Genomic DNA, 56495 nt, shown 5'->3' with positions numbered 1-56495 from the left:
GCATAACACCTAAAGCATTGCGCACCTTGACAACTCAACAGTGACAACACATCGCGAGCCTGCCGCTTCAGCGGCGGAGCGGCAGGCCCGCGCACCGGCTGAACACAGGGAACCTTCGGTGGGAGGGATGCCCGGTGGGTGGGCCTGGCCCGCGACCGTCAGGCCTGCGTCATCTTCCAGTAGGCCCCGCGTCGCTGGAGCAGCTCGTCGTGGGACCCACGCTCGACGATCCGACCGGCCTGCACCACGAGGATCAGATCAGCATCTCGGATGGTGGAAAGCCGGTGCGCGATAATGAAACTGGTCCGATTTCGGCGCAGCTCCGCGGTGGCTTGGGCGATCAGCAGTTCGGTGCGGCTGTCGACGGAACTGGTGGCCTCGTCGAGGATCAACAGCTGGGGTTGCCGGACCAGCGCGCGGGCAATGGTGATCAGCTGCTTCTCGCCGGCGCTGATGTTCACGCCGTTCTCGTTGAGCCGCGTCTGGTACCCGTTCGGCAGCGTGTGCACGAAGTGGTCGACGCGCGCGGTACGAGCAGCCTCGATCACCTCGGCCTCGGTGGCGTCCGGACGTCCGTAGGCGATGTTGTCGTAGATGGTGCCGGCAATCAGCCACGTGTCCTGCAGCACCATGCCGATGCGCGACCGCAGCTCGGCGCGGCTCATCGTCGCGATGTCGCGGCCGCCCAGGAGGATTCGGCCGGAATCCGGCTCGTAGAACCGCATCAGCAGATTTACCAGCGTGGTCTTTCCGGCTCCGGTCGGCCCGACGATGGCCACGGTGGTGCCCGGTTCGGCGACGAACGACAGGTCCTCGATGACAGGGGTCCCGGGTACGTAGGAGAAGTTGACCCGCTCGAACTCGACGAGGTCCGGCGGAGCCGCGGAACTGCCGGCCGCGGCTCCGCCAGGGCCGGGTGCAACCGAACCGCGGTCGGCCGCAGCCGAGCCCCGGTCCGCCGCAACCGAGCCCCGGTCCGGCACGGCCGAAACACGGCCAAGTGCCGGTCCAGCTCCGGCCTCTTCGTCGGCGTCCAGGAACTCGAAAACCCGCTCGGCGCTGGCCATCCCGGACTGCATGGTGTTGTACATCGACGCGATCTGGGTCAAGGGCTGATTGAACTGCCGCACGTACTGGATGAATGCCTGGATGCTGCCCAGGCTGATCTGCCCGGTCGCCACCTGGATACCGCCGACCACCGCGACGCCGACATAGCTGACGTTGCCGATGAACGTCGTGATCGGGGAGACCAGCCCGGACAGTGACTGCGCCCCGAAACTCGCCTGGTACACATCGTCATTTAGCTCGCGGAACTTCTCCTCGGCGAGTGCCCGGTGGCCATACGTCTTGACGACGGTGAAGCCGCTGTAGGTCTCTTCGATGTGGGCGTTGAGCCGGCCGGTGTTGCGCCACTGCGCCATGAACTGTTGTCGCGATCGCTTGGTGATGATGCGCGTCGCCAGCAAGGTGAACGGCACCGTCAGCACGGTGATCAACGCCAGCAGCGGCGAAATCCAGATCATCGCCGCCAGCACCGCCACCACGGTCAGCGCCGAGGTCAGCAGTTGGCTGACGGTGATCGTCAACGACGTCTGGACGTTGTCGATGTCGTTGGTGACGCGGCTGAGAATCTCCCCACGGGGCCGGGAATCGAAGTAGGACAACGGCAGCCGGTGAATCTTGTCCTCGACGTGGGAGCGCAGCGTGAACATGGTGCGCTGCACGATGGTGTTGAGCAGTCGTGCCTCGGCCCACACCATCACCGCAGAAACCAGATACAGGAGCAGCGCGAGCGTCAGCACGTGGCCGATCGCAGTGAAGTCCACGCCCTGTCCCGGAACGACGTCGGACCCGGCGAGCAGGTCGGCAAAGGTGTTGTCGCCCCGGGCCCGCGCCGCTGCCACCGCCTGCTCACGGCTGATGCCCGCCGGCAGCCCGCGGCCCAGAACCCCATTGAACAACAGGTCGGTGGCATGGCCCAGGATGCGCGGTCCGATCACGCCGACGGCGATCCCGGCGATGCCCAACAGCATCACCACGATCACCCGACCGCGTTGCGGTGCCAGCTGTTTCACCAACCGCAGCGCCGTACCGCGGAAGTTCTCGGACCGCTGACCCGAAGCCAGCATGGCGGCCGACGGCGGCCGGGTCACGCCAGGCCTCCGGCCACAACCGCTTGCGAGTCGGCGAATTCGCGGTACACCGGGCACGACTCGATCAGCTCGGAATGCGTGCCGACGCCCACTACGTGGCCGTTGTCGAGTACGACGATCTGATCGGCGGCGGCGACCGTCGAAAGGCGCTGGGCGACAATGATCACCGTGGCCTCGGCAGCCACCACGGACAACGCGTCCCGCACCCGGGCGTCGGTGTGGACGTCCAGAGCGGAGAAGGCGTCGTCGAACAGGTACACCGCGGGCCGCCGGACGACTGCCCGGGCAATGGCGAGGCGCTGGCGCTGCCCACCGGAGAAGTTCGTGCCGCCCTGTGCGACGGGCATGCCCAGCCCCTCGGGGTGGTCCGCCACGAAATCGGCCGACGCGACACCGAGCGCCGCCCACATCTCGTCTTCGGTCGCATCGGCCTTGCCGAACCGCAGGTTGTCGGCGACCGTGCCGGAGAACGCGTGCCCGCGCTGCGGCACCACCCCGATCATCGACCACAGCTGTTCGGGGTCGTAGTCCCGGACGTCGACGCCGTCGACCATCACGGAGCCGGACGTGACGTCGTACATCCGGCACAGCAGCGCCATCAGCGTCGACTTTCCGGAGCCGGTCGATCCCACGATGGCCGTCACCGTCCCGGGCGAAGCGGTCAGTGAAACGCCGTGCAGCACAGGGTCGTCGGCGCCGGGGTACCCGAAGGTGGCTGCTTCCACCCGTACCTCCCCGCGCCGGACCTCCGGCACCACGGGCACAGCGGGCGACACGATCGTCGGCTCGGTGACGAGCACGTCGGTGATCCGCTCGGCGCACACCGACGCCCGCGGCAGGATCACGAGCACGATGGTCACCATCAGCACGGCCATGAGGATCTGCATGAAGTACGAGAGGAATGCGATCAGCGAGCCGACCTGCATCTGGCCGTGGTCGATGCGGATGCCTCCGAACCAGATCACCGCAACGCTGGACAGATTCACCACGAGAGTGGTGGCGGGCAGCATCAGTGCCTGCCACCGCCCGACGGTCAGCGTGGTGTCGGTCAGGTCGTAATTGGCGTCCGCGAACCGGGCGCGTTCGGCGTCGTCGCGCGAGAAGGCCCGAACCACGCGAATGCCGGTGAGCTGTTCGCGCAGCACCCGATTGATGTTGTCGATCAACCGCTGCATGCGGCGGAACAGCGGCAGCAGCCGGGAGATGATCAGGTAGTTGCACCCCGCCATCACCGGCACGCTGACGAGCAGCAGCCACGACAGGCCGGCGTTCTGGTGCACGGCCATCGCGATGCCGCCGATGCACATGATCGGCGCGGTGATCAGCATGGTGCAGGTCATCTGCACCAGTACCTGGATCTGCTGGACGTCATTGGTGGTGCGCGTCATCAGCGTCGGCGCCCCGAACCGCACGGCTTCGGCATTGGACCAGCCGAGCACCTGGCGGAACACGGCCCAGCGCAGGTCGCGGCCGAAGCCCATGCCGGCGCGGGAACCGAAGTAGACCGCGCCGATGGCGCACAGGACCTGCATCGCACTGACGGCGAGCATGACGGCGCCGAGCCGCCCGATCACACCGGTGTCGCCGCGCGCCACGCCGTGGTCGATGATGCGGGCGTTGAGCGTCGGCAGATACAGCGAGGCCAGCGTGCTGATCAGTTGCAGCGTCGCCACCACCGTCAGCTGCCGCCGATACGGCCTCGTGTACTGCCGCAGCAGTGCCCAGAGCATGCGGTTACTGTGGCACACCCGGGAATGCTTATAGAAAGACCAGGTCAGTCGGCATGTCGGTGGTTGACCTCAGAACCTGCCGCTACAGTGCATGGCGTGACCCGCAGACAGGTGAAGACTGCCGCCGCGACCGTGCTTGCCGCGGCGATGATTCCGGCGATGTCCGCCTGCTCGGACGACGGCAACGGCGGCACCGCTCAGGCGGGCGGCCAGTCGGGCCCCGCTGCCTCGGGCCCGGCCAAGCACGGCCCGATGTTCCCGGTGTGCGGCGGCGTCAGCGATCAGACCGTCAGCCAGCTGACCCAGGTCACCGGCCTTGTGAACACCGCGAAGAACTCCGTGGGGTGCCAGTGGCTGGTCAACGGTGGCATCCTCGGCCCGCACTTCTCCTTCACCTGGTACCGCGGCAGCCCGATCGGCCGCGAACGCAAGACCGAGGAACGGACACGGGCCGACGTCAGCGACATCAACATCAACGGCCACTCCGGTTTCGTCGCGCTCGGTGAGGACCCGATGATCGGCAAGAGCCTGTGTGAGGTCGGCATCCAGTTCGACGACGACTTCATCGAATGGTCCATCAGCTTCTCCCAGAAGCCGTTCCCCGAACCGTGCGACATCGCCAAGGAACTGGCCCGGCAATCGATTGCGAACGCGAAATGACACGACGGAAACTGGCTGGAGCGGTCGCCGTGATGTCGGCGCTGGCGCTGGTGGGTTGCGCCCGCTCGGTCGAGGGCACCGCGATGAAAGAAGGCGCCGGCGGCGGCAGCGAGCACTCGGCGGATTCGTACCCGAACCTGCTCAAAGAGTGCGACGTGCTGACCAATGACGTGCTGGCCAAGACGGTCGGTGCGGATCCGCTGGACATCCAGAGCACCTTCGTGGGTGCGGTGTGCCGGTGGCAGGCGCTGAACCAGTCGGCGGGCCTCATCGACATCACCCGGTTCTGGTACGAGCAGGGCAGCCTCGATGAGGAGACCAAGGTCGCCCAGCATCTGAACTACAAGTACGAGTCCAAAGCGATCGCCGGCGTGAAGTCGATCATCATGCATCCGAACGATCCCAACGGCTCGTGCGGCGTGGCCAGTGACGCTGCCGGCGTCGTGGGCTGGTGGGTGAATCCGCAGGGGCCGGGCGCCGACACCTGCGGTATGGCCACCAAGCTGATGGAGCTGACGCTCGCCACCAACTCCTAACGGGGGATGTGGAACTGGTCCAACGTGGCGCTGCGCAGCTCCAGCTGCGACCAGTGCCGGTCGGTATGCAGAACCGCGATCGCTGACGTCGGGTACTTCATCGCGATCTGGCCGGCGGCGTCAGGGTCGCTCGTGTCGAGCGACGCCAAACTCAGCGCGAGCGACGACATGACCGGTTCGTGGCCGATCACCAGCACCGTGTTCGCCGCCTCCGGCGCGCCGTTGATGACTTCGATGGCGATGCCGGCCGTCGCGTCGTAGAGGCGTTCGACATAGGTCACGGGTGCGGTGATGCCGGTGCGTTCGAGCGTCTGCCGGGTTCGGGTGGCGGTCGAGCAGAGGACGGCGTCGACGGCCGGGAGATGTTCCCGAATCCAGTCGCCCGCCAGTGCCGCTTCGCGGACACCGCGCTTGGCGAGCGGCCGGTCGTGGTCGGCGACCCCGTCGGGGTAGTCGGATTTCGCGTGCCGCAGCAGGATCAATGTTCGGGTTCCCGTCACCCGCCCACCGTAGATCCCCGGAGTTGTCAGTGCCGGGTTTTACACTCGCCGCATGCGTTTCGTCCACACCGCCGACTGGCAGCTCGGTATGACCCGGCATTTCCTGGGCGGTGAGGCGCAGCCGCGCTACTCGGCCGCACGTCGTGACGCCGTGGCGCGCCTCGGGGCGCTGTGCACCGAGGTGGGTGCCGAGTTCGTCGTCGTGGCGGGGGATGTCTTCGAGCACAACCAGCTCGATCCGCGTGAGGTTAGCCTGTCGCTGGAGGCCATGCGCGCCATCAAGATTCCGGTGTTCCTGCTGCCGGGCAACCACGATCCGCTGGATCCGGCGTCGGTGTACACCAGCACGCTGTTCCTGGCCGAATGCCCGCCCAACGTCACGGTGCTCGACGGGGTACACGAACTGCGCCCCGGGGTGCAGATCGTCGGCGCGCCGTGGCGCTCCAAGGCGCCCACCACGGACCTGACGGGCGACGCGGTGGCCGACCTGCCGGCTGACGGCGTCACCCGAATCGTGGTGGGGCACGGCGGGGTCGACGTCCTCGATCCCGATCCCACGAAACCGGCACTGATCCGGCTGGACACCGTCGAGGCCGCGGTACGGCGGGGCGCGGTCCACTATGTGGCGTTGGGGGACAAGCACTCTCGCACCGAGGTCGGCAGCACCGGCCGGGTGTGGTACTCCGGTGCACCCGAAGTCACCAATTACGATGACATCGAAGCGGATTCGGGCCACGTCCTGGTGGTCGACGTCGACGACACGGATCAGTCGGTCACGGTCGAGTCCCGCCGGGTGGGTCAGTGGCGGTTCGTCACGCTGCGCCGGATCGTCGACACGGATCGCGATATCGCCGATCTGGACCTGAACCTCGACGGCCTGCCGGACAAGGAACGCACCGTCGTCCGGTTGGCGCTGACGGGCTCACTGACCATCTCCGACAAGGCCACCCTCGACGCCTGCCTCGACCGCTACGCGCGCCTGTTCGCCGCGCTGACGACGTGGGAACGACACACCGACCTCGTCGTGGTCCCGGCGGACGGCGAATTCTCGGACCTGGGCATCGGTGGGTTCGCCGCGGCGGCGGTCGACGAATTGGTCGGCACCGCAAGCACTTCGGGCGACGACGCCGACGACGCACGCGCGGCGCTCGCGCTGCTGCTGCGCCTGGTCGATCGGGGGAGTGCCGCATGAAGTTGCATCGGCTGGTCCTGACCAATTACCGCGGCATCACCCACCGCGAGATCGAATTTCCCGAGCGCGGCGTGGTGGTGGTCGCTGGCGCCAACGAGATCGGCAAGTCCTCCATGATCGAGGCGCTCGATCTGCTGCTGGAGTCCAAGGACCGCTCGACCAAGAAAGAGGTCAAGCAGGTCAAGCCGACTCATGCTGACGTCGGTGCCGAGGTGACGGCCGAAATCTCCACCGGCCCTTACCGGTTCGAGTATTACAAGCGGTTCCACAAGAAGGCCGAAACCCGGCTGACCATCCTCGCGCCGCGCCGCGAGCAGCTCACCGGCGACGAGGCGCACGACCGGGTGCGCGCGATGCTGGAGGAGACGGTCGACACCGAATTGTGGCGGGCCCAGCGCATTCTGCAATCTGCCGCCATGGTGCCGGTCGACCTCGCCGGATGCGACGCGCTGGCGCGGGCACTCGATGTCGCGGCCGGTCAGGCCGGTGCACTCGAGGGTGCGCTGTCGGGCAACGAGCCGCTGCTGGTCGACCGGATCGACGCCGAGTTCTTGAAGTACTTCACGCAGACCGGCCGTCCCACCGGTGTGTGGGCCGAGGCAACAAAAAGCCTGAAGGCTGCGCAGGCGGAGGTCGCGGCGCGTGCCGCCGCGGTGGCCGAGGTCGACGAGGCGGTCCGCCGCCACGGCGAGCTGACGAAGGAATTGGCCACGGCCACTGAGCAACTGGCGGCCGCTGAGGTGCGGCTGGCGGCGGCTCGGGAAGCGGCGACCGCGGTGGCTCGAGTCCGCGACGAGCTTGCCCAGGCACGCGTGCAGGCGCAGGCGGCGGTGGCGACCGCGACGGCAGCACGCAGTGCTCTCGACGAGCGGCAGCGGCTGCAGGCCGACGTCGAACAGCGGACCGCCGGCATCGGTGAACTGACCGCCGCCGCCGAGCACGCCGCGCAACAGCACGTGACCGCGGCGCAGCTGCAGCAGGCCGCCGACACCGCCGTGGCGGTGGCGCGGTCCGTGGTGGAGGCCGGTCGGGTCCGCCTGGATGCGGCGCGGCAGGTGGTGGACCAACTGTCCCAGCGCGCTGAGGCGGTTCGGCTGTCCGGCCTGCTGGAGCGGGTGCAGGTCGCCGCCGACGAACTGGCGGCGGTCGCCGATCAGCTGGGCAAGATCACGCTGACCGCGGCGGGCATGCGGGCCATCGAAACCGCCGCCGCCGCGGTGGACCGTGCGGCCGCGGCTGCTGAACTCGCCTCGGCGCGAATCGAATTGGTGGCTCACGGCGACGTCGAGCTGCGCGTGGGTGACCAGGACGTGACGCTGTCCGCCGGGTCGGAGTGGGTCACGAGCGCGGGCGGCCGGACCGATGTCGAACTCCCCGGGCTGCTGACGGTGCGGGTGCTGCCCGGTACCCCGGCCGCGGACACCAGCGCCGTTCTCGACGCGGCGCGCACTGCGCTGGCGGCTGCGCTCCAGCCACACGGGGTCGCTGACGTCGAGGCCGCGCGGGTCCTGGACGCGCGGCGGCGCGAACTCGAAGCCGAGCGTGATCGGCTGACCGTCACCCGGCAGACGCTGCTGGGCGCCGACACGGTCGAGGCGCTCGCGGCTCGGCTGGCGGGGCTGCGGGAGCAGCTGGGCGATACCGACGCCATCGACGTCGGGGCGGCACGAGCCGAGCTGGAAGCCGCCGACGCCGAACAGCGCCGGGCGACAACCGAGTACGAGCAATGCCGCGACACGGCCACCGCCGCGGCGGCCGCGGTGGCGGCCGCGTTGACCGCGGCGACGGTCGCCCGCGAGAAGGTGACGGCGGCGACGGCCGCGCTCACCGAGGCCACCGAGCGACTGACACGGCAGCGCGAACTGGAGGACGATGCGGCCTTGACCCAGCGCGTCGCGGCGCTGGGGGAGCAGGCTGCCGCGGCCACCGCGCGTGAACAGGAACTCGCCGCGGCGCTGGCTGCCGCCGCGCCCGACACTGTCGATGCGGAACTGGCGGCGGCCACCGCGGATTCGGCCCGGCTCGGTACCCGGCGCCGCGAACTCGATGACCAATTGCGGGATGTGGCAGCGCAATTGAAGGTGTACGGGACACAGGGCCGCCAGAGCCAGCTCGATGCCGCCGAGATCGCGCTGCGGCATGCGGAGTCCGAACACGCCGCAGTGGGTCGTCGGGCCCGGGCCGCTGAACTGCTGCGGACGGTGATGGGCCGGCACCGCGAACAGGCCCGGCAGCGGTACGTGGCACCGTTCCGCACCGAGGTGGAACGGCTGGGGCGCATCGTGTTCGGGGACAGCTTCGCCGTCGAGGTCGACAGTGATCTGCGGATTTGCAGTCGCACCGTCGCGGGCACCACCGTGCCGTACGAGAGCCTCTCCGGTGGGGCCAAGGAACAGCTGGGGATCGTCGCCCGGCTGGCCGGCGCGGCGCTGGTGGCCAAGGAGGACACCGTCCCGGTGATCATCGATGACGCACTGGGGTTCACCGATGCGGGCCGGTTGACCCGCATGGGTGAGGTGTTCGACGCGGTCGGCGGCGACGGCCAGGTGATCGTGCTGACCTGCAGCCCCGAGCGTTATGCCAGCGTCGGCGACGCGACGCGCATCGAGCTCACCGCTTAGGCCCCTGGTAGGCCGCGTTTCGTGACAGACTGCGGCGGTGATCGCTGACTTCGTCGTCGTGGGGACCGGCTCGGCCGGTGCTGTGCTGGCTGATCGACTGAGCGCCGACGGCACCGCGCAGGTGGTGGTGCTGGAGGCCGGGGCCGTCGACAAGAACCAGTTCATCCGTATCCCGGCGGCTTTCGCGAAGCTGTTCCGCGGCGAGTTCGATTGGGATTACTCGACCGAACCGCAGCCCGAGCTCGCCGGCCGCCGCATCTACTGGCCGCGCGGCAAGACCCTCGGCGGCTCGTCGTCGATGAACGCCATGATGTGGGTGCGCGGCCTGCCCGCGGACTACGACGAGTGGGGTGAGCTCGCCGGCGAAGAGTGGTCGTACGCGGCCGTGAAGAAGTATTTCGACCGGATCGAGGCCGGGCCGCTGGTGCTCAGCCCGCAGCGCAGCCCCCGCGGTGTCACGGCCGCGTGGCTGGAGGCCGCCGAGCAGTCCGGTTACGAGGGGTTCGTCGAGACCCGGGTGTGTCAGCGCCGCGGCGCGCGGTGGAGCACCGCCGACGCCTATCTGCGGCCCGCGCTGCGCAGGTCGAACCTGCATCTGCGCACCGGCGCCACGGCAACCCGCGTGCTGATCGAGGACGGGCGGGCGGTCGGCGTCGAGTACGAGGCGGACGGCCGTCGTCAGATCGTCCGGGCGCGCCGTGAGGTGATCCTGTCCGGAGGCGCGATCAACAGCCCGCAGCTGCTGATGCTGTCCGGCATCGGTCCGCGCGAGCATCTGGCCGAGCACGGCATCGATGTGGTCCACGACGCGCCGGGCGTCGGGTCGAACCTGCTGGACCACCTGGTCGTGCTGCTCGGGTTCGACGCCAAGTGCGAGACCCTGATCAGCGCGGAAAAACCGGTGCAGCTGCTCAACTACCTGACCCGCCGCCGCGGCATGCTGACCTCGAATGTCGGTGAGGCGTATGGCTTCGTCCGCAGTGATCCTGAACTTGCGCAGCCCGACATCGAGCTGATCTTCGCCCCGGCGCCGTTCTTCGACGAGGGCATCGGCGACGCCTACCCGCGCGACGCGGTGGCGATGGGGCCGATCCTGGTGAAGCCCAAGAGCACCGGCACCATCCGGCTGGCCTCGGCCGATCCGTTGGCCAAGCCGATCATCGACCCGCGCTACCTGTCCGACCCTGAGGGCGCGGACCGCAAGGCACTACTGGCGGGCCTGCGGATGCTGGCGGACATGACCCAGGCCCCGGCGCTGAAGGGACTGCTCGGCGACATCGCCCGCCCGGTGGGTGCGCACGATCTCGACGACCGCACGCTGGAGCTGGCATTGGCCACCACGTCGCACACGCTGTATCACCCGACCACCACGTGCCGGATGGGCAGCGACGAGGCCAGCGTGGTCGACCCGCAGCTCCGCGTCCGTGGGGTCGCGGGGCTGCGGGTCGCCGACGCTTCGGTGATGCCGACCATCATCCGGGGCCACACTCACGCCCCGAGCGTGCTGATCGGTGAGAAGGCCGCCGACCTCATCGCCGCCTGAGGTCAGAAGTAGGCGTTGGCGGGAATCGCGGTGCCGTGCAACAGGTTCTGCCCGACCACCCGGGCCTTGTAACCGACGGGGTTGTGCAGCGTGATGGTGCGGATGTTGCGCCAGTGCCGGTCGAGGTTGCGTTGCCGGCTGGCCGCGCTGGCACCGCCGAGCTCCAGGAGCTTGGTGGCGGCACGCGGCGCGATGTCGTCCAGGTGCACCTTCACCTTGGCCGCCTGCAGCTGGGCCTTCGCGACCAGCGCCGCGTCGGGCACACCGTCCGGGCCGGTCGAATCGATGGCCGCCCCGATCGCCGCCGCCGCATCCAGCACTGCGGCCCGGGCGATGTAGGCGGAGCTGGCCAGTTCGCCGAGCTGGCGCTGCAGCAGCGGGTCGTCGGTCGGTGACGCGGCAGAGGCATGGCTGAAGCTGCGCTCGCGGGACCGCAGGAGCGCGATCCCGTCGTCCACGATGTTCTCCAGGATTCCGGCCACCACGGCGTGGATGTACAGCTGCAACAGGGTGTACTGCACCGACGGCACGGGCTCGGCGTCGTACCGCGTGTCCGTGAGCACCTCGTCGGGCAGCACCGTCACGTCCTGGAACCGCGTGGTGCCGGTGCCGGTACGGCGCTGACCGAAACCGTCCCAGTCGTCGATGATCGTCACGCCGGCACGATCGGCCGGGACGATGACGGTCGCCACCGAATCATGATCGGTGGTCGCTGTCACGGTCAGGTAGTCCGAGAACAGGGTTCCGGTGCTGTAGAACTTCTCGCCGGTCAAGATGAATCCGCCGTCGTGGCCCGGCGTCAAGCGGGTGTTGAACACCAGGCTGCCCACCGCGTGGGAGCCCTTCTCACTGAACGCATTGCCGAACACCTTGCCGTTGGCCACCTTGTCCAGCCAGGCCCGGGACCCGGGCTGGTCCAGGGTGCGCAGCCGCTCCTCGACGAACCAGAAATGCGTACGGAAGATGTGCGCCACCACCGGATCGGCGCGGGCGACGTCGATGACGGCGGAAAACAGTTGCGGCACCGTGAGTCCGGCTCCGCCCAGCTCCGTGGGCAGGCGCAGGGTGCCGAATCCGGCCCGCTTGAGCGCGGCCACCTGGTCGAATGGATTCACGTCGTCCAGATCGCGGTCTTTGGCGCCCGCTGCGATGTCGGCCAGCAGGTCGGTCCACGTTGTCGTGTCGGGGAGGTCGAGGATGGTCATGTCCCAGTTCTACGTACCAGCACAGTCACAGGCACGGCTTACGCTCGCGCCGAACCAAACGCGGCAGAATGAGTGTCGATGACCATGAACGCCAAGCGCCGCAAGGCGCACGACAAGCTCGCGGCGCTGCCGGGGGTACGGTCGGTGCGGCGGCCGGTCCGGCCAAGTGGCGCAGAGGAATTCGATCTGTTCTACGTGCGGACCGGGCCGCTCAGCGAGCATCCGCTGGTGATCATTCCGGGCGGGCCGGGTGCGGCGTCCATCGGGCACTACCGCAATTTGCGCCGCCGGGCGACGGCCGCCGGTCTGGACGTCATCATGGTCGAGCACCGCGGCGTCGGCATGTCCCGACACGATGACGCCGGCGCCGACCTGCCCACTGAGGCGCTGACCATCGAGGCCGCGGTCGACGACATCGCGGCGGTCCTGGACGACGCCGGCGTCGAGTCCGCGGTGATCTACGGCACGTCGTACGGCAGCTACCTGGCCGCCGGCGTCGGCGTGCGCCATCACGCCCGCGTGCATGCCATGGTGCTGGACTCACCGCTGCTGTGCGCCGACGACATCGACGCGGTGCGCGAGGCCACCCGGGCCGTGCTGTGGGACGGCACCGACCCGGCGACGGAGGGGCTCGCCAAGAGGGTGCGGGACCTGGCCGCCGACGGGCAGCTGACGCCCTGGGTGGTGCAACTGGCGACGGGTCTGTACGGCCTGGTCGGCCCGGAAGTGCTGGAGCAGCAGCTCGAGTTGCTGCTCACCGGACGCGGGCTGCTCTGGGGCGCCATCGGGCACAGCACCAAGCTGCTGTTCGAGAGCAAGACGCCGTACCGGCATGAGCCCGACCTGGTCGAGCACATCGGCTACCAGGAGCTCAACTATGCCCCCGAGCCCGACGGTCTGCCGCTCGACCCGGCGCTGGCGTACCGCGAATCGGCCACCGGCGACCCGGATTTCGTCGCCGAACCTTTCGACCTGGTGGCCGCGATGCCGGGATTCGACTGGCCCACCGTGGTGATCTCCGGCGGCCGGGACTTGATCACGCCGCCGGCCATCGCCCAGCGGGTCGCCGAACTGATTCCGGACGCTGTGCTGCTGGAACTGCCCAGCGCCGGACATAGCGTGCTCGACATGCGTGAGGGTGCGGCACTGACCATCGCCACTGCGGTGTGTGCCGGCGAATATGCGGAATTGCCGGACCGGGCAACGGAATTGGACAATATGCCGCCGGACTTCACGGTGCGCCTGATGGTCAAGGGCATCGCGACGGCCGCGGCCGCCGAGTCGCTGGTGCCGGCCGGGCTGCCGCGGGCCATCAGGCAGCTCAGGACTTGGTGAAGCCGATCGTCATGTAGTTCAGGTCGCCCAGGCCCGCAGGGCCGTAGTTGGCCAAAGTGCTTCGGACCGCCGCATTTCCGGGCGACTGGGCGAGCGGCAGACTGAACGTTTCGGCCCACAGCATGCGGTCCAGCTGGTTGGCCAGGGCCTGCGCCTTGACGGGATCGAGTTCGTCGAGCGTCTGCTCGATCTTGGCGTCGATCTCGGGCGTGCCGATCTTGCCGAAGTTGCTCTCGCCGCCCGAGGCATAGATCTGGGTCAGACCGCTCAAGGGGAAGGCGTCGCCCTGCCAGGCGAAGGCGGCGATATCGAAGTTACTCGGAATGATGTACTGGCTGAAGAAGTCTGCGCCGGAGGACACCACGAGTTCCAGCTTGACGCCGATATCGGCGAGGGTTTTCTGCGTCAGCTGCCCGATCTGCCGGCCGCTCGGGGCGTCGTAGAAGACGATCCGAACGTTCAACGGCTTGCCGTTTTTCTCCCGCACCGAGCGGCCGGCGGGCAGCTTCCAGCCCAGCGCGTCGAGTTCGCGCCGTGCCGCCTCCGGGTCGAAAGGCGTCCCGCCGCTGTTGTTCTGGTAGCCCGCCTGCCCCGCGACGTAGATGTGGTTGTTGAGTGGCACCGGGTTGTCCACCAGACCGTGCTGCAGGACGGTGACGATGGTCTTCCGGTCGATGCCCATGGCGATGGCGTGGCGCAGTGCGGGGTCGGCGAGCGGCGAGCCGGGCGCGCCGTTGAAGGTCAGGTGCGACCAGGTGGGTCCCGGCGCGGTGCGGATGTCGACGCCTTTGGTGCGTCGGGCGCGCACCATGTCGTCGATCGAGCCCAGCCCGGTGGCATCGATGGCGTTGTTCTGCAGCGCCGGGATACGAGCGGCGTCGTCGAGCACGAGGAACGTGATGCTGTCCAGCAGCGGCCGGGTGCCCCACCATTTCGGGTTGCGCGTCAGCGTGATTCGCTGCGCGCCGCGGTCGACGTTCGAGACGACGAACGGGCCGGCCGACGGCCCGGGCTTGTTCAGCTGTCCCTTGTTGAACACCTCGGGATCGGTCGTCGAGACCTTGGGCAGCAGCATGCCGTTGCCCGCGAACATGCCGCGCCAGTCGGCGTACGGGCGGGCGAACGTCATGACGGCCTGCCGGTCGTCGACGCCGCGGGTCACCGAGGCCACCCGCTCGCTGCCGTTGGGGCTCGCGATCTGGAACCGGGGGTCTTTGCCGGTCGTCGCGGTGACCTGGGCGGCGATGTCCTCCCAGGTGATCGGGGCGCCGTCGCTCCAGACGGCCTTGGGGTTGATGGTGTAGGTGACGACCTGCGGATTGGTGCCGGTGAGCTGGATGTCCGTGAAGTAGTCGTGGTTGACGGTGGTCGAACCGTCGGGTCCGACGATGAATGCCCGGGGCAGCGTGGGCCGCAGGATCGCGGCGGTGTCGACGGTGTTGCCGTCGATGTTCAGCGTGTTGAAGTTGTCCGGGAACGCGGTGAGCGCCAGCCGCAGATTGCCGCCTTCCCTCAGGGTCGCGGGGTCGTGTGGGTTGAGGTCGTTGGCCGCACCGAGTTTCGGTGCGCCGGCGCTGGACCCGCGGTACTCGCTCGAGCAGCCGGCCATCAGGGCGATCAGGGCGATGAGGGCCACCACCAGTTGACTGCGACGGGACGTCATCATTCCCCTCCCGGCTGCGGCACGGCATCGAGCAGCCGCTGGGTGTATGGGTCCTGCGGGGCGCTGAAAACCTGTGCGGCATCGCCCTGTTCGACGACGGCGCCCTTGTACATCACGGCCACGGTGTGGGCCAGGTGGCGGACCACCGAAAGGTCATGCGAGACAAACAGATACGACAGGTCGAAGCGCTCTTGCAGGTCCAATAGCAGGTTGATGATGCCGGCCTGGATCGAGACGTCCAGCGCCGACACCGGTTCGTCGAGCGCCAGAATCTTGGGCTGACGCGCCAGGGCCCGGGCGATGCCGATGCGCTGCTTCTGGCCACCGGAGAACTCGGCAGGGTAACGGGCGGCGTCCTCGTGCCGCAGCCCGACGATGCCGAGCAGTTCGGTGACGCGGTCGTCGATCCGGTTCTTGTCGAAACCGCCGACCCGCAAGGGTTCCGACAGCACATCGAACACCGGAAGCCGCGGATCCAGCGCCGCCACGGGATCCTGGAACACCACCTGCAGGTCGCCGCGTAGCTCGCGGCGCGTGTCGCGGGTCAGGCCGGCCACATCCTGGCCGAGCACCGTGATCGAACCCGACTGCGGCGCGGTCAGATTCAGGATCTGGTGCAGCGTGGTGGTCTTGCCGGAGCCCGATTCACCGACGATGCCCAGGGTCCGGCCCTGCCGCAGCTGCAGGCTGACGCCGTCGACGGCACGCAGCTCGCCGACGTTGCGCCGCAGCAACCCGCCACTGAGCTTGAACGTCTTGACGAGGTCGTTGACCGCGAGCACCACCGGCCGCTCGGCGCCGTCATCCGCGACGACCTCGGGTTCGGTTGCCACCCCGTAGATTTCGGCTGCGCTGCGGCCGGTCACCTGGTCGGTGTGGATGCAGGCGGCGGCCTGTCCGGGCGCGACCTCCAGCAGCGCGGGTTCGGCCGCCCGGCAGTCGTCGTCGGCCAGCGGGCAGCGGGGCGCGAAGGGGCAACCCGGCGGGAGTGCCGCCATCGACGGCGGCGCGCCGGGAATGGGCACCAACCGCGAGCCCTGCGGTGCGTCGAGCCGGGGCACCGAGCCCAGCAGGCCGACCGTGTACGGCATCACCCGGTCGCGGTACAGGTTCGCCACCGGCGCGGTCTCGACCGCCCGGCCGGCGTACATCACCATTGCGCGGTCGGCGAATTCGGCGACGACACCGAGATCGTGCGTGATCATCAGCACCCCGGCGCCGGTGACGTCGCGGGCAGTGCGCAGCACGTCGAGGATCTGCGCCTGCACGGTGACATCGAGCGCCGTGGTGGGTTCGTCGCAGATGATGAGATCGGGGTCATTGGCGATCGCGGTGGCGATGACGACGCGTTGGCGCTCACCGCCGGACAGCTCGTGCGGGAACGCGCGGGCGCGGGCCGCGGGCTGCTTGATGCCGACCAACTCCAGCAGTTCGACCGCCCGGCCGCGCGCGGCCCGCCGGCCCATCGAACGGTCGTGCACGCGAAGGGCTTCGGCGATCTGGTCGCCGACGGTGTACACGGGCGTGAGCGCCGACATCGGGTCCTGGAACACCGTGCCGATCACCCGGCCGCGTACCTGGGACATCGCGTCGTCATCGAGCCCGACGAGCTGCTTGCCCTGCAGTTTCACCGAACCGGTCACCTGGGCGTGCTCGGGCAGCAGCCCCACCACCGCCATGGCGGTCGCGGACTTCCCGGCGCCGGACTCACCGACCAAGGCCAGCACCTCGCCGGGCGCGATGTGAAAGTTCATGCCGCGCACGGCCGAGACGTCCTCGTCAGACGTCTGGAAGGTGACGGTGAGGTCGCGGACCGCGAGCAGCGGCGCGCTCATCGCTTCACCACCCGCCGCCGACGGGGCCGGGCCGAGGGATCGAGCGCGTCGCGCAAGCCGTCGCCGATCAGGTTGGCGCACAGCACGATCAGCACCAGGACGCCGGCCGGGAACAGGAACACCCAGGGGAACGTGGTGACCGACGGGGTGCCGTCGGCGATCAACGTGCCCAGGGACACGTCGGGCGGCTGCACCCCGAAACCCAGGTAACTCAAACCGGTTTCGGCCAGGATCGCGATGCCGACGTTGAGGGTGGTGTCGATGATCAGAATGGACGCCACGTTGGGCACGATGTGCCGGGCGATGATCCGGGCGTGGCTGACACCCATATACCGTGCGGCCGTGACGAACTCGCGTTCGCGCAGGCTCATGGTCAGACCGCGCACCATGCGCGAGCTGATCATCCACGAGAACGCCGCCAGCAGGACCACCAGCCACAGCACCGTGCTCTGGTGCCGGATGCGAGGCGTGACGATCGCGATCAGGATGAAACCGGGGATCACGAGCAGCAGGTCGACGACCCACATCAGCACCCGGTCGCGCCAGCCACCGAAGTAGCCCGCCACCGAGCCGACCGTCGCGGCGATCACCGTCGAGATCACGGCGACACAGACGCCGATCAGCATCGACTTCTGCATGCCGCGCAACGTCTGCGCGAACACGTCCTGGCCGAGGGCATTGGTGCCGAACAGATGCCGGCCGTCGGGAGGCTGCAGCAGCGCGTCGAAGTCCATGTCGGTGTACGAGTAGGGGAGCAGCGGCGGCAGGGCGTAGCAGCCAACGAACAGCGCCACCAGCAGCACCAGCGACACCACCGCGGGGCGGTTGCGGACGAAGCGCCGCGCCACCAAGGTGCGGCGCGATGCGAAGCGGGCGCGCGGCAGCCCGAACTGGACGCTCATGAGACCCGCACCCGGGGGTCGAGGGCGGCGTAGACGACGTCGGACAGCAGGCCGCCGATCAGGATCGTCGTCCCGGAGAACAGGGTGAACGCGGCGACGATGTTGGCGTCCTGGCCGTTGATGCCCTGCACCATCCATTCACCCATGCCGTGCCAGCCGAAGATCTTCTCGACGAACACCGCACCGGTGACCAGGCCCGCGACGCCGTAGGCGAACAGCGTGGCCATCGGGATCAGCGCGGTGCGCAGGCCGTGCTTGAAGAGCGCCTGGCGCCGGGTCAGGCCCTTGGCGCGGGCGGTCCGGATGAAGTCCTGGCCGAGTACGTCGAGCATCGCGTTGCGCTGGTAGCGGCTGTATCCGGCGATGGCGCCGAGGGCCAGGGTGGCGGTCGGCAGCACCAGGTGCTGCAGCCGGTCGACGAATCCGTGCCAACCGCCGGCCGCGTAGGGCGAGGTCTCGCCCGTGTACTGGAACAACTGGAAGCCCAGCACCTCGTTGACGCCGAGCGCGCCGAGAATCAGCATGTTCGCGATGACGAACGTCGGGGCGCTGAGAATCAGCAGCGCCAGCACGGTGATGGTGCGGTCGGAGAAGCGGTACTGCCGGATGGCGCCCCACGCCCCGATGATCACACCGATGATGGAGCCCAGGATCGACCCGATGGCCACCAGCCGCAGGCTGGTCCACACCCGTCGTCCCAGTTCTTCTGAAACCGGTTGCCCGGTAACGGTTTTCCCGAAGTCCCCATGTACCGCGCCGGACACCCAGTTGGCGTAGCGCGGCAGCAGTGGCTTGTCGAGACCCAGGTCGTGGGCCTTGGCGTCGATGACGGATTGCGGTGGCCGCGGGTTGCGCTGCAGCAGGCTGTCCAGCGGGTGGAAGGTCACCGACGTCAGCGCGAAGGTCAGGAACGTCGCCAGCGTCAACAGGATCGCGTAGTTGACCAATCGGCGGATCAGGAACCGCGTCATGGGTTGCTCGCTGGAAACCGCATCTGGACAGGTTAAGAGATCCCGGCGCGCTAGCGCGGGATTGGCACCTGATGGCCGCCGCCCTGTTCCCGGGCTGGTGACCCGACCAGTTCTGATTCTGTGGAATACCTGACGGCCGAGACGACTTGAAATGTTTGACCGGCTGCGGGCCCCAACGGTGTGGCGAAATCGTGGCGGATCGCGTCTAGGTGGGAGACCCGCGATGAGTCAAAACAAGCATTCTGAAATCAACAAGAAGTGGGCCGCCGGCGTCATCGCCGGGAGCATGGCTGTCTGTGCGATGGCCGTGGCGTTTGTCGGGGCGCAGGCGCAAACTCTGCAATCGACATCGGCCAACGGCACCTCGGTCAGTTCGGTCGTCAGCGCCACGACGGTCGGGCCGATCGTCAGCGCCGCGCCGGCCATCACCGGACCCGCTCCGCTGTACCCGGGGCAGGATCCGGGCTGATGAGGTCTGGGTCGTGGCGGACAGGCCTCCGCCGCGGCCCAAACTCCCGCGCTGCGGCTATGCAGGCGAACTGCCAGAAGCGATTCAGTGTGTTGCCAGATTGGCGGCGTTGACTCGAAGGCATGAAAGGCCGCGCCCCGACGGTGCGGCGCAGCGCAGTGGTCCCAAGTACACGGGAGGCAGACCATGAGTCGACCAGAGACTTCTGGCATCACCTTGAAATGGGCAATCGGCATCATCGGTGGAAGCGCGGCACTAGGCGCCGCGGCGGTATGTGCCGGGGTGCTGGCGGGCCCCTCCGGGACGACGTCGGCCAACAGCACGTTGATCACGTCGACCAGCACGACCGCACCGGTCACCTTTGCGGCGCCGTCGATCACGGGCAAGGCTCCGCTGTGGGCCGGGCAGTCGCCGGACACCAACCCCCAGGGTTAGCCACTCGGCCCAATTCACAGCTCGCGCATAGATTCGCCACAGTCGCGCCCCACACCGGTGCGAATAATGGAATCTGTGACAGGTCCCAGCAGCACCGCCCGTGACAGTGAAGCCCCGCGTGTCGTCATGCACCGGGCCGACGGCAAGCCGATCAGCGTCCTCGTGGTCGACGACGAGCCCGTCCTCGCCGAGCTCGTGTCCATGGCACTGCGGTATGAGGGCTGGGACATCGCCACGGCCGGCGACGGCGCGACGGCGATCGCGCTGGCCAAGGACAACCCGCCCGACGTGGTGGTGCTGGACGTCATGCTGCCCGACATGAGCGGGCTCGATGTGCTGCGCAAGCTGCGCGAACAGATCCCGGGCCTGCCCCTGCTGCTGCTGACCGCGAAGGATTCGGTCGAGGACCGCATCGCCGGCCTGACCGCGGGCGGCGACGACTACGTGACCAAACCGTTCAGCATCGAGGAAGTGGTGCTGCGGCTGCGCGCGCTGCTGCGCCGCACCGGTGTGGCGAATGAGGCCGGTGACGCGCAGATCGTCGTCGGCGACCTGGTGCTCGACGAGGACAGTCACGAGGTGACGCGCGCCGGCGAACAGATCACCTTGACCGCTACCGAGTTCGAACTGCTGCGGTACATGATGCGCAACTCCAAGCGGGTGCTGAGCAAGGCCCAGATTCTCGACCGCGTGTGGAGCTACGACTTCGGCGGCCGCTCCAACATCGTCGAACTCTACGTGTCGTACCTGCGCAAGAAGATCGACAGTGGCCGCGAGCCCATGATCCACACGCTGCGCGGCGCCGGATATGTCCTCCGACCCGCTCGCTGAGGCCGGCACGCGCATCTGGCAGCCGCGCACCTGGTCGCTGCGGGTGCGGCTGCTGGTCACCCAGGTTCTGCTGCTGGCGCTGGTCATCGTCGGCGTCGGCGCCGCGACCGAGTTTGCGCTGCAGCGCTTTCTGCTGCATCAGCTGGACGACCAGGTGCTGGAGGCGGGCCGGCGCTCGGCCGCCATTTTCGAGCTGCCACCGCCGCCCATGGCGCCGCCGTTGACCGGTGGGGTGCCGCGGCCGTCGATGGATCCGCATTTCCGGATGCGCTTCGACCCCGAAGCCGGCCCCGGTCCCGGCTTCCTCAACGCGCCCGGACAGGCCGTCGGCACCATCGGAGCGGTGGTGTTCCGTGGCCAGGTCGACGCCGGTGTCATCACCTCCGAGGGCAGTCGTGACTCGGTGACCACCACGGCCACAGCACAATTGGCGCAGGTGCGACCGGATCGGAAGATCCGCACCATGGACATCGACGGTGTCGGAACGTACCGGGTCATCGGCCTGCATCCCCGGCACGGCGGTCCGCAGACCATCGTCACCGGCCTGCCCACCCGGCACGTCGACAACACGCTGTTGTGGGTGCTCGGCATGTTCTGTGCGGTGGGCGCGCTGGCGCTGATCGGGGCGACGGTGGTCGGGGTGTGGATCATCCGCCGCCAACTCGCCCCGCTGTCACGGGTTTCCGCGGCCGCGCGCGATGTCGCCGACCGGGAACTGGACCGCGGTGAAGTCCAGTTGCCGACGGAGATCGTGCACGTCGATCCCGTCGCCGCGCACACCGAGGTCGGCCAGCTGGGTTCGGCGCTCAACCGCATGCTGGACCGCATCGCCGGCGCGCTCGCAGCCCGTCATGCCAGTGAGACGCGGGTGCGCCAGTTCGTGGCCGACGCCAGTCATGAACTCCGCACGCCGCTCGCCGCAATCCGGGGCTATACCGAACTGGCGCAACGCAAGAGCGACGAACTGCCCGCCGATGTCGCGCACGCCATGAACCGCGTCGAATCCGAGACGGTCCGGATGACCCGACTTGTCGAGGACATGCTGCTGCTGGCCCGTCTCGATGCCGGCCGGCCGCTGGAGATGGAGGACGTCGACCTGTCCCAGCTGGTCGTGGACGCGGTCAGCGACGCCCACGTCGCCGGCCCCGACCACAACTGGTCGCTGGATCTGCCGGAGGAACCCGTCACCATCGAGGGCGATCCGGCGCGGCTGCACCAGGTGCTGGTGAACCTGCTGGCGAATGCGCGCACGCACACGCCGGCGGGTACGTCGGTGACCATCGCGCTGTCCGCCGATGCGGACGCCACGGTGATCAGCGTCGCCGACGACGGCCCGGGGATTCCAAAGACGTTGCAGCCCGAGGTGTTCGAGCGGTTCGCCCGTGGCGACTCGTCGCGGTCCCGGCAGGCCGGCAGCACCGGCCTGGGGCTGGCCATCGTCGCCGCGGTCGTGAAAGCGCACGGCGGCACCATCAGCGTCGACAGCCGACCCGGCGCGACGGTCTTCACCGTGCGCCTGCCCGCGGGCCCGGCGGCCGCAGGCTCACAGCCGCTGCACAGCATTGCCTCGACGTCCGCCTAATCAACGCTCCCACAATGAGACTGGTGACTCGCGAACTACGCCGCCGCCCGCTCGGCGAACAACTCCAGCTCGGACTCCTGCTGGCGGGTACCGCTGTGTTGTACCTGTGGAACCTGTCGGTGAGTGGGTGGGCCAACAGCTTCTATTCAGCGGCCGCGCAGGCCGGTGCCAGTGACTGGACCGCAATGTTGTTCGGCGCCAGCGACTCCGGCAATGCCATCACCGTCGACAAGACTCCCGGCGCGCTGTGGGTGATGGACCTGTCGGTGCGGCTGTTCGGGCTCAGCTCCTGGAGCATCCTGGTGCCGCAGGCCCTGATGGGTGTGACGGCGGTGGCGGTGCTGTATGCCGCGGTGCGCCGCGCCGCCGGGCCGGCCGCCGCCCTGCTGGCCGGTGTGGTGTTCGCGCTGACACCGGTGGCCACCTTGATGTTCCGGTTCAACAATCCCGACGCGCTGCTGGTCCTGCTGCTGGTGATCGGTGCCTACTGCGTGCAGCGTGCCTGCGAAGAGGACGCGGGCCGTTGGTGGTTGGTCGCCGCCGGGGTGGCCGCGGGGTTCGCGTTCCTGGCCAAGATGCTGCAGGCGTTCCTGGTGCTGCCGGCCTTCGCGGCCGCGTACCTGGTCGCCGGGCCGTCTCCGGTGCGTACCCGGCTGTGGCGGCTGCTCGGCGGCACCGCCGCGATGGTCGTCTCCGGCGGTTGGTACCTGGCGCTGGTCGAGCTGTGGCCGGCCGCGTCGCGCCCGTATGTCGGCGGATCGCAACATGATTCGATCATCGAACTGGCACTGGGCTACAACGGTGTGGGCCGGCTGAACGGGAACGAGCCCGGTGGCCTGGGCAACCCGAACTTCGATGTCGGCTGGGACCGGCTAATCGGCGCCAGCATGGGCAGCTACGCCGGTTGGCTGCTGCCCGCGGCACTGATCTGTCTGGTCGCGGGACTGGTACTCACGCGGCGCGCCCCGCGGACCGATGCGACGCGGGGCGCCCTGATCCTGTGGGGCGGGTGGCTGGTGCTCACCGCCGCGGTGTTCAGCTTCGCGAACGGCATCGTGCACCAGTACTACACGGTCGCGCTGGCGCCGGCCATCGGCGCGTGCGTGGGTATCGGATCGGTTCTGTTGTGGCGCAACCGCACTGCGTTGGTGGCCCGGCTGACCATGGCCGGCACCGTGGTGGCCACGGCGGCGGTGGCGGCGATACTGCTGGGTCGCGCTGACATCAGCTGGTTGCGGACCTCGGTGCTGATCGTGGGCGCCGTCGCCGCACTGCTGTTGCTGGCGCCGCCGCGATTCGGCCCCGCACGCCTGGTGGTGGCCGTCACGGTCCTGGTGTCCCTAGCGGCACCCACTGCGTATTCGATTGCCACCGCTGGTGTTTCGCATACCGGGGCGATGCCGTCCGTGAGCGGGCCCGGCGGACACGGTTCGGGGTGGGGGCCGCCTCCTCCCGGGCGCATGAAGGCCCGGGGCCCCGCCGGTGGGCCGGGTCGTGCGATGGGCGCTCCGCCGCAAGGCTTCCGGCCGGGCGGCGGGCTCTTCGAGTCTCCCAAGCCCAGCGCTGCCGTCAGCGCACTGCTGAGCGCCGACGCCGCGAACTACCGCTGGGCGGCCGCCGTCATCGGCTCCACCAACGCCGCCGGCTACCAGCTGGCGGCCCGCGTCCCGGTCATGGCGATCGGCGGCTTCAACGGCACCGACCCCGCGCCCACGCTCGCGCAGTTCCAGCAGTACGTCGCCGCCGCACAGATTCACTACTTCGTCGAAGGCGACATCAACATGGGCTGGGGACACCACGGCCAGGACGATGACAAGCAGGAATCGCGGCAGATCGCCACCTGGGTCAGCGCACACTTCACCGCCACCACTGTGGACAACACCGTCGTCTACGACCTGACCCGGCCGCGCTGATCCCGCGGTGCGGGCGGTCGGCGGCTCGAAACACATAGCTGGCCCATAGCTTCAGCCCATGGCGGCCTAAAGCTGCGGTCCAAAAATCAATGTCATGACGAACCTGGTCGAGCGCGACGCCGAGCAACGCTTCACTACGCGCCCAAATGCCGCCCTCGCCGCACGCGCTGCCGGCGTCCCGGTGCTGGACATCGTGGTGCCCGTCTACAACGAGCAGGTCGCGCTGCCCGGCTGCATCCGCCGCCTGCACCGCCACCTGGAAGAGCACGTCCCGTACCCGGTGCAGATCACCATCGCCGACAACGCCAGCATCGACGCCACCCCACAGGTTGCCGCCGAGCTGGCCCTCGAGTTCGACAACGTCCGCGTCGTGCGGCTCGAGCTCAAGGGCCGCGGCCGCGCGCTGCACGAGGTGTGGTCGCACTCGCAGTCCCCGGTGCTCGTCTACATGGACGTCGATCTCTCCACCGACCTGGCGGCCCTCGGCCCGCTGGTGGCCCCGTTGATCTCGGGCCACTCGGACCTGGCCATCGGCACCCGGCTCGCCCGGTCTTCCCGCGTCGTGCGCGGGCCGAAGCGGGAGTTCATCTCGCGCTGCTACAACCTGATCCTGCGCGGGGCACTGTCGGCCAAGTTCTCCGACGCCCAGTGCGGCTTCAAGGCCATCCGGGCCGACGTGGCCCAGGCGCTGCTGCCGCTCGTCGAGGACACCGGCTGGTTCTTCGACACCGAGCTGCTCGTGCTGGCCGAGCGCACGGGACTGCGCATCCACGAGGTCCCCGTCGACTGGGTCGACGACCCCGACAGCCGCGTGGACATCATCGCGACCGCGGCCGCCGACCTCAAGGGCGTCGGCCGCCTGCTGCGCGGCTTCGCCAACGGCAGCATCCCGGTGAACACGATTGCCGCCCAGCTGGGTTCGTCGACCAAGGCGGCCGCGCCCGGCTCGCTGCTGCGTCAGGTCGTCCGCTTCGGGACCATCGGCGTCGCCTCGACGCTGGCCTACCTGTTGCTGTTCATGATGATGCACACCGCGCTCGGCGCGCAGACCGCCAACCTGATCGCCCTGCTGCTCACCGCGATCGTCAACACCACCGCCAACCGGCGGTTCACGTTCGGCGTCCGCGGTGGGGGAGCGGCGAGTGCGACCCGGCACCAGTTCGAGGGATTGATCGTCTTCGGTATCGCCCTGACCATCACCAGCGGGGCGCTGGCCGGGCTGCACGTGTTCGCGCCGCACGCCCACCATCTCCTCGAGCTGAGCGTGCTGGTGGCCGCCAACCTGGTTGCCACCGCAGTGCGGTTCGTGCTGCTGCGCGGTTGGGTGTTCCACCCGCGGCGTCAGAGCTAGAGCGTCCACCCAGTGCGCGAATTGACCTGCCTACCAACCGCTTCAGAGGAGACCCGCTCGTGATCGCCACCGCGCCTGCCAAGGCTCACCTGCCGAAGGCTCGCCGCCGCCCGGCCGTGTGGGGACGCCCGGTCTGGGAACGGACCGCGCTGCTGACACTGCTGGCCGGGACGGCCGTGCTGTACCTGTGGGCGCTCGGCTCGTCGGGCTGGGCCAACTCGTACTACGCCGCCGCGGCCCAGGCCGGCACCCAGAACTGGGAGGCGCTGCTGTTCGGATCGTTCGATGCCGGCAACGCGATCACGGTCGACAAGCCGCCGGCCGCCCTGTGGCTGATGGGCCTGTCCGGCCGGCTGTTCGGATTCAGCGCGTTCAGCATGCTGCTGCCGCAGGCCCTCATGGGTGTGGCGTCGGTCGGGATGCTGTACGCGACGGTCCGTCGCACCAGCGGCGCGGCCGCCGGACTGCTGGCCGGTCTGGTGCTGGCGGTGACTCCCGTTGCGGCCCTGATGTTCCGGTTCAACAACCCCGACGCGCTGCTCGTGCTGCTGCTGATCAGCGCGGCCTACTGCACGGTGCGGGCCATCCAGTCCGCCGAATTCGCCGTGTCCGCGCGGTGGATGACGCTGACGGGCGTCATCGTCGGCTTCGCCTTCCTGACCAAGATGCTGCAGGCCTTCCTGCCGGTACCGGGTCTGGCCCTGGCATTCCTCGTCGCCGCGCCGTTCAGCGTGGGACGCCGGATCAGCGCGCTGCTGATGTCCGGTGTGGCCGTGGTGGTTTCGGCCGGGTGGTACATCGCGCTGGTCAGCCTGTGGCCGGCCGACGCCCGTCCATACATCGCCGGGTCGACCGACAACAGCCTGCTGCAGTTGGCGTTGGGCTACAACGGCATCGAGCGGATCACCGGCGGTGACCGTCCCAGCGGCGGCCCAGGCGGCCCCGGCGGCGGCATGCGGGACAACCTTTTCTTCGGCGGCCACGCCGGCATCACCCGGCTCTTCGGCCCGTCGATGGGCGTCGAGGTGTCGTGGTTGCTGCCCGCGGCGTTGCTCGGTCTCGTGCTGCTGTTGTGGACCAGTCGCCGCGCCGCGCGGACCGACCTGGCACGCGCGGGTGTATTGCTCTGGGGCGGTTGGCTTCTGGTGACCGGTGCGGTGTTCAGCTTCATGGACGGCACGGTGCACCCGTACTACAACGTCGCGCTCGCCCCTGCGGTCGCCGCGTTGGCCGGCATGGTGGTCGCGCAGCTGTGGCAGCGCCGGGAGACGTTGTCGGCACGGCTGTTGCTCGCACTAATCTTGGTCGTTTCGGCCGGGTGGGCGTTCGCGCTGCTGTCCCGCACCCCGGACTGGATGCCCGCCCTGCGGTGGACCATCGCGGTGGTGGCGGTCCTGGCGGCGGTGGCCGTCGTGGCGGTCGGGGCGCGCTCCGGACGGGTCACGGCCGTCGTCGCCGGTATCGCGGTCGCCGCGGCCCTGGCCGGGTCGGCGTCGTTCACGATCTACAACGTGGCCGCGGCCCACAGCAGTGGCCCCGGCTCGATGTCAGGTCCGCCGCGGCCCGGCGGTGATTCGTGGCCGGGTGGTGGCCCGGGTGGTCCGCACCGCGACGGCCCCAACGCCGAACTCGAGAACCTGATCCGCGGTGCCGACAACCGTTGGGCCGCAGCGACGGTCGGGTCCTTCCAGGCCGGCGATCTGGAGTTGAGCACCGGCAAGTCGTTGATGGCGATCGGCGGATTCTCCGGCGGGGACAACGCGCCGACCCTGGCGCAGTTCCAGCGGTACGTGGAGGACGGCCAGATCCACTACTTCATCGCCGGCGATCACAAGGGGCCCGGCGGCCCCCGGCGTGAGCGGGGTAGTGCCGCCGAGATCACCGCATGGGTGACGGGGCACTTCGCCAAGCTCGACGTCGGTGGCGCGACGGTCTACGACCTCGAGGCGCCCCACTGATCGGAGCACGCGTCTATGCCTCGGATTGCAGTCAGCAGGTGACTGCGATCCGAGGCATTGCGTTTCGTTGGCCTCGATCGGGCGGCCTCGCTCAGCCGATCTTGTACGTGCCGACGGCCTTGGCCACCGGGTCGCCGCCCGGTGTCTCGATCTCGACCTCGCAGTGCACCAAGGACTTTCCGCGGTGCAGCACGCGCCCGACACCGATCAGGTCGGTCGACCGGGCGGGCGCCAGGTACTGGACCGACATCGAGATCGTCACCCCGCGAAGCGATTCGGGTTCGCGTTCGGTCGACCACGCCGCCGCCATGACCGTGACATCGGCCAGTGCGGCGATGGCGCCGCCGTGCACCATGTCGGCCAGCGTGGTGTTGGTCGGGTCCCACGGCATCCGCAACCGGACCTCCGGGGCGTCGAGTGCTTCGGCGACGATGCCCAGCTTGGCGACGAGCGGTGACTGCGGGATGAACTGCGCCATGACCTCGGCGCCGGTACTCGGGCTCATGTCATGGAAGTCTGCGCGCGGCGGGTAGTCGGTTCAATTACCTGGCAGGTAGTGATGGCGACCCGGCGTGAAGCGTGGGGTGGGGTGCTCCTTCGGGCAGAGACGGCGATCGGGAAGCCGGCAGCCGCCGGCGGCGTTGTTCCACCTGATCTCGGTGGTTACAACCGTTGACACTGCGCCACCGGGCACGTAAATTCCGACCATGGTTCTTAACTTGACCAGTTCTACCAACTTTACGGGGAAATGATGACCGTCACTCCCGACGCCGCCGAGGCGTCCAAGGTGGACCAGCGGGCCGCCAAATACGAATTGAGCCATCTGCGATCGCTGGAGGCCGAGGCCATCCACATCATCCGCGAGGTCGCCGCGGAGTTCGAGCGGCCGGTGCTGCTGTTCTCCGGTGGCAAGGACTCGATCGTGATGCTGCACCTGGCCATCAAGGCGTTCGCGCCGGGCCGCCTGCCGTTCCCCGTCATGCACGTCGACACGGGCCACAACTTCGAAGAGGTCATCGCCACCCGCGACGCCCTGGTCGAGAAGTACAACCTGCGCCTGGTCGTGGCCAGCGTGCAGGACGACATCGACGCCGGACGCGTCGTCGACAACGGTCCCTCGCGTAACCCGCTGCAGACTGTGTCGCTGCTGCGCGGCATCCGCGAGAACAAGTTCGACGCCGCCTTCGGTGGCGCCCGGCGCGACGAGGAGAAGGCCCGCGCCAAGGAGCGTGTCTTCAGCTTCCGCGACGAGTTCGGCCAGTGGGACCCCAAGAACCAGCGCCCCGAGCTGTGGAACCTGTACAACGGCCGGCACCGCAAGGGCGAGCACATCCGCGTCTTCCCGCTGTCGAACTGGACCGAGTACGACATCTGGGCCTACATCGGCGCCGAGGAGATCGCGCTGCCGAGCATCTACTACGCGCACGAGCGCCAGGTCTTCGAGCGCGACGGCATGCTGCTGGCCGTGCACGAATACCTGAAGCCGAACGACGACGAGCCGGTCATCACCAAGACCGTCCGGTTCCGCACCGTCGGTGACGTCACCTGCACCGGTTGCGTCGAGTCGGAGGCTTCGACCGTCGAGGAAGTCATCGCCGAGACCGCGGTGTCCCGACTGACCGAGCGCGGCGCGACCCGCGCAGACGACCGGATTTCTGAGGCCGGCATGGAAGACCGTAAGCGGGAAGGCTACTTCTGATATGGCAACGTTGCTTCGTATCGCCACTGCTGGCTCCGTCGATGACGGCAAGTCCACGCTGATCGGCCGGCTGCTCTATGACAGTAAGGCCGTCATGGAGGACCAGCTGGCCGCCGTCGAGCGCACCTCCAAGGAACGCGGCCACGGCTACACCGACCTCGCACTGGTCACCGACGGCCTGCGCGCCGAGCGGGAACAGGGCATCACCATCGATGTCGCCTACCGCTACTTCGCCACGGCCAAGCGGAAATTCATCATCGCCGACACCCCGGGTCACATCCAGTACACCCGCAACATGGTCACCGGCACCTCGACGGCGCAGCTGGCCATCGTGCTGGTCGACGCCCGCCACGGGCTGCTGGAGCAGTCGCGCCGGCACGCCTTCCTGGCCTCGCTGCTCGGCATCCAGCACATCGTGCTGGCGGTCAACAAGATGGACCTGATCGATTGGGACCGTGAGCGTTTCGAGAAGATCCGCGACGACTTCCACGAGTTCGTGGCCCGCCTGGACATCCAGGACGTCACCACCATCCCGCTGTCGGCGCTGGCCGGCGACAACGTGGTGACCAAGTCGGACAAGACGCCGTGGTACGAGGGTCCGTCGCTGCTGAGCCACCTCGAAGAGGTGTACATCGCCGGTGACCGCAACCTCATGGACGTCCGCTTCCCGGTGCAGTACGTCATCCGCCCGCAGACCCACGAGCACGCCGACCACCGCAGCTACGCGGGCACCATCGCCAGTGGCGTCATGCGCCCCGGCGACGAGATCGTCGTTCTCCCAACGGGAAAGACCAGCACCATCACCGCGATCGACGGCCCCACCGGGCCGCTCGAGGAGGCCTTCGCGCCCATGGCGGTATCGGTGAGTCTGGCCGACGACATCGACATCTCGCGCGGCGACATGATCGCTCGTGTGCACAACCAGCCGCACACCACGCAGGAATTCGACGCCACCGTGTGCTGGATGTCCGACGACGCGAGCCTCGAGCCGGGCCGGGACTACATCATCAAGCACACCACCCGCACCACGCGGGCCCGGGTTTCGGACCTGGACTACCGGCTGGACGTCAACACCCTGCACCGCGACAAGAGCGCAACGGCGTTGAAGCTCAACGAACTCGGCCGCGTCACGCTGCGCACGCAGCAGCCGCTGCTGCTCGACGAGTACTCGCGCAACGCCGTGACGGGCTCGTTCATCCTGATCGACCCGGACACCAACGGCACCGTCGCCGCGGGCATGGTGCGTGACACCACGCCGGCGGCCAACCGGTCGGCCAGCCCGAACGCGGTGCGGCACGCCAACCTCGTCACGGCCGAGGACCGGTTGTCGAAGGGCAGCACGGTGTGGTTCACCGGCTTGTCCGGCTCGGGTAAGTCGTCGGTCGCCATGCTGGTGGAGCGCAAGCTGCTCGAATTGGGACGTCCCGCATACGTTCTCGACGGCGACAACCTGCGCCACGGGCTGAACTCGGACCTGGGCTTCTCCATGGCCGACCGCTCGGAGAACCTGCGCCGCCTGGCCCACATCGCCACGCTGCTGGCCGACTCCGGCCAGATCGTGCTGGTGCCGGCGATCAGCCCGCTGGAAGAGCACCGTGAGTTGGCGCGAAAGGTCCACACGGACCAGGGATTCGAGTTCTTCGAGGTGTTCATGGACACCCCGCTGGCCGACTGCGAGGCCCGCGATCCCAAGGGGCTCTACGCCAAGGCGCGTGCCGGTGAGATCACGCACTTCACCGGTATCGACAGCCCGTACCAGCGGCCGAAGAACCCGGACCTGGCGCTGGTGCCGGGTGATCTGGATGCTCAGGCGCAGCGCGTCGTCGACATGCTGGTGGCGCCGCGATGACCGATCACGAGGTTGCCGAGCGGCTGGCCACCCGCGCGGGTGACCTGCTGCTGGACGTGCGGGCCGAGTTCGCCACGGCCGACGCTTCCGAGCGGAAAGCGGCGGGGGACAAGCGCTCTCACGAGTTCCTGATGACGGAGCTCGCACGCTTGCGTCCCAATGACGCGGTGCTCTCGGAGGAGGCGACGGAGGAGGAACGGGCCAACAGCGCCCGCCTGACCTCCGACCGGGTGTGGATCATCGACCCGCTCGATGGCACCCGCGAGTTCTCCGAGCTGGACCGTGACGACTGGGCCGTGCACGTGGCGCTGTGGGAATCCGGCGAGCTGGTCGCCGGCGCCGTGGCGCTGCCCGCGCAGAACACCACGCTGCACACGCCCGAGGTGGCCGCGCCCTTCGCGGTCGACGGTCCGCCGCGCATCGTGGTGTCCCGCACCCGCCCGCCGGCCATCGCGCTCGCGGTGCGTGACGCCCTTGACGGAGTCCTGGTCGAAATGGGCTCGGCCGGAGCCAAAGTCGCGGCCGTGATCCAGGGCCGGGCCGACGTCTACGTCCACGCCGGTGGTCAGTTCGAGTGGGACTCCGCCGCGCCGGTCGCGGTGGCCCGCGCTGCCGGCCTGCACACCTCGCGGATCGACGGTTCGCCGCTGGTCTACAACCGCGAGGACCCGAAGCTGCCCGACCTGGTGGTGTGCCGGCCGGAACTGGCCGAGCGGGTGCTGGCGATCACCGCGACGCAGTAGCTCTCGCGACATCGACGAAAATGGCTGTGGGGACGCATGTTCCCACAGCCATTTCGCGCATCTCGGACGACTGCGTCCAGCCATGCAGACTCCGTAGCGGGAAAAATCCCTCAGTGCAGCCGAAGTGGTGATGTGCCGATGGTTATTGAAGCCAGGGACTGTTGACGGCCCGAAAACGTCCCTGGCTTCAACAATGACAGTCGAGAGTGCCTCGTGATTGAAGCTACGGATTTCTCTTGGGGCCTATCGAGCTACGCCGACGCGGTAACCGGCAGCGGCGCATTGGCTTTCGCTGGTGCAACGGTGCGAACCGCGACGAGGCAGGCGATCGCGATCGCAAAGCACGCCGCCGTGTACCACAGGCTGCCGATCGGATCCCCGTGCGCGGTAACGCCGTTGACCGCGCCGAAGTAGGCGGGCAGGGCACTGAGCCAGAGCGCCGCCATGACGACCAGGTAGGCGACGGCGTAGCCGATCAGCCATGGCGGGCTCACGTAGCGCGGTTCGGTCGGGCTGGCGACGGTGCCGCGCAGCCGGCGCCATTGCGTCACCAGCGCCCAGACCGCCACGGCGCACACCGCCACGAGTTCCGCCGCGTAGGCAATACCGCCCGCGGTGCTGCTGCCGGTGACGCCGCCGATCACGGTCGCGGGCAGCGGCAGGATCGCGGTACCCAGTGAAGCCAACACCCCGGCAACCACAGTGCGCCAGACGATTTCGAAACCGGTGAAGCGGCGGCCCCGATCAGCGTGCCGGCCCACGAAGAACTGCACACAGAGCGCCAGCGACATCGGCCACAGCGCGGCGAAGACGACGACGCTGGGCAGCGGTACGGAGTCGAACATCGGCTGGTTCATCGGGTTGTGCACCGACCATTCCCACCACCGCAGCTGCGGGCCCAGATGGTCGAAGATCTCGTAGAACGCGTGGTGGACGAACCCGACGCAGACGGCGCCGACCAGGGTGCCGTACCGCCGGAAAACCCCTAGGCTGCGCACGATTTCGAAGGCGACGGTCGCCATCATCGGGTAGATCGCGACGATGTACAGCGGCAGCCGGCCCCACAGGAAGTCCAACGTGAACACGTTGTGCGCGAACATGGTGTCGACGCGGTCGGCGATGCCGAAGGCTGCGGGGAAGTACAGCGGCGGCTCGATGATCAGCAGGTAGGCGACGGCGCCGAACCACAGGGCGATGTTGGTGGCGTCACCGTGGCGGCGCAGCCGGATGATCGCGTAGACCAGGGTCAGCACCGCGCCGGTGATCACCGTCAACTCCAGGACCGGCAGGGTCCAGTTCTCCAGCTGCAGGGGATTGCGGACCTCGAGCAGGCCGCCGGCCGTGTCGCAGGAAAAGCCAAGGCGCCCGGCGAGATCGGCGAACGTCGGGGAACACAGGTCAGACATGGGCGCTCTGCTTTCCGGCGGTGTACCAGTGGGTGACGTCGTAGCCGGCGTCGTAGCGATCGAACCATTCGGCCGCGAGTGCGGGCAGCTTCTCGTGCTCCGGGTTGTGGCCCGGAATCTGGCTGCGGACGATGCCTGACAGCGCCACCAATTGCTCGCGGACCGGCAGGTCGTGGAACGCGCTCGTGAACGGCCCGAAGTCCGGGATGCGGCCCAGCTTCTTCAGGATCGTGTTCTTGCGGCGCTCGAGCGCGAACGCCGACAGCGCGTCGACCTTGCGGACTTCCAGCGGCAGATGCTTGTTGAACCCGTTGCACGCCATCCGCACGCAATCCATCACGTGCTTGAAGATCGACGGCGCCACCCGCATGCGGTACCACGGATCGTCGACCAGGCCGTTGTAGATGATGAGCGCCGAGCTCCGGTGCTCGACCTCTTCGACGAAGTGCCACAAGAACAGTGACGCGACGCGGTCGTCGCCTGGCGCGAACAACGTGTCGTCGTGGTCGAGCATCAATTTGAAGACCGGCGTGAACGTCGCCTCCAGGTCGGCGGTGTAGGCCAGCCGATATTTGAGGGGCTTGTTGGCGACGAGGTCGTCGAACGCGGCGATCACCTCGTCGAGGGTCTCCTTGAGCTCCGGGTGGGCCTTGATGAGGCCGCGCGCATGGGCCCGGTGGGCCATCGAATGCTGCCCCTCCTGGCGGACGAAGGCGTCGGCCTCTTCGGCGATCACCGGGTCGGTCAGCAGTGGCTTGGCCTCGGCCATGGTGCTGACGATCATCTTCTCGAACGCAATCGCCAAGAAGGACACGGCATTTGCCATTGCGGAGAACGCGGGGTTGGTCTCGTTCCAGAGGAAGGGCACGGGGTGGTCCGCGAAAGCGAACCGCATCTTGCGGACCTGGAGATCGGTCACTGGGCACCTCGATCAGTAATCATACAAACTATGTCGCCTGTGTATGGTTACAGTGTTGGCGAACATCCGTCAATGCCCGGCGCGGTGCCGGCCGTGTACCGTCCGGCGGATGGCACGCAAACGTCGCGGTTGGGGAGGGGAGCCGCCCGCCGATGACGACGAGGCGACCCGCCGCATCGTCGCCGCGGCAGTCGAGCTGCTCGCGACCACGGGCACCGCGATCACGATCGCCGACGTCGCCGAATCGCTCGGCGTCATCCGCCAGACGGTGTACCGGTACTTCCCGACGGCCGACGAGTTGATGCGCGCCGCCGCCATCGCCTCGGTCGCAGGCTTTTTGGATCAGCTCAGCGAGCACGTGCGGGGGATTCACGATCCCGCCGACGCGATGACCGAAGGCGTGCTCTACACACTCGACGCCGTGGCCCGGACACCGCACCTCGGCATCCTGATGTCGGCGCCGTACGTCAGCGCGCACAGCAGTGACATGGCGTCTGCCGAGGCGCAGGACTTCGGCATGCAGATGATCACCCGGTTCGACGTCGACTGGGCGAGCTACGGATACGACGACGCGGCGCTGCGCGAGCTGGTCGAATTCACGCTGCGCATCATGCTGTCCTACTTCCTCGCGCCGGCAGGGGACGGGCGCACTCCCGACGAGTTGCGGGCGTTCATCCGGCGGTGGCTGGGCGCGGCGATCCTGGGGCAGGAATCGGCCCGCTGATCGATCGGTGGCGATAACAGCCGGTCAGGGCTAGTTTGTGTTCGTATGCGTACTCATCTGTCCACTCGTCGTCTGATGGCCGCGGCCGGCGGCGCCGCCCTCCTTGCCATGGGCGTGCTCACCGCGGGCTGTAGCAACAACGGCGGGCAGTCGCCGTCGACCACCACCACAACGACGACGACCTCGTCGCCGTCTCCATCGGCGACGCCGACGGAGAAGAGCATCAGCCCCACCGGAGGCAACCTGTTCAGTCCGGCTGTCACCGCGCCGGGCGCACCGAGCGTCGCACCCGGTCTGCATCCGGGTCTCAACGGCAACAACTAGCCTCGGGCGGGGGACGTCGAAAGCGATTCCCGCCGAAGCTAATTCGTCGGCAGGGTGGGCGGCCCGGCCGGCGCCGGATCGTTGCCGACGTTCGGGCACGCGACTTTGAGCTGGTGCACGAGCGTCGTCATCGGGTGGTATCCATCCATGAAGGTCTGGTCGGGACGCCAGTCCGGTGGGGCACTCGGCCTGCCCCGACTGACCATGTCGAGTTTGTCTGCCAGTGCGGTTACCTTGTCACGCAAGGTCATATCGGTGATCGAGGCCGCGTCACTGCGCACTGCGGCCGCCGCGGTGGCAGAGTCACGGGCAATGGCGGCGGCATCGGCGGAGCGGGTCAGTCCGAACTGAATGGCGGGCAAAGCCTCTGACCAATGCCGCACTGCTTGGTCGACCTGCCGGCAGTCGGCGCTGGCCTCTTGCTGCGGCGGTGCACTCGAACTGTCCGCTTTGTTGATGGCGATGAGAACCAAGATCGGCACGGTGACAGCCAGCAGCGCCAGCAGGATCTTCGGCCTCGACCAGTCCGGTAGCCCCACCAATTCAGCCTAACTGCCACCGCACGCCACTAGGCTCACAACATGACTCGCCCCACCCTGCGTGAATTGTCCAGCCTGCCTGTCGAACCGGTCGGCCTCGCGGACTCGACCCTGGTTCTGATCGACTGCCAGAACACCTACACGCAAGGGGTGATGGAGCTCGAGGGTGTGCAGGACGCTCTCGATGAGACTGCCGCACTGCTCGACCGTGCCCGCACGGCCGGCATCCCCGTCATCCACATCCAGCACGACGATGGGCCGGGCTCGCTGTACGACATCGGGGGCGAGTCCGGTGCGATCGTCGACCGGGTGGCGCCGCGCGGCGACGAGCCGGTGATCGTCAAGCAGTTCCCGAACTCGTTCGTGCAGACCGATCTCGATGAGCGGCTCAAGGCGTTGGGCGCGTCGAACCTGGTGCTCGCCGGCTTCATGACGCACATGTGCGTGAATTCCACCGCCCGTGGCGCGTTCAGCCTCGGGTACGCGCCGACGGTCGTGGCCGCCGCGACGGCGACGCGCACCCTGGCCGGGCCCGACGGTCAGGCGGTGCCGGCCGCGGCGCTGCAGGCGGCGAGCCTCGCCGGCCTGGCCGATCTGGTGGCGGTGGTCGCGCCCAACGTCGCAGCTATTCCGGACTAATCCGGCCCGGAATGGCATGATTGGCTGATGCGGATGTCAGCCAAGGCGGAGTACGCCGTCCGCGCCATGGTCGAACTGGCCGCCGCCGACGCCGGTGCGCTGGTCAAGACCGAGGACCTGGCCAAGGCGCAGGGCATCCCCGCGCAGTTCCTGGTCGACATCCTGACCAACCTGCGCACCGACCGTCTGGTGCGCAGCCACCGCGGCCGCGACGGCGGCTACGAGCTGGCCCGGCCGGCCGCGGACATCAGCATCGCCGACGTCCTGCGTTGCATCGACGGCCCGCTGGCGAGCGTCCGCGACATCGGACTCGGCGATCTGCCGTACTCCGGGCCGACGGCCGCCCTCACCGATGTGTGGCGCGCCCTGCGCGCCAGCATGCGCTCGGTGCTGGAACAGACCAGCCTCGCCGACGTGGCCACGGGCAAGCTTCCAGACCACGTCAGCACGCTGGCAGGTGACTACCGCACCCAGGAAGCCCGCCGCGGCCACAGCTAGCCCCCATTTACAACTAGCCCTCATTGCCGCTACAGCTAGTCCTCATTGCCGCGAGCGGCCGTGTTTGTACGCCGACACACCGTGATTCGCGTGCAGTTACGTCGCGCTCGCGGCGGATGAGCGGCCGCTACCTGCCCGCCGCCGCGATGCCCGCGATCAGCATCCGCAGCCCGCCGTCGAAGTCGTCCTCGACCGACACGGTCGCGGCCACCTCGGACAGTGCGGCGATGTGCGGGTACCGGACTCCGGCTGCCGACCCGATCCGGGCCGCAGTCTCGGCGGCGTCGCCCGAGAACGGCCCGGCCAGCTGGGCCTGAGCCGAGCCGGTCACCAATCCCAGCACCGCGTGAAACGCGGACAGCCTGGCAGCGTCGGACAGGCCGGCCCGCTCGAGCGCGCCGACGAGCGCGTCGGCGGCAGCGAACCCCGTGGCCGACGCCATTCGCCGGGTCAGGACGAGGGGGATGGCGGCCGGGTGGGCCCGCACGCCGCGCCACACCGCGGACGCCGTTGCATGGACATCAGCGGCCCAGTCGTCGGTGGGTTCGGGCACCTCGATCCCGGCGGACACCGCGGCGACGACGAGTTCTTCCAGGCCCTCTTTGTCGGCGACGTAGTTGTACATCGTCATCGGCCCCGTGCCGAGTGCCGCGGCCAGGGACCGCATGCTGAGCGCCGCCAAACCGGATTCGTCGACGATTCGCAGTGCAGCGGAAGCGATTTCGTCCGTGGTGAACCGTGCGCGCATGAGCACCCCCTTGACGAGTACGTCGTACGTGTTGAAGTGTAGACGATACGTACAGCGTACTTATGTGAGGAGTTCAGATGACATCAGCGATCCCGGTCGAGCAGTTGCACTTCGTCAGCGGTGGAGACCGTTGCGCCGCGTGGCTCACGTTGCCGTCGACCCCTGGTCCGCATCCCGCCGTCGTCCTGGTGCACGGTCTCGGCGCCACCCGCGACATGATGCTGTCGCAGTACGAACAGCATTTCGCCGCCGCGGGCATTGCCACCTTGTCCTTCGACTACCGGTTCAACGGGGCCTCCGAAGGCGAACCGCGGCAACATATTTCGATTCCTGAACAATGCCGGGACGTCGACGCCGCAATCGATTACCTACAGCGGCACCCGCAAGTCGACGCCGACCGCATCGGCTTGTGGGGCACGAGCCTCGGCGGCATGAACGTGGTGCGGGTGGCCGGCAGCCGCACCGACATCGCCGCCGCGGTGGTGCAATGTCCCATCACTCACGGGCCGGCATCGGCCCGCAGCGTCGGCATCCGGGGTGCGCTGCGGCTGACACCGGCGATCGTCCACGACGCGGTGCGTGCGCTTCTCCGGCGCGGACGTCGCTACGTGCCCATCGTGGGACAGCCCGGGACCGACGCGCTCGTGACGGTGCCCGGAGCCGAGAACGGGTGGCGGTCGACGGTGCCGGCCGGCACCGCGTTCGACAATCGGATCACCGCGGTCGACGCCGCGCTGCTGATCACGAGATCGGCGCTGCGCCATGCCGCGACGGTCCAGGCGCCCCTCCTGGTGTGCGTCTGCGATGACGAGACGCTGATGGATCCGCGGTACGCCCAAGCGGTGGCCGAGCGAGCGCCGCGCGGGATCGCGCGGCACTACGCATCCGACCATTTCGCGATCTACCACCCGCCGCTGGTGCGGCGAGTACTCGACGATCAGCTCGCCTTCCTGACGGAGCACCTCTGATGTCCGCGCGTGATGCGTTGCGCGCCAACGACGAACGATTCGCCGACGTCGTTGCCGGCCTGACGCCGCAAGAATGGGCCGCACCGAGCCTGTGTGTGGAGTGGAGCAACCGCGACGTGCTGGGACATCTGGTGGTCGGATGCAGTCATCCCGTCGGCGCGTTCGTGGGGGAGATGATCCGGCACCGCGACTTCGACCGCGCCAACACCGCCACTGCCACCGAACGCGCACGGGGCCGCAGCGCCGAACGCCTGCTGGACGATTTCCGAGCCGTCAGCGCCCGTCCCGCCGGCGTCGGCCGATACTTTCCGGCCCGGCTACTGCTGGGCGACCACATCACCCACGAGCTGGACATCCTGTTCGCCGTCGGCCGGGAACCGGACATCCCGGCCCACCTGCTCAACGCGGTCCTGGACACCCAAGTCGCCTTCCCCAACCCGTTCGTCCCCGCATACCGCAACAGCCGGGGTCTTCAGCTCAGCGCCGTCGACACCGGCTGGCGTCACGGCACGACCGGGCCGGCGGTGGAGGGCACGGCCGCCGAGCTGATCTCGGTGCTCGGCAACCGGCCGAAGGTGTTGCCCCGGTTGCGTGGCCCGGGCGCCGTGACACTGGCGGACCGGGTGCTCAGCCGCCTGAGCCGTACGGCCGGGTGATGATCTCCAGGTAATGCCCGCTGGGATCCTGGAAGTAGACGCCCCGGCCACCGTCGTTGCGATTGATCTCGCCGGGATGCTGGCCGCGCGGATCGGCCCAATGTTGCAGTCCGCGTTCGCGAATCCGGCCGTAGATCGCGGTGAACTCATCCTCGGACACCAGGAACGCGTAATGCTGCGGGACGACGTTTGTCCCCTCTGGGACCTGGGCGAAATCCAAGCTGACGCCGTGGTTCAGTTCGACGGCGAGGAATGGCCCGCCTTCTTGGGCGGGAGGCAAACCGAAGAGCTCGGTGAAGAAGGTGGCCGCGGCCGAGCGGTCGGTCGAGTGGACGATGGTGTGGTTGAAGGTGATGGCCATATTCCTCCGTTCTACCCGTTCACGAGCGTCGCGTCACTGCCGCGGTGTGCGGCCCCTGCCTGTCATGATCTAAGTATGGCGTTCGACCTGCGTGAGCTGGCAGTTCCGGTGATTGTCGCGCCGATGGCCGGTGGGCCATCGACGCCCGAGCTGGCCGCTGCGGGGTCGGCGGCCGGTGGCCTGGGATTCGTGGCAGCCGGCTACCTGACGGCGCAGACGCTGGCCGACCGCATCACCGCCGCACGCGCGCTGACCACCGGCCCGCTGGGCGTGAATCTCTTTGCCTCGCAGCCCAGTACCGCACAGCCCCGCGAGATCGAGCGGTACGCGACCGAACTCGCTGCCGAAGCCACCCGCTACGGGGCGGCGCTCGGCGATGCGACATTCAACGATGACGACTGGGCGGCCAAGCTCGACGTCGTCGCCGACCTGCGGCCCGACGTCGTGTCCTTCACCTTCGGCGGGCCCACCGCCGACGAGTGCGCGCGGTTGCGGCAGGCCGGTATCACCACCGTCGCAACGGTCACCACCGCGGACGAAGCCGCGCAGGCCGCAACCACTGGGGTGGACGCCCTCGCCGTGCAGGGCCCCGGCGCCGGCGGCCACCGCGGCACCTACGATCCGCTGGCCGCGCCCGCCACGCAGCCACTCACCGAACTGCTGGCCGACGTACTCGCCACCACCGAACTGCCCGTCGTCGCCGCGGGCGGCCTGATGACCGGCGACGACGTCGCCGCCGTGATCGCCGCCGGTGCCGTGGCCGCACAACTCGGCACGGCATTTCTGCTCGCCGAGGAGTCTGGCTCCAGCCCGGTGCACCGCGCCGCACTCGTCGATCCACGGTTCACCGAAACCGTTGTCACCAAAGCCTTCTCGGGACGGTACGCCCGCGGGCTGCGCAACCGGTTCATCGACGAACACGACGAGCAGGCGCCGCTGGGCTATCCCGAGGTGCATTACCTCACCAGCCCGCTGCGCAAGGCGGCGGTGGCAGCCGGCGACCCGGACGGGACAAACGTCTGGGCGGGCACCGGATTCCGGAAAATCCGGTCGGGTTCGGTCGCCGACATCATGGCCGGGCTCGCGTGAGCATCGGGAAAGGAGCAGGCATGCGAACCGTTGTCGCGATCCCGTTGGCGGTGGCCTGCGCCTGGCCGATCACGGTCGCTCATGCCGACCCCGTCCAGGTACCGCGCTGTGCCACTGCGCAACTGACACCGAGCCTCGGCCCGCCCGACGGTGCCGCCGGGACGACGTTCTATCCGGTGATCCTGAAGAACTCCGGGGACGCCCCGTGCAGCATGTCGGGTTATCCGGCGGTGTCGTTCATTGCCGGCTCCGACAACCATGTGGTCGGCGTGGCCGCCAGTCAGGATGCGGAGACCGTCATCGGTGTCGTGGTGATCGAACCCGGCCAGTCCACCGCGGCGAACCTCGGCATCGTCAACGCGGGCAACTTCCCGGCCGACTGTAATGCCGTGCCGGTCAGCGGATTGCAGGTCAACCTGCCGGGTGACACCGAGCCCATCATCATCGGCCATGCTGATACCGCTTGCGCCAGTACGGCTTACCCGACCTTGCGGGTGGGGCCGTTCACCGGCGCGTAGTGACGGTGATGCTGCCATCATCGGTCCGTGCGGTGATCTGAGCGACGGCGCGGGCCGGATCCTCGGTCTGCGGCACGCGCACCTGCGCGTGGTCGCCCGCCTGTGCCCGCACCAGGTACGGCCCACCGGTCGGCACGGTGATGTCGATGTCGGAGTCCCGGTTGGTGACCTCCACGGTGCGCGGAGCGACCTCTTTGAAGTCCACCGCGATGTGGCCATCGGTCGAGTCGGCGATGAACGCGTCGGTGACGACGATCGGCTCACGCGTCTGCACATCGCCGCTCTGGGTGTGGATCTCGATCCGGCGGGCGTTGCCACCGAGGATCACCGCGCCGTCGGTGTTGTGGACGGTCAGCTGATCCAGATCGGTCAGACTCAGCATCACGCCGACCTGCTGCTTGGTGGTGACCGAAAGCCGGTGTGCGACATCGGGAGGCAGCGTCACCATGATCTCCCCGGGCGGCCCGAAGTCGAACAGCGGCGACGGTGTGCCGGTCACCGTGAGGCTCACAGCGCCACCGTTGCGGGTGACCTTCAGGGCCTGGTGATCGTCTTTTGCGGTATTGAGCAGCCGCATCCGGACCCGTGGCTCATGGGCATTGCGGTCGCTGGCGATCCTGATGGCAGTCGGCAGATCGCCGGTGTCGATCGTCAGGGAGCTGAAATCGGCCGGCAGGGTCTCGGTTTCGGCCGCGACGCGCACCGAGCTGATGCCCCAGGCCAATCCGCCGATCCCGGCGGCCGCCGACAGCGTCACGACGAGGGCGGTCACCACCAGCAGCGAGCGCATCGCCGACCGGCCGCCCGGGGTCAGCGCGGGCGGCGTGGCGGTGTCGGCCGGCGGTGCGGTATCCAGATTCGAAGTCATGGGAAAGTCCTTTTCTCTCTTCAGGATTCGAGATAGCGCAAGACGGCGAGGACCCGCCGGTTCTCGCTGTCGTCGGGCGTCAGGTCCAGCTTGGTGAAGATCGATGCGATGTGTTTCTCGGCGGAGCCGATCGAGATGTGCAGCAGCCCTGCGATGGCCGAGTTGGTCTTGCCTTCTGCCATCAGCTGCATGACTTCCTGCTCGCGCGGGGTGAGCACGGCCAGGGTGGAGCGGCGGTGGGTGCGCACCAGGATTTGGGACACCACCTCCGGGTCCAGGACGGTGCCACCCGTCCCCACCGTGGTGACGGCGTCCAGGAATGCCGGGACGTCGGCGACGCGGTCCTTGAGCAGGTAGCCGAAACCCCTGGTATCCGAGGCGATCAGGTCAGCCGCGTACCGTTCCTCGACATAGTGCGACAGCACCAGCACCGGTGACTCGGGATTCTGGCTGCGCAGCAGCGCGGCGGCGCGGATGCCTTCGTCGGTGAAGGTCGGCGGCATCCGGACATCGACGATGACGAGGTCGGGGTTGTGCTCGTTGACGGCCCGCAGCAGCTCGGTGGCATCGGGCACCCCAGCGAGCACGTCGTGGCCGGCGTCGATCAGGATGCGCTCGATACCCGCGCGCAGCAGGGCCGAATCCTCGGCGATCACAATGCGCATGGCAGTACCGCCGTCACGGTCGTCGTTCCGGTTTCGGGGCTCGAGACGGCGAAGGTGCCCCGCGCCGCGCGCACCCGCTCACCGAGTCCGCGCAGGCCCGTCGTGTCGTCGCCGGTCGTCTGGGCCCCGCCGATACCGTCGTCGAACACCGAGATGTGGAGCTGGTCGGTGGGCTCGTGGTAGCGCACCGTGACCACGGCGTGGGTGGCCTGGGCGTGCTTGGCGATGTTGGTCAACGACTCGGCGACGACGAAGTACGCGCACGACTCGACCTCGTCGGAAAAACGTTTCGGCAGTTGCAGTTCCAGCGTCACCGGCACGCCGGCGGTTTCGGTGCGCTGCACCACCGCGGACAGTGCGGCGTCCAGGCCGCGGTCGGCCAGGATCGTCGGCGCGATGCCGCGCACCACATTTCGCAGTTCGAGGAGCGCGGCCTTGGCGTCGTCGTGTGCCTCGGCGATCAGCTTGCGGGCCTCGGGCAGATCCGAGTCGAGCTTGGTCTGGGCCAGCCCGATCGTCATGGCCAACGACACCAGCCGGGGCTGCACACTGTCGTGCAGGTCGCGTTCGATGCGGTGCCGTTCGGTGGATGCCGACGACACCGCGCCGCGACGGGCCTGGTGCAGGGCACTGACCTCGTGCTGCAGCGCCGCCGTGGGCGATGCCGGCAGCAGCCACCGGTCGACGGCGGCGTCCACCCGGGGACCGAACACCAGGATGCCTGCGGCGGCGGCCAGCGCGATGATGGCCAGCAGCCAGGACAGCGGCGGGGAGATGAAGCTCAGTCCGGCAGCGGGATCGCTGTTGTGGATCGCGGTCGCCGCGGCAGGACCGAGCAGCGCGAAAGCCAGCAGGGAGAAGGCCAGCCCGACCGCGAAGATGTCGAAGACCATGCGCAGGTAGCTGTGCGCCAACACCTTCCAGAACCGGCCGCTGCTCACGTCCAGCCACAATTGGTGGGCCCATCCTTGAAAACCGCTGTAGGGCGTCAGCTTTCGGTACGGGACGGCGATGCCGAAGCCGAACACCGCCTCGCTGCGCAGCCGCTCGACCCGGTCGGTGGCGCGGACGGCGTAGACGAACACCACTCCGCCGAACACCGTCCCGATCACCGAGGGGATCGAGGTGACGGCGAGGATGAGCAGGGACAGCGGTATCCAGAACCAGATCATGCCGGCGAACGCGCCGACGATCATCGACGACGTCGGGACGACACCGAGGTCTGATGCGCGCGGCACCGGCGGCGTCGTTGTCGGATGTGTCGGCTCGGCCGACGCGGGGTCTGTAGCTGTTGCGACCATGCCTCCAACTTAGGCACCGGCGAAGCCCCGGGACACGGCGTTTTCCCGCGACATCTCTGGGGGTAAACCCCCACCGGTTCGCCCTGTACCGGGCCTTGCCGGTCCGCTCATGGACGGAGTCCGGCCGGCCGACCCGAACCCTCGCGCTGGACGCGCATGCCAGAATCGGCTGTGTGCAGATCGGGATGACGATGCCAGTGATGGAGCCCAACCTCGATGCGGCAACGCTGACGGCCTGGGCAAGAGTGATCGACGGCGGGCCCTTCTCGTCCCTGTGCTGGGGTGAGCGCATCGCGTTCGACAATCCCGATTCCCTGACGCTGCTCGGCGCCCTGGCGGCCTGGACCGACCGCGTGCGGCTCGTCACCACGGTGATCGTCCCGCAACTGCATGATCCGGTGATGCTGGCGAAAGCGCTTGCCACGGGCGACATGCTCAGCGGGGGACGGCTCACGGTCGGCCTCGGCGTCGGGGGACGGCACGAGGACTACAACGCCGTCGGTGCCGACCCGAAGACCCAGACCATGCGCGGCATGGCCGAGCGGGTCGCGCTGATGAAGCGCGTCTGGGCGGGGGAGAAGCTCACCGAATCCGTGCTGCCCGTCGGACCCGAGGCCGTCCAACCGGGTGGCCCGCGATTGCTGGTCGGCACCATCGGTCCGAAAACCATACGCAGCGCGGCCAATTGGGCGGACGGCGTGGCCGGTACCACGCTGGACCTCAACGTGGACCGAGAGAGCGAACTGTTCGACGTCGCCCGGGAGGCGTGGGCCGAGGCGGGAAAACCCAAGCCGCACTTGGCCACGTCGTTCTGGTTCGCCCTCGGGGAGAAGGACGAAGCGCGCAACCAGGTGCACCGGCACCTGCGCCGGTACATGAACTGGATTCCCGAGGAGTACGTCGACGCGATGGCGCCCACCACGGGCTGGGCCGGCACGGAGGACGAATTGCTCGACGTGCTGCAGAAATTCGATGACATCGGCACCGACGAGGTGCATCTCATCCCCACCAGTTCGGACATCGACCAGCTGCGCCGGGTGGCCGACGTGGTCAAGGACTTCACCGGAGAGGCGGCGCTGTGAGTCGTGCGACGGACGTGCTGGCCGGCTTGCCCGAGGTGCGGGTGTGGCAGGAGAACCTGTACCGGGACCTGCACGAGCACCCGGAGCTGTCACATCAGGAACATCGCACCGCAAAGCTGGTGTCGGACAAGCTGAACGAGCTCGGCTATGAAGTGACAGACGGAATAGGCGGCACCGGCGTGGTGGGCATTCTGCGCAACGGTGACGGTGCGGCGGTCCTCATGCGCGCCGACATGGACGCGCTCCCCGTCGCCGAGGCCACCGGGCTGCCCTACGCCAGCACGGTGCGCAGCACCGACGCCGCCGGCAAGGACGTGCCCGTCATGCACGCGTGCGGCCACGACACCCACGTCACCTGTCTGCTCGGCGCGGCCGCGCTGCTGGCCGACGGGCGAGATCACTGGCAGGGCACCGCGATTGCGTTGTTTCAGCCGGCCGAAGAGGTCGGCGGCGGTGCCGCCGGCATGGTCGCCGACGGGCTGGCAGACGTCGTCGGCACGGTCGACGTGGCGCTGGGTCAGCACGTCGCTCCGGCTCCGGCCGGATACGTCGGCACCCGCAGCGGGCCGGTGATGGCCGCGGCCGACAGCATCCGCGTGACGGTCTACGGCCGCGGCGGCCACGGGTCCATGCCCAACCCCACCATCGATCCCGTTGTGCTGGCCGCGATGATCGTCGTCCGGCTCCAGACCATCGTGTCGCGCGAGGTCGCGCCGATCGAGACCGTCGTGCTCACCGTCGGCAGCATCAATTCGGGCACCAAGAGCAACATCATCGGTGACCACGCCGTGCTGGAACTGAATCTGCGCACCTACGACGAGGCGGTGCGCACCGCCGTCATCGCGGCCGTCAAGCGTATCGTCATCGCCGAGTGCCAGGCGTCGGATTCCCCGAAGGAGCCGGAATTCGAGTTCTACGACCAGTTTCCGGTCACCGACAATGACGAGGCCGCCACCGCCCGGGTTCATGAGGCGTTCGTCGAGCAATTCGGCGACCGTGTGCTGGCCATCCCGCAGGCCTCCGCGAGTGAGGATTTCAGCGACATCCCGCGGGCGCTCGGCGTGCCGTACACCTATTGGATGTTCGGCGGCATCGATGCCGCCGAATTCAGCCGTGCTGCGGAAGCCGGCCGGATCAGTCAGGACATCCCGGTGAACCACTCGCCGACGTTCGGCCCGGTGATTCAGCCGACGCTCGACACCGGCACCGAGGCGCTCGTGGTTGCCGCGTTGTCCTGGTTGTAATCCTTTGGGTGGTAGGCGATCTCGAAGAGGCACGCCGCCAGGACACACAGCGCGATGGCTTCGATCATCTGGATGATGAGCATCGTCCACGTGGTGTGGGCGACGGCGACGAAGAACTGCATGTTGGGAATGACGACGAACAGGCCGCCCCAGATGCCCCACCAGGCGGCCTTGCCCAGCCCACGGCCCGGGTACAGCCGCAGGAACAGGAAGCACAGCATCGTCAGCTGCAGGACGTACGTGAACCCGAGAAACGGGAACAGGTCCATGATTTCGGCGAGCGGGCGCTGCGGGTAGTCGGCCGCCGGGTAGCTGTTGCCGAAGAGTGCCGGTCCCGCGGTCTTGTGGAAGACGACGTCGAGGATGAACGTCAGAATCGATACCGGCAGCGCGACCACCAAGAAGCGTCCCCACCCGAATTGCTTGCCCATGACATCCTTCCGATCTCGAGATTCGGCTCGTTCCTATCCCGCTCGGGCACGCAGCGGATGCTGGTGTCCCGGCAGCCGGGCACTGAACGTCCGAATGATCTGCGCGAAGTTGCGTTTGACCAGCGGTTCGGCGGGTAACCTCCGCGTTGGACACTGCCTCGGTGTGGGACGGGAGTAACGGTGAAAATCAAACTTGTGGCGCCCGTGGGCATCGCGGCGATCGTGTTCGGTATGGCCGGCATGACGGCGGGCTCCGCTTCGGCGGCCAACAACATCAAGCCGTTCGGACAGCAGGAGACGCTGAACGAGATCGGCTACACGGTCAAGGGCCTGAAGCCGAGCTCGGACCCCGTGCCGCACAACGGCCAGCTCTACTCGGCGACCGTGACGGTCGAAGGAGTCGGCGGCTGGGCCAACCCGATCACCGCGTTCTTCAACGCCCGGGCCGAGAGCGGGGCAAACTACCGCGTGATCGGTGGCGGTCTGCCGTCGGCACCGCCCGGCGGGACGTCGACCGGCAAGCTCTACTTCGACGTCGTCGGCGACGTGCCCAACAGCGTCGTCTACAACGACGGTATGCAGGACCTGCTGGTCTGGGTGCCGCGCGGTCCCGTGGGCGACGCATCTGAGGATGTTTCCGACACTCCTGTCGGCACCAGCGAGATCATCGGCACCCCACCCGCCGAGAGCGCACCGCCTGCCGAGGGGACCCCGACCGGGGGCAATCTGTTCACCCCTGAAGTCATGGCGCCGCCGCCCTTCGAGCTCTCCGAGTCAGACGTGGCGTCACCGGGGTACAACTCGGGTAGTGGCCGTCGCTGAGCACTCTGATTGCGGTCGGGGGTGCTTGGGCCGGCAAGACGTGCGGAACCGCACGTGAAAGTTTGATTGGGTGCCCCCGGCAGGATTCGAACCTGCGGCCTTCTGCTCCGGAGGCAGACGCTCTATCCCCTGAGCTACGGGGGCGCTTGATGCTGGCGAGCCAGCGGCGCCGTTGGGCGATCACAGACTAGCGCATCGGTGGCCCGCCTCCCGAATCGGTGCGGACTGCCTACCGACCAGCAGGTGACCGATGACAAGCCTGAGCAGCTCAGCCCATAGGATGGACCCCCGTGACCCCCGCCGATCTGGCTGAACTGCTCAAGAACACCGCCGCCGTGGTCCTGGTCGAACACGACCTGGACCTCGCCGCGCTGCCCGAAACAGTGGCCATCGAGCGTCCGCGCAACCCCGAGCACGGTGATTACGCGACCAACCTGGCGCTGCAGCTGGGCAAGAAGGTCGGCGTCAACCCACGTGACCTGGCCGAATGGCTCGCAGAGCGGCTGAACGACGCCGACGGTATCGCCGACGCCACCGTTGCCGGTCCGGGCTTCGTGAACCTGCGCATCGAGGCGTCCGCGCAGAGCGTCGTCATTCTCAACGTGTTGGGCGCCGGCGACCGCTACGGCACCTCCGAAGAGCTCAAGGGCCGCCACATCAACCTGGAGTTCGTCTCGGCGAACCCGACCGGACCCATCCACATCGGCGGCACCCGCTGGGCCGCCGTCGGTGACGCGCTGGGCCGCCTGCTGGCGACGCAGGACGCCACCGTCGTCCGCGAGTACTACTTCAACGACCACGGCGGGCAGATCGACCGCTTCGCCCGCTCGCTGGTCGCGGCGGCCAAGGGCGAGCCGGCCCCGGAGGACGGCTACGGCGGCGACTACATCAAGGACATCGCCGCCGACGTCGTGGCCAAGCGGCCCGACGCGCTGAGCCTGCCCGCCGACGAGTGTCAGGAAGTCTTCCGTGAGCTCGGCGTGGACCTGATGTTCGGCCAGATCAAGCAGTCGCTGCACGACTTCGGCACCGACTTCGACGTCTACACCCACGAAGACTCGATGCACACCTCGGGCCGGGTGCAGGAAGCCATCGACAAGCTGCGCGACAACGGCTCGATCTACGAGCAGGACGGCGCAATCTGGTTGCGCACCACCGACTTCGGTGACGACAAGGACCGCGTCGTCATCAAGAGCGACGGCAACCCCGCGTACGTCGCCGGTGACATCGCGTACTACCTGGACAAGCGCCAGCGCGGTTTCGACCTGTGCATCTACATGCTCGGCGCCGACCACCACGGTTACATCGGCCGTCTCAAGGCCGTCGCCGCCGCGCTCGGCGAGGACCCGGCCACCGTCGAGGTGCTGATCGGCCAGATGGTCAACCTGCTCAAGGACGGCCAGCCGATGCGCATGAGCAAGCGCGCCGGCACCGTGATCACCCTCGAGGACCTGGTCGACGCCATCGGCGTGGACGCGGCGCGCTATGTGCTGATCCGGTCGTCGGTGAACAGCCCCATCGACATCGATCTGGGGTTGTGGGCCAGCGCGTCCAACGAAAACCCGGTCTACTACGTGCAATACGCGCACGCGCGGCTGTCGGCCCTGGCGCGCAACGCGGCCGACCTCGGCCTGCAGTCCGACCTTGGTCACCTCGACCTACTCAGCCACGATCGCGAAGCCACGCTGATGCGCACCATCGGCGAGTTCCCGCGGGTCCTCAAAACCGCTGCGGCCCTCCGGGAACCGCACCGTGTGTGCCGGTACCTGGAAGACCTGGCCGGTGACTACCACCGGTTCTACGACTCCTGCCGCGTGCTCCCGATGGGCGACGAAGAGCACAGCGACCTGCACCGGGCGCGCCTGGCGCTGTGCGCGGCCACCCGCCAGGTCATCGCCAACGGTCTGCAGATCCTCGGCGTGAGCGCCCCGGAGCGGATGTGAGCGGGCAGCCGACCGGCAACGTGGTGCCGGAGAAGCCGCAGACCCCCGACGAGGTCAACCTGCTGGCGCCGAATGTCTGGCCGCGCAACCTGGTTCGGGGTGCCGACGGGCAGGTCAGCATCGCTGGTGTGACGGTCGGTGCACTGGCCGAGCAGTTCGGCACGCCGCTGTTCGTCATCGACGAGGACGACTTCCGCTCGCGGTGCCGCGAGATCGCCGACGCCTTCGGTGGCGGCGAGCACGTGCACTACGCCGGAAAAGCCTTCCTGTGCGCCGAGATCGCGCGCTGGGTCGCGCAGGAGGGCCTGTGCCTCGACGTCGCCACCGGCGGCGAACTGGCCGTGGCCCTGCACGCCGACTTCCCGGCCGAGCGAATCACGGTGCACGGCAACAACAAATCGGTCTCTGAACTGACCGCCGCGGTCGCGGCCGGCGTCGGGCACATCGTGCTGGACTCCGAGATCGAGATCGAACGCCTGGAGGCCATCGCCGGCGCGGCCGCTGTGGTGCAGGACGTCCTGGTCCGTGTGACCCCGGGCGTCGAGGCGCACACCCACGAGTTCATCTCCACCGCCCACGAGGACCAGAAGTTCGGTCTCTCGCTGGCGAGCGGCGCGGCGATGGACGCGGTGCGCCAGGTCTTCGCCACCGACAACCTGCGGCTGGTCGGTCTGCACTGCCACGTCGGCTCGCAGATCTTCGACGTCGCCGGGTTCGAGATCGCCGCCCACCGCGTCATCGGCCTGCTGCGCGACGTCGTCGCCGAATTCGGTGTCGAGAAGACGGCGCAGATGTCTGTCATGGATCTCGGTGGGGGACTGGGCATCTCGTACCTGCCCAGCGACGACCCGCCACCGATGAAGGAACTGGCCGACAAGCTCAAGGCCATCGTCAAGGCTGAGTCCGAGGCCGTCGGCCTACCCACGCCCAAGCTCGTCGTGGAACCCGGCCGCGCGATCGCGGGCCCCGGCACCATCACGCTCTACGAGGTCGGCACCGTGAAAGACGTTGCCGTGTCGGCCGACAAGTACCGGCGCTACGTCAGCGTCGACGGCGGCATGAGCGACAACATCCGGCCGTCGCTGTACGACGCCCAGTACGACGCCCGGCTGGTGTCGCGCGCCAGCGACGCCCCAGCGACGCTGGCCCGGATCGTCGGAAAGCATTGCGAGACCGGCGACATCATCGTCCGGGACACCTGGGTGTCCGAAGATTTGGTGCCGGGTGATCTGCTGGCGGTCGCCGCCACCGGCGCCTACTGCTATTCGATGTCGAGCCGGTACAACCTGCTGACCCGTCCCGCCGTCGTCGCGGTGAAGGACGGCAACGCGCGCCTGATCTTGCGTCGGGAGACCGTCGAAGACCTGTTGAGCCTGGAGGTGAGTGGTCAATGAGTGAAAAGCCAATCGGCGTAGCAGTTCTCGGACTCGGGAACGTCGGGACCGAGGTGGTCCGGATCATCGAGAACAGCGCTGACGACTTGGCCGCTCGCATCGGTGCGCCACTGGAGCTGCGCGGCGTCGGTGTCCGCAAGGTTGCCAAGGGCCGCGGCGTGCCCGTCGACATGCTCACCGACGACATCGAGGCCCTGGTCTCGCGCGACGACGTCGACATCGTCATCGAGCTCATGGGTCCCGTCGAGCCGGCCCGCAAGGCCATCATGGCCGCGCTGGAGCAGGGCAAGTCGGTGGTCACCGCCAACAAGGCCTTGATGGCGCAGTCCACCGGTGAACTGGCCCAGGCCGCCGAAAAGGCGCGCGTGGACCTGTATTTCGAAGCGGCCGTCGCCGGTGCGATCCCGGTGATCCGTCCGCTGACCCAGTCTCTGGCGGGTGACGTCGTGTGCCGGGTGGCCGGCATCGTCAACGGCACCACCAACTACATCCTGTCGGCGATGAGCGAGACCGGCGCCGACTACGCCGACGCGCTCGCCGAAGCCGGCGTGCTGGGCTATGCCGAGGCCGACCCGACCGCCGACGTCGAGGGCTACGACGCCGCCGCCAAGGCCGCGATCTTGGCGTCCATCGCGTTCCACACCCGGGTCACCGCCGACGACGTCTACCGCGAGGGCATGACGAAGGTCAGTGCCGCCGACTTCGAGTCCGCCAAGGCGCTGGGCTGCACCATCAAGTTGCTCGCCATCTGCGAGCGGCTGACCACCGGTAAAGGCAAGCAACGGGTTTCGGCCCGTGTCTACCCGGCACTGGTGCCGCTGGATCACCCGCTCGCCTCGGTCAACGGCGCGTTCAACGCGGTCTTCGTGGAGGCCGAGGCCGCCGGCGAGCTGATGTTCTACGGCCGCGGCGCCGGTGGGGCGCCGACCGCGTCGGCCGTCATGGGTGACGTCGTCATGGCCGCGCGCAACCGCGTGCAGGGTGGCCGTGGTCCGCGGGAGTCGAAGTACGCCAAGCTGCCGATCGCCTCGATCGGCGCCATCGAGACCCGCTACTACGTCAGCATGAACGTGGCAGACAAGCCCGGTGTGTTGTCTTCTGTCGCAGCCGAATTCGGCAAGCGCGAGGTCAGCATCGCCGAGGTTCGCCAGGAGGGCATGGAGGACGAGTCCGGCCAGCGCAGCGGCGCCCGCATCGTCGTCGTCACCCACCGGGCCACCGATGAAGCGCTTTCGGAAACCGTTGCGGCCCTTGCCGATCACGAAGCAGTGCAGAGCATCAACAGCGTGCTGCGCATGGAAGGAACCAGTAAGTAATGAGCGTGCACAAGCCGTGGCCCGGCCTGATCGAGGCCTACCGGGACCGTCTGCCCGGCACCGAGAACTGGACGCCGGTCACCCTGCTCGAGGGTGGCACCCCGCTCATCCACGCCAAGCGGCTGAGCGAACAGACCGGCTGCACAGTGCATTTGAAGGTCGAGGGACTGAACCCGACCGGTTCGTTCAAGGACCGTGGCATGACCATGGCCGTGAGTGACGCCGTCGCCCGCGGCCAGAAGGCCGTGCTGTGCGCGTCCACCGGTAACACCTCGGCGTCGGCGGCCGCCTACGCGGCGCGTGCCGGTATCACCTGCGCGGTGCTGATCCCGCAGGGCAAGATCGCGATGGGCAAGCTGGCGCAGGCAGTCATGCACGGCGCCAAGATCATTCAGGTCGACGGCAACTTCGACGACTGTCTGGAGCTGGCCCGCAAGCTGACCGCCGACTACCCGACCATCGCCCTGGTCAACTCCGTCAACCCGGTCCGCATCGAGGGCCAGAAGACCGCCGCGTTCGAGATCGTCGACGCCCTCGGCACCGCCCCTGACGTGCACTCGCTGCCCGTCGGCAACGCCGGCAACATCACCGCCTACTGGCGCGGCTACAGCGAATACCACCGCGACGGCGTGTCCGACCGGCTGCCCCGCATGCTCGGCACACAGGCCGCCGGTGCGGCGCCGCTGGTGCTCGGCGAGCCCGTCAAGAACCCCGAGACCATCGCCACCGCGATCCGGATCGGTTCGCCGGCTTCGTGGGACGGCGCCGTCGCGGCACGGGAGCAGTCGGACGGTCGCTTCCTCGCTGCCACCGACGAAGAGATCCTGGCCGCGTACCACCTGGTCGCCAAGGCCGAAGGCGTGTTCGTCGAGCCGGCCTCGGCCGCCAGCATCGCCGGTCTGCTCAAGTCCATCGAGGACGGCTGGGTCAAGCCCGGCTCGACCGTGGTCTGCACCGTCACCGGCAACGGCCTCAAGGACCCCGACAACGCCCTCAAGGGTATGCCCGAGGTCAAGGCCATCCCGGTCGATCCGACCGCCGTGGTCGAACAGCTCGGACTGGTCTGACGCAGTGACCGAAAACCTGCCCGCCGGCCTGCTCGCCACCGCCGTCGTCCCCGCCTCGAGCGCCAATCTCGGCCCCGGCTTCGACAGCCTGGGACTGGCGTTGAGCCTGTACGACGAAATTCAGGCTGAGACAACCGAATCCGGCCTCGTCATCGAGGTGACGGGGGAGGGGGCCGGGCAGGTTCCGGACGACGAGTCCCATTTGGTCGTGCGGGCGATCCGGCGTGGCCTGGCCGCCGGCGGCGTTTCGGTTTCCGGTCTGAACATCAAGTGCCGCAACGTCATTCCGCATTCACGCGGCCTCGGCTCATCGGCCGCCGCAGTAGTGGGCGGTTTGGCGGTGGCCAATGGCCTTATCGCCCAATCTGGTTCGCAGCCGCTGACGCTCGATCAGCTGGTCCAGCTGTCGTCGGAGTTCGAGGGGCATCCGGACAACGCCTCGGCCGCCGTGCTGGGCGGTGCGGTGGTGTCCTGGACCGAGCCCGGCCCGGTGTACGCGGCCGCGCCGCTGACGCTGCATCCCGACATCCACCTGTTCCCGGCGATTCCGCAGGTGCGGTCGTCGACCGCCGAGACCCGCGCGGTGCTTCCCGAGCAGATCGCGCACAAGGACGCCACGTTCAACGTCAGCCGGGCCGCGCTCCTGGTGGTGGCGCTCACGCAGCGTCCAGATTTGCTGATGGCGGCCACCGAAGACGTGATGCACCAGCCGCAGCGCGCGGCGGCGATGCCGGCCTCGGCGGAATATCTGGCGATGCTCCGGCGTTCTGGGGTGGCAGCAGTGCTTTCTGGTGCTGGACCTGCGGTTATCGCATTCAGCACCGAGCCCGAACTACCGGCCGAAGTCCTCGAATTCGGTGCGGCCAACGGTTTCGCCGTCGAGAAGATGGCGGTGGGCCAAGGGGTTCGCTGGACCGTCGGTGCCGGCGTTTAGCGGAGAGCACACGCCGAGTGGCAATTCTTGCTTCATTGTCGGATGAGAGATATTCTCGCAGCGTCCAGCAATCGCAGGCTCTAGTACCTGCGCCTACGGTAGGACGACCACTCTTCTCTTTGATGTTCAACTCGTGGACTGATGGTTCGCCGCACGGCGACAAATCCTGGTGCCTGGCTGTTGCAGTGCCTCAGCCGACCCGGCATTTGACGAATGCGGTTCGGGGAAGCCGTCCGACTGCGAACCAAACCCTCGCCTGATCAGCTGCGCGAGGGCACAGAAAGGAAATCCGTGACTGATACGGACCTCTTCACCGCCGACGGCAACACTGATGCCCCGGCAACTGAAGCGCCGGCGGCCGGACGCTCCGGATCGCTGACCAGTCTTCTGCTCCCCGACCTGCGCGCGCTCGCCGCCGAGGCCGGCGTCAAGGGCACCTCCGGCATGCGCAAGAGCGAACTGATCGCCGCCATCCGGGAACACCGTGGCGAGGCCAACGGCGCCAAGAGCGAAGCCAAGGCCGCCAAGGCCGAAGCCAAGAACGAGACCAAGGCCGCCGAGGCCGTGAACGGCACCGACGCCCCCACCGAGGCCAAGGAAGCCCAGGCTCCGGCCTCGAACACCGACAGCGACGCTGCCGCCCCCGCCGCCGAGCAGGCCCCGCGCCGCGAGCGCCGCGGCGCGTCGCGCCGGGCCGGTGCGCCCGCCGACGGTGACGCTGCCGACGCCGGTGACAAGCCCGCCGAAAAGGCCGACAAGGGCGAGAACACGGACAACGCCGAGGCCCCGCGCGAGGAGCGCAACCGCGAGCGGAACGCCGACAACAGCAACCAGGGCGGCAACAAGGCCGAAGGTAGCCAGGGTGGCAACCGCGACCAGGGCGGCAACCGCGACCGCGGTGGCGACAACCAGGGCGGCGGCAACCGCAACCAGGGCGGCAACCGCGATCAGGGTGGCAACCGCGACCAGGGTGGCAACCGCGACCAGGGCGACAACGCCAACAACAATGACGACGACGACAGCCGCCAGGGCCGTCGTGGCCGTCGGTTCCGGGACCGCGACCGTCGTCGTCGTGGCGAGCGCGGCGACAACCAGGGCGGCAACGCCGAGACCGAACTGCGCGAAGACGACGTCCTGCAGCCGGTCGCCGGCATCCTCGACGTGCTGGACAACTACGCGTTCGTCCGCACCTCGGGCTACCTGGCCGGACCGAACGACGTCTACGTCTCGATGAACATGGTCCGCAAGAACGGACTGCGCCGCGGCGACGCGGTGACCGGCGCCGTGCGGGTCCCACGCGAGGGCGAGAACACCGGTGGCGGCAACAACCCGCGCCAGAAGTTCAACCCGCTGGTGCGTCTGGACAGCGTCAACGGTGGTCCGGTCGAAGCCGCGCGCAACCGGCCCGACTTCACCAAGCTGACCCCGCTGTACCCGAACCAGCGGCTGCGTCTGGAGACCACTCCGGAGCGGCTGACCACGCGTGTGATCGACCTGATCATGCCGATCGGTAAGGGCCAGCGTGCGCTGATCGTGTCCCCGCCGAAGGCCGGTAAGACGACGATCATGCAGGACATCGCCAACGCGATCACCAAGAACAACCCGGAATGCCACCTCATGGTGGTGCTCGTCGACGAGCGTCCGGAAGAGGTCACCGACATGCAGCGCTCGGTGAAGGGTGAGGTCATCGCCTCGACCTTCGACCGGCCGCCGTCAGACCACACCCAGGCCGCCGAGCTGGCCATCGAGCGGGCCAAGCGCCTGGTCGAGCAGGGCAAGGACGTCGTCGTGCTGCTGGACTCGATCACCCGCCTGGGCCGCGCGTACAACAACGCGTCGCCGGCGTCGGGCCGCATCCTGTCCGGTGGTGTCGACTCCACCGCGCTGTACCCGCCGAAGCGCTTCCTCGGTGCTGCGCGCAACATCGAGAATGGCGGCTCGCTGACCATCATCGCGACCGCGATGGTCGAGACCGGCTCCACCGGTGACACCGTCATCTTCGAGGAGTTCAAGGGCACGGGTAACGCCGAGCTCAAGCTGGACCGCAAGATCGCCGAGCGCCGCGTGTTCCCGGCCGTCGACGTCAACCCGTCCGGTACCCGTAAGGACGAGCTGCTGCTCGGCCCCGACGAGTTCGCGATCGTGCACAAGCTGCGTCGGGTGCTGTCGGGTCTGGACCCGCACCAGGCCATCGACCTGCTGATGAGCCAGCTGCGCAAGACCAAGACCAACTACGAGTTCCTGGTTCAGGTCTCGAAGACGGCCCCGGGCAACATGGACGCCGACTAGCCCGGATTTTTCGTGGAATGTTGACTGTGGGGGTGTGTAGATAAGCGAAAGTGCCTGTCCTGCAAGGAATAATT

The 56495-nt window shown here is 68.3% G+C and carries 52 protein-coding genes and 1 tRNA gene (1 of these 53 running past the window's edge); 34 read left to right on the top strand and 19 right to left on the bottom strand.

Annotated elements, in window-relative coordinates:
- Positions 1 to 6: the 3' portion of a DUF222 domain-containing protein gene (locus tag ACJH7A_RS09250; RefSeq protein ID WP_406801823.1), read on the top strand. Its footprint begins 1233 nt before the window's first position; the window shows 6 of its 1239 coding nt (coding positions 1234-1239); its start codon lies beyond the left edge, outside the window; it ends in the stop codon at positions 4 to 6.
- 152 nt (positions 7 to 158) lie between these two features.
- On the opposite strand, the gene ACJH7A_RS09245 is transcribed toward ACJH7A_RS09250, so the two are convergent.
- Together ACJH7A_RS09245 and ACJH7A_RS09240 are read right to left on the bottom strand one after the other, a co-directional pair.
- Positions 159 to 2129 carry an ABC transporter ATP-binding protein gene (locus ACJH7A_RS09245; protein WP_406801841.1) on the bottom strand — a complete coding sequence of 657 codons (1971 nt, stop codon included), beginning with the start codon at positions 2127 to 2129 and terminating at the stop codon, positions 159 to 161.
- A 20-nt stretch (positions 2130 to 2149) separates the two neighbouring features.
- The gene (locus ACJH7A_RS09240; RefSeq protein WP_406801822.1) at positions 2150 to 3883 is read right to left on the bottom strand and encodes an ABC transporter ATP-binding protein; all 1734 of its coding nucleotides are present in this window, start codon (positions 3881 to 3883) and stop codon (positions 2150 to 2152) included.
- Between the two features lie 147 nt (positions 3884 to 4030).
- Here ACJH7A_RS09240 and ACJH7A_RS09235 point away from each other — a divergent pair, with 147 nt between their 5' ends.
- A complete protein-coding gene (locus ACJH7A_RS09235; RefSeq protein WP_212814925.1) occupies positions 4031 to 4543 on the top strand; it encodes a DUF3558 domain-containing protein in 513 nt (170 codons plus the stop codon).
- Positions 4540 to 5079 carry a DUF3558 domain-containing protein gene (locus ACJH7A_RS09230; RefSeq protein WP_212812568.1) on the top strand — a complete coding sequence of 180 codons (540 nt, stop codon included), beginning with the start codon at positions 4540 to 4542 and terminating at the stop codon, positions 5077 to 5079. Before ACJH7A_RS09235 ends, ACJH7A_RS09230 begins: the two co-directional genes overlap by 4 nt.
- Here the strand turns inward: ACJH7A_RS09230 and ACJH7A_RS09225 are convergent.
- A complete protein-coding gene (locus ACJH7A_RS09225) occupies positions 5076 to 5579 on the bottom strand; it encodes a SixA phosphatase family protein (RefSeq protein WP_406775640.1) in 504 nt (167 codons plus the stop codon). The two genes, ACJH7A_RS09230 and ACJH7A_RS09225, sit on opposite strands and share 4 nt — an antisense overlap.
- Before the next feature lie 52 nt (positions 5580 to 5631).
- Between ACJH7A_RS09225 and ACJH7A_RS09220 the strand changes: the two genes are divergently transcribed.
- Genes ACJH7A_RS09220 through ACJH7A_RS09210 form a run of 3 tightly spaced genes read left to right on the top strand, consistent with a single transcriptional unit; the run spans position 5632 to position 10935 of the window.
- Complete coding sequence (locus tag ACJH7A_RS09220) at positions 5632 to 6771, top strand: exonuclease SbcCD subunit D (RefSeq protein ID WP_406801821.1); 1140 nt, start codon at positions 5632 to 5634, stop codon at positions 6769 to 6771.
- Positions 6768 to 9392 (top strand): AAA family ATPase, encoded by a 2625-nt coding sequence (locus ACJH7A_RS09215; RefSeq protein WP_406775638.1) that lies wholly within the window; start codon positions 6768 to 6770, stop codon positions 9390 to 9392. The genes ACJH7A_RS09220 and ACJH7A_RS09215 overlap by 4 nt, the downstream gene beginning before the upstream one ends.
- A gap of 37 nt (positions 9393 to 9429) precedes the next feature.
- Positions 9430 to 10935, top strand: a complete 1506-nt coding sequence (locus ACJH7A_RS09210) for a GMC family oxidoreductase (protein WP_406775637.1) — start codon at positions 9430 to 9432, stop codon at positions 10933 to 10935.
- A gap of 2 nt (positions 10936 to 10937) precedes the next feature.
- Here the strand turns inward: ACJH7A_RS09210 and ACJH7A_RS09205 are convergent, their stop codons facing one another.
- A complete protein-coding gene (locus tag ACJH7A_RS09205; protein ID WP_406775636.1) occupies positions 10938 to 12140 on the bottom strand; it encodes an acyl-CoA dehydrogenase family protein in 1203 nt (400 codons plus the stop codon).
- A 78-nt stretch (positions 12141 to 12218) separates the two neighbouring features.
- Here ACJH7A_RS09205 and ACJH7A_RS09200 point away from each other — a divergent pair, with 78 nt between their 5' ends.
- Complete coding sequence (locus ACJH7A_RS09200; RefSeq protein ID WP_406775635.1) at positions 12219 to 13475, top strand: alpha/beta hydrolase; 1257 nt, start codon at positions 12219 to 12221, stop codon at positions 13473 to 13475.
- Here the strand turns inward: ACJH7A_RS09200 and ACJH7A_RS09195 are convergent.
- The 4 genes from ACJH7A_RS09195 to ACJH7A_RS09180 are packed head-to-tail and all read right to left on the bottom strand — an operon-like array spanning position 13462 to position 18846.
- Positions 13462 to 15138 (bottom strand): ABC transporter family substrate-binding protein, encoded by a 1677-nt coding sequence (locus ACJH7A_RS09195; RefSeq protein WP_406775634.1) that lies wholly within the window; start codon positions 15136 to 15138, stop codon positions 13462 to 13464. The two genes, ACJH7A_RS09200 and ACJH7A_RS09195, sit on opposite strands and share 14 nt — an antisense overlap.
- Complete coding sequence (locus tag ACJH7A_RS09190) at positions 15138 to 16973, bottom strand: ABC transporter ATP-binding protein (protein ID WP_212812560.1); 1836 nt, start codon at positions 16971 to 16973, stop codon at positions 15138 to 15140. The genes ACJH7A_RS09195 and ACJH7A_RS09190 overlap by 1 nt, the downstream gene beginning before the upstream one ends.
- A complete protein-coding gene (locus tag ACJH7A_RS09185; RefSeq protein ID WP_212812559.1) occupies positions 16970 to 17875 on the bottom strand; it encodes an ABC transporter permease in 906 nt (301 codons plus the stop codon). Before ACJH7A_RS09185 ends, ACJH7A_RS09190 begins: the two co-directional genes overlap by 4 nt.
- On the bottom strand, positions 17872 to 18846 hold the full coding sequence (locus ACJH7A_RS09180) for an ABC transporter permease (protein ID WP_212812558.1): 975 nt from the start codon (positions 18844 to 18846) through the stop codon (positions 17872 to 17874). The genes ACJH7A_RS09185 and ACJH7A_RS09180 overlap by 4 nt, the downstream gene beginning before the upstream one ends.
- 223 nt (positions 18847 to 19069) lie before the next feature.
- On the opposite strand from ACJH7A_RS09180, the gene ACJH7A_RS09175 reads away from it, so the two are divergent.
- From ACJH7A_RS09175 to ACJH7A_RS09145, 7 genes are all read left to right on the top strand, one after another.
- The gene (locus ACJH7A_RS09175) at positions 19070 to 19315 is read left to right on the top strand and encodes a hypothetical protein (RefSeq protein ID WP_212812557.1); all 246 of its coding nucleotides are present in this window, start codon (positions 19070 to 19072) and stop codon (positions 19313 to 19315) included.
- A gap of 186 nt (positions 19316 to 19501) precedes the next feature.
- Complete coding sequence (locus tag ACJH7A_RS09170; RefSeq protein ID WP_406801820.1) at positions 19502 to 19750, top strand: hypothetical protein; 249 nt, start codon at positions 19502 to 19504, stop codon at positions 19748 to 19750.
- A gap of 126 nt (positions 19751 to 19876) precedes the next feature.
- On the top strand, positions 19877 to 20581 hold the full coding sequence (locus ACJH7A_RS09165; RefSeq protein ID WP_212814924.1) for a response regulator transcription factor: 705 nt from the start codon (positions 19877 to 19879) through the stop codon (positions 20579 to 20581).
- Positions 20559 to 22163 (top strand): cell wall metabolism sensor histidine kinase WalK, encoded by a 1605-nt coding sequence (locus ACJH7A_RS09160; RefSeq protein ID WP_212812555.1) that lies wholly within the window; start codon positions 20559 to 20561, stop codon positions 22161 to 22163. Before ACJH7A_RS09165 ends, ACJH7A_RS09160 begins: the two co-directional genes overlap by 23 nt.
- 14 nt (positions 22164 to 22177) lie before the next feature.
- Positions 22178 to 24076, top strand: coding sequence for a glycosyltransferase family 39 protein (locus ACJH7A_RS09155; RefSeq protein WP_406775632.1), 1899 nt, complete (start codon positions 22178 to 22180; stop codon positions 24074 to 24076).
- Between the two features lie 94 nt (positions 24077 to 24170).
- Positions 24171 to 25427 (top strand): bifunctional glycosyltransferase family 2/GtrA family protein, encoded by a 1257-nt coding sequence (locus ACJH7A_RS09150; protein ID WP_212812553.1) that lies wholly within the window; start codon positions 24171 to 24173, stop codon positions 25425 to 25427.
- Between the two features lie 59 nt (positions 25428 to 25486).
- On the top strand, positions 25487 to 27385 hold the full coding sequence (locus tag ACJH7A_RS09145; RefSeq protein WP_371824522.1) for a glycosyltransferase family 39 protein: 1899 nt from the start codon (positions 25487 to 25489) through the stop codon (positions 27383 to 27385).
- Between the two features lie 91 nt (positions 27386 to 27476).
- On the opposite strand, the gene ACJH7A_RS09140 is transcribed toward ACJH7A_RS09145, so the two are convergent.
- Positions 27477 to 27890: a PaaI family thioesterase gene (locus tag ACJH7A_RS09140; RefSeq protein WP_110772304.1), complete on the bottom strand. Its 414-nt coding sequence runs from the start codon at positions 27888 to 27890 to the stop codon at positions 27477 to 27479.
- A 243-nt stretch (positions 27891 to 28133) separates the two neighbouring features.
- Between ACJH7A_RS09140 and cysD the strand changes: the two genes are divergently transcribed.
- From cysD to ACJH7A_RS09125, 3 genes are read left to right on the top strand one after another with little or no spacing between them, the layout of a single operon-like run.
- The gene (gene cysD / locus ACJH7A_RS09135) at positions 28134 to 29084 is read left to right on the top strand and encodes a sulfate adenylyltransferase subunit CysD (protein WP_212812552.1); all 951 of its coding nucleotides are present in this window, start codon (positions 28134 to 28136) and stop codon (positions 29082 to 29084) included.
- 1 nt (position 29085) lies between these two features.
- The gene (cysN, locus tag ACJH7A_RS09130; protein WP_346416910.1) at positions 29086 to 30933 is read left to right on the top strand and encodes a sulfate adenylyltransferase subunit CysN; all 1848 of its coding nucleotides are present in this window, start codon (positions 29086 to 29088) and stop codon (positions 30931 to 30933) included.
- Positions 30930 to 31676: a 3'(2'),5'-bisphosphate nucleotidase CysQ gene (locus ACJH7A_RS09125; protein ID WP_346416909.1), complete on the top strand. Its 747-nt coding sequence runs from the start codon at positions 30930 to 30932 to the stop codon at positions 31674 to 31676. Before cysN ends, ACJH7A_RS09125 begins: the two co-directional genes overlap by 4 nt.
- Positions 31677 to 31927: 251 nt before the next feature.
- On the opposite strand, the gene ACJH7A_RS09120 is transcribed toward ACJH7A_RS09125, so the two are convergent.
- Both ACJH7A_RS09120 and ACJH7A_RS09115 read right to left on the bottom strand, forming a co-directional pair.
- On the bottom strand, positions 31928 to 33082 hold the full coding sequence (locus ACJH7A_RS09120; protein WP_346416908.1) for a hypothetical protein: 1155 nt from the start codon (positions 33080 to 33082) through the stop codon (positions 31928 to 31930).
- Positions 33075 to 34001, bottom strand: a complete 927-nt coding sequence (locus ACJH7A_RS09115) for a metal-dependent hydrolase (RefSeq protein WP_212812548.1) — start codon at positions 33999 to 34001, stop codon at positions 33075 to 33077. The genes ACJH7A_RS09120 and ACJH7A_RS09115 overlap by 8 nt, the downstream gene beginning before the upstream one ends.
- Before the next feature lie 109 nt (positions 34002 to 34110).
- On the opposite strand from ACJH7A_RS09115, the gene ACJH7A_RS09110 reads away from it, so the two are divergent.
- Together ACJH7A_RS09110 and ACJH7A_RS09105 are read left to right on the top strand one after the other, a co-directional pair.
- A complete protein-coding gene (locus ACJH7A_RS09110; protein ID WP_318986551.1) occupies positions 34111 to 34725 on the top strand; it encodes a TetR/AcrR family transcriptional regulator in 615 nt (204 codons plus the stop codon).
- 45 nt (positions 34726 to 34770) lie between these two features.
- Positions 34771 to 35049, top strand: coding sequence for a hypothetical protein (locus ACJH7A_RS09105; protein WP_212812546.1), 279 nt, complete (start codon positions 34771 to 34773; stop codon positions 35047 to 35049).
- Between the two features lie 38 nt (positions 35050 to 35087).
- On the opposite strand, the gene ACJH7A_RS09100 is transcribed toward ACJH7A_RS09105, so the two are convergent.
- A complete protein-coding gene (locus tag ACJH7A_RS09100) occupies positions 35088 to 35588 on the bottom strand; it encodes a hypothetical protein (protein WP_346416904.1) in 501 nt (166 codons plus the stop codon).
- Positions 35589 to 35630: 42 nt separating this feature from the next.
- Between ACJH7A_RS09100 and ACJH7A_RS09095 the strand changes: the two genes are divergently transcribed.
- Both ACJH7A_RS09095 and ACJH7A_RS09090 read left to right on the top strand, forming a co-directional pair.
- Positions 35631 to 36227 (top strand): cysteine hydrolase family protein, encoded by a 597-nt coding sequence (locus ACJH7A_RS09095; protein WP_406775631.1) that lies wholly within the window; start codon positions 35631 to 35633, stop codon positions 36225 to 36227.
- 27 nt (positions 36228 to 36254) lie between these two features.
- The gene (locus ACJH7A_RS09090) at positions 36255 to 36725 is read left to right on the top strand and encodes an RrF2 family transcriptional regulator (RefSeq protein ID WP_212812542.1); all 471 of its coding nucleotides are present in this window, start codon (positions 36255 to 36257) and stop codon (positions 36723 to 36725) included.
- 127 nt (positions 36726 to 36852) lie between these two features.
- Here the strand turns inward: ACJH7A_RS09090 and ACJH7A_RS09085 are convergent, their stop codons facing one another.
- Entirely contained in the window at positions 36853 to 37473 is a 621-nt protein-coding gene (locus ACJH7A_RS09085; RefSeq protein ID WP_406775630.1) for a TetR/AcrR family transcriptional regulator, read from the bottom strand.
- A gap of 77 nt (positions 37474 to 37550) precedes the next feature.
- Here ACJH7A_RS09085 and ACJH7A_RS09080 point away from each other — a divergent pair, with 77 nt between their 5' ends.
- The gene (locus ACJH7A_RS09080) at positions 37551 to 38441 is read left to right on the top strand and encodes an alpha/beta fold hydrolase (RefSeq protein WP_346416901.1); all 891 of its coding nucleotides are present in this window, start codon (positions 37551 to 37553) and stop codon (positions 38439 to 38441) included.
- Positions 38441 to 39097 carry a maleylpyruvate isomerase family mycothiol-dependent enzyme gene (locus ACJH7A_RS09075; RefSeq protein WP_406801819.1) on the top strand — a complete coding sequence of 219 codons (657 nt, stop codon included), beginning with the start codon at positions 38441 to 38443 and terminating at the stop codon, positions 39095 to 39097. Before ACJH7A_RS09080 ends, ACJH7A_RS09075 begins: the two co-directional genes overlap by 1 nt.
- Here the strand turns inward: ACJH7A_RS09075 and ACJH7A_RS09070 are convergent.
- On the bottom strand, positions 39069 to 39458 hold the full coding sequence (locus tag ACJH7A_RS09070) for a VOC family protein (RefSeq protein ID WP_318986544.1): 390 nt from the start codon (positions 39456 to 39458) through the stop codon (positions 39069 to 39071). The genes ACJH7A_RS09075 and ACJH7A_RS09070 overlap by 29 nt on opposite strands.
- A 75-nt stretch (positions 39459 to 39533) precedes the next feature.
- Between ACJH7A_RS09070 and ACJH7A_RS09065 the strand changes: the two genes are divergently transcribed.
- Both ACJH7A_RS09065 and ACJH7A_RS09060 read left to right on the top strand, forming a co-directional pair.
- The gene (locus tag ACJH7A_RS09065) at positions 39534 to 40547 is read left to right on the top strand and encodes a nitronate monooxygenase (protein WP_346416898.1); all 1014 of its coding nucleotides are present in this window, start codon (positions 39534 to 39536) and stop codon (positions 40545 to 40547) included.
- Positions 40548 to 40567: 20 nt separating this feature from the next.
- Entirely contained in the window at positions 40568 to 41065 is a 498-nt protein-coding gene (locus tag ACJH7A_RS09060; RefSeq protein WP_212812536.1) for a DUF4232 domain-containing protein, read from the top strand.
- Here ACJH7A_RS09060 and ACJH7A_RS09055 read toward each other — a convergent pair.
- From ACJH7A_RS09055 to ACJH7A_RS09045, 3 genes are read right to left on the bottom strand one after another with little or no spacing between them, the layout of a single operon-like run.
- Positions 41052 to 41933, bottom strand: a complete 882-nt coding sequence (locus ACJH7A_RS09055) for a DUF4097 family beta strand repeat-containing protein (protein WP_346416897.1) — start codon at positions 41931 to 41933, stop codon at positions 41052 to 41054. The genes ACJH7A_RS09060 and ACJH7A_RS09055 overlap by 14 nt on opposite strands.
- A 20-nt stretch (positions 41934 to 41953) precedes the next feature.
- Positions 41954 to 42598: a response regulator transcription factor gene (locus tag ACJH7A_RS09050; protein ID WP_212812534.1), complete on the bottom strand. Its 645-nt coding sequence runs from the start codon at positions 42596 to 42598 to the stop codon at positions 41954 to 41956.
- Positions 42586 to 43899: a sensor histidine kinase gene (locus ACJH7A_RS09045; RefSeq protein ID WP_212812533.1), complete on the bottom strand. Its 1314-nt coding sequence runs from the start codon at positions 43897 to 43899 to the stop codon at positions 42586 to 42588. The genes ACJH7A_RS09050 and ACJH7A_RS09045 overlap by 13 nt, the downstream gene beginning before the upstream one ends.
- 185 nt (positions 43900 to 44084) lie before the next feature.
- Between ACJH7A_RS09045 and ACJH7A_RS09040 the strand changes: the two genes are divergently transcribed.
- Positions 44085 to 44981, top strand: coding sequence for an LLM class flavin-dependent oxidoreductase (locus ACJH7A_RS09040; RefSeq protein WP_406801818.1), 897 nt, complete (start codon positions 44085 to 44087; stop codon positions 44979 to 44981).
- The gene (locus tag ACJH7A_RS09035) at positions 44978 to 46225 is read left to right on the top strand and encodes an amidohydrolase (RefSeq protein WP_406801817.1); all 1248 of its coding nucleotides are present in this window, start codon (positions 44978 to 44980) and stop codon (positions 46223 to 46225) included. Before ACJH7A_RS09040 ends, ACJH7A_RS09035 begins: the two co-directional genes overlap by 4 nt.
- Here the strand turns inward: ACJH7A_RS09035 and ACJH7A_RS09030 are convergent.
- Entirely contained in the window at positions 46165 to 46656 is a 492-nt protein-coding gene (locus tag ACJH7A_RS09030) for a hypothetical protein (RefSeq protein ID WP_406801816.1), read from the bottom strand. The genes ACJH7A_RS09035 and ACJH7A_RS09030 overlap by 61 nt on opposite strands.
- A gap of 180 nt (positions 46657 to 46836) precedes the next feature.
- On the opposite strand from ACJH7A_RS09030, the gene ACJH7A_RS09025 reads away from it, so the two are divergent.
- Positions 46837 to 47478, top strand: coding sequence for a DUF1942 domain-containing protein (locus ACJH7A_RS09025; RefSeq protein WP_406801815.1), 642 nt, complete (start codon positions 46837 to 46839; stop codon positions 47476 to 47478).
- Positions 47479 to 47549: 71 nt separating this feature from the next.
- On the opposite strand, the gene ACJH7A_RS09020 is transcribed toward ACJH7A_RS09025, so the two are convergent.
- A tRNA-Arg gene (locus tag ACJH7A_RS09020) sits at positions 47550 to 47622 on the bottom strand.
- A gap of 146 nt (positions 47623 to 47768) precedes the next feature.
- Here ACJH7A_RS09020 and argS point away from each other — a divergent pair.
- The 6 genes from argS to rho all read left to right on the top strand — a co-directional run bounded on the left by argS (position 47769) and on the right by rho (position 56421).
- Positions 47769 to 49421 (top strand): arginine--tRNA ligase, encoded by a 1653-nt coding sequence (gene argS / locus ACJH7A_RS09015; RefSeq protein ID WP_406801814.1) that lies wholly within the window; start codon positions 47769 to 47771, stop codon positions 49419 to 49421.
- Between the two features lie 23 nt (positions 49422 to 49444).
- Positions 49445 to 50815, top strand: coding sequence for a diaminopimelate decarboxylase (gene lysA / locus ACJH7A_RS09010; RefSeq protein WP_406801840.1), 1371 nt, complete (start codon positions 49445 to 49447; stop codon positions 50813 to 50815).
- Positions 50812 to 52131, top strand: a complete 1320-nt coding sequence (locus ACJH7A_RS09005) for a homoserine dehydrogenase (RefSeq protein WP_135355160.1) — start codon at positions 50812 to 50814, stop codon at positions 52129 to 52131. The genes lysA and ACJH7A_RS09005 overlap by 4 nt, the downstream gene beginning before the upstream one ends.
- Positions 52131 to 53198: a threonine synthase gene (thrC, locus tag ACJH7A_RS09000; RefSeq protein ID WP_346416893.1), complete on the top strand. Its 1068-nt coding sequence runs from the start codon at positions 52131 to 52133 to the stop codon at positions 53196 to 53198. The genes ACJH7A_RS09005 and thrC overlap by 1 nt, the downstream gene beginning before the upstream one ends.
- A gap of 4 nt (positions 53199 to 53202) precedes the next feature.
- A complete protein-coding gene (gene thrB, locus ACJH7A_RS08995) occupies positions 53203 to 54132 on the top strand; it encodes a homoserine kinase (RefSeq protein WP_318986533.1) in 930 nt (309 codons plus the stop codon).
- 291 nt (positions 54133 to 54423) lie between these two features.
- The gene (rho, locus tag ACJH7A_RS08990; protein WP_406801813.1) at positions 54424 to 56421 is read left to right on the top strand and encodes a transcription termination factor Rho; all 1998 of its coding nucleotides are present in this window, start codon (positions 54424 to 54426) and stop codon (positions 56419 to 56421) included.
- The last annotated feature ends 74 nt before the right edge of the window (positions 56422 to 56495 follow it).

The sequence above is a fragment of the Mycobacterium sp. SMC-17 genome (assembly GCF_045310915.1).
Taxonomy (GTDB): Bacteria; Actinomycetota; Actinomycetes; order Mycobacteriales; family Mycobacteriaceae; genus Mycobacterium.
Note: the sequence above shows the minus strand (reverse complement) of the source record. Positions and strands in the feature narration are given on the sequence as shown.

Bases quoted from the DNA above. Each gene is read 5' to 3' on its own strand.
- ACJH7A_RS09110 (WP_318986551.1), top strand. From the start codon at position 34,111: ATGGCACGCAAACGTCGCGGTTGGGGAGGGGAGCCGCCCGCCGATGAC.
- ACJH7A_RS09090 (WP_212812542.1), top strand. From the start codon at position 36,255: ATGCGGATGTCAGCCAAGGCGGAGTACGCCGTCCGCGCCATGGTCGAA.
- ACJH7A_RS09195 (WP_406775634.1), bottom strand. From the start codon at position 15,138: ATGACGTCCCGTCGCAGTCAACTGGTGGTGGCCCTCATCGCCCTGATC.
- ACJH7A_RS09080 (WP_346416901.1), top strand. From the start codon at position 37,551: ATGACATCAGCGATCCCGGTCGAGCAGTTGCACTTCGTCAGCGGTGGA.
- ACJH7A_RS09190 (WP_212812560.1), bottom strand. From the start codon at position 16,973: ATGAGCGCGCCGCTGCTCGCGGTCCGCGACCTCACCGTCACCTTCCAG.
- cysN (WP_346416910.1), top strand. From the start codon at position 29,086: ATGGCAACGTTGCTTCGTATCGCCACTGCTGGCTCCGTCGATGACGGC.
- ACJH7A_RS09120 (WP_346416908.1), bottom strand. From the start codon at position 33,082: ATGTCTGACCTGTGTTCCCCGACGTTCGCCGATCTCGCCGGGCGCCTT.
- ACJH7A_RS09230 (WP_212812568.1), top strand. From the start codon at position 4,540: ATGACACGACGGAAACTGGCTGGAGCGGTCGCCGTGATGTCGGCGCTG.
- ACJH7A_RS09245 (WP_406801841.1), bottom strand. From the start codon at position 2,129: ATGCTGGCTTCGGGTCAGCGGTCCGAGAACTTCCGCGGTACGGCGCTG.
- ACJH7A_RS09055 (WP_346416897.1), bottom strand. From the start codon at position 41,933: ATGACTTCGAATCTGGATACCGCACCGCCGGCCGACACCGCCACGCCG.
- ACJH7A_RS09030 (WP_406801816.1), bottom strand. From the start codon at position 46,656: ATGGGCAAGCAATTCGGGTGGGGACGCTTCTTGGTGGTCGCGCTGCCG.
- ACJH7A_RS09125 (WP_346416909.1), top strand. From the start codon at position 30,930: ATGACCGATCACGAGGTTGCCGAGCGGCTGGCCACCCGCGCGGGTGAC.
- ACJH7A_RS09140 (WP_110772304.1), bottom strand. From the start codon at position 27,890: ATGAGCCCGAGTACCGGCGCCGAGGTCATGGCGCAGTTCATCCCGCAG.
- ACJH7A_RS09045 (WP_212812533.1), bottom strand. From the start codon at position 43,899: ATGGTCGCAACAGCTACAGACCCCGCGTCGGCCGAGCCGACACATCCG.
- ACJH7A_RS09215 (WP_406775638.1), top strand. From the start codon at position 6,768: ATGAAGTTGCATCGGCTGGTCCTGACCAATTACCGCGGCATCACCCAC.
- ACJH7A_RS09070 (WP_318986544.1), bottom strand. From the start codon at position 39,458: ATGGCCATCACCTTCAACCACACCATCGTCCACTCGACCGACCGCTCG.
- ACJH7A_RS09170 (WP_406801820.1), top strand. From the start codon at position 19,502: ATGAGTCGACCAGAGACTTCTGGCATCACCTTGAAATGGGCAATCGGC.
- ACJH7A_RS09205 (WP_406775636.1), bottom strand. From the start codon at position 12,140: ATGACCATCCTCGACCTCCCCGACACGACAACGTGGACCGACCTGCTG.
- ACJH7A_RS09155 (WP_406775632.1), top strand. From the start codon at position 22,178: ATGAGACTGGTGACTCGCGAACTACGCCGCCGCCCGCTCGGCGAACAA.
- ACJH7A_RS09240 (WP_406801822.1), bottom strand. From the start codon at position 3,883: ATGCTCTGGGCACTGCTGCGGCAGTACACGAGGCCGTATCGGCGGCAG.
- ACJH7A_RS09150 (WP_212812553.1), top strand. From the start codon at position 24,171: ATGACGAACCTGGTCGAGCGCGACGCCGAGCAACGCTTCACTACGCGC.
- ACJH7A_RS09180 (WP_212812558.1), bottom strand. From the start codon at position 18,846: ATGACGCGGTTCCTGATCCGCCGATTGGTCAACTACGCGATCCTGTTG.
- ACJH7A_RS09185 (WP_212812559.1), bottom strand. From the start codon at position 17,875: ATGAGCGTCCAGTTCGGGCTGCCGCGCGCCCGCTTCGCATCGCGCCGC.
- ACJH7A_RS09005 (WP_135355160.1), top strand. From the start codon at position 50,812: ATGAGTGAAAAGCCAATCGGCGTAGCAGTTCTCGGACTCGGGAACGTC.
- ACJH7A_RS09175 (WP_212812557.1), top strand. From the start codon at position 19,070: ATGAGTCAAAACAAGCATTCTGAAATCAACAAGAAGTGGGCCGCCGGC.
- ACJH7A_RS09060 (WP_212812536.1), top strand. From the start codon at position 40,568: ATGCGAACCGTTGTCGCGATCCCGTTGGCGGTGGCCTGCGCCTGGCCG.
- ACJH7A_RS09160 (WP_212812555.1), top strand. From the start codon at position 20,559: ATGTCCTCCGACCCGCTCGCTGAGGCCGGCACGCGCATCTGGCAGCCG.
- cysD (WP_212812552.1), top strand. From the start codon at position 28,134: ATGATGACCGTCACTCCCGACGCCGCCGAGGCGTCCAAGGTGGACCAG.
- ACJH7A_RS09065 (WP_346416898.1), top strand. From the start codon at position 39,534: ATGGCGTTCGACCTGCGTGAGCTGGCAGTTCCGGTGATTGTCGCGCCG.
- ACJH7A_RS09105 (WP_212812546.1), top strand. From the start codon at position 34,771: ATGCGTACTCATCTGTCCACTCGTCGTCTGATGGCCGCGGCCGGCGGC.
- ACJH7A_RS09220 (WP_406801821.1), top strand. From the start codon at position 5,632: ATGCGTTTCGTCCACACCGCCGACTGGCAGCTCGGTATGACCCGGCAT.
- ACJH7A_RS09235 (WP_212814925.1), top strand. From the start codon at position 4,031: ATGATTCCGGCGATGTCCGCCTGCTCGGACGACGGCAACGGCGGCACC.
- ACJH7A_RS09050 (WP_212812534.1), bottom strand. From the start codon at position 42,598: ATGCGCATTGTGATCGCCGAGGATTCGGCCCTGCTGCGCGCGGGTATC.
- ACJH7A_RS09085 (WP_406775630.1), bottom strand. From the start codon at position 37,473: ATGCGCGCACGGTTCACCACGGACGAAATCGCTTCCGCTGCACTGCGA.
- ACJH7A_RS09165 (WP_212814924.1), top strand. From the start codon at position 19,877: ATGCACCGGGCCGACGGCAAGCCGATCAGCGTCCTCGTGGTCGACGAC.
- ACJH7A_RS09075 (WP_406801819.1), top strand. From the start codon at position 38,441: ATGTCCGCGCGTGATGCGTTGCGCGCCAACGACGAACGATTCGCCGAC.
- ACJH7A_RS09200 (WP_406775635.1), top strand. From the start codon at position 12,219: ATGACCATGAACGCCAAGCGCCGCAAGGCGCACGACAAGCTCGCGGCG.
- ACJH7A_RS09040 (WP_406801818.1), top strand. From the start codon at position 44,085: ATGACGATGCCAGTGATGGAGCCCAACCTCGATGCGGCAACGCTGACG.
- ACJH7A_RS09095 (WP_406775631.1), top strand. From the start codon at position 35,631: ATGACTCGCCCCACCCTGCGTGAATTGTCCAGCCTGCCTGTCGAACCG.
- thrC (WP_346416893.1), top strand. From the start codon at position 52,131: ATGAGCGTGCACAAGCCGTGGCCCGGCCTGATCGAGGCCTACCGGGAC.